The sequence below is a fragment of the Aquitalea pelogenes genome (genome assembly GCF_041914625.1).
GTDB lineage: Bacteria > Pseudomonadota > Gammaproteobacteria > Burkholderiales > Chromobacteriaceae > Aquitalea > Aquitalea pelogenes.
In genome coordinates this window covers 1-41,242 of the sequence record NZ_JAYSDA010000033.1, presented here as the reverse complement: position 1 = coordinate 41,242, position 41,242 = coordinate 1, and the positions used below count along the sequence as shown (strand labels likewise).

Here is a 41,242-nt window from a genome sequence, read left to right as displayed (position 1 = left end):
GCGTTTCGTTTCCGTCGCTGCGTTGTCTGCTGAGGAGGCGAACTATACCGCCCTGACCTACCCTCGTCAACACTTTGTGCGAAGAAATCTGTAATATTTGCAAATTGAAAATTCAAGTCATTGATTTTAAACAAAACAACCAATCTCACGCGCGAAAGAGCATGGTACAAGATATGGCCGTCCTGGCTTTTGCTCATGATAATGGCGGCTTCCTAACCTTGCCCTAGCCGCCATCATGTCTGCTCCCACCTGGATTTTTGATCTCGACGACACGCTGCATCAGGCTAGCCTGGGTATCTTTGCCCATATCAGTCGCATGATGAACCTGTACATGGAGCGGCATCTGGATATGTCGACGGAGGAGGCCCGGCAGTTGAGACTGCACTACTGGCATCGTTATGGTGCCACCCTGCAGGGACTGATGCGTCACCACGCTGTAGATGCCGGACATTTCCTGCAGGAGACCCACGTGCTGGATGAGCTGTATCGCTGGCTGGTATGGGAACCATCACTGGCAGCCACCCTGAAAGCACTGCCTGGCCGCAAGATTGTGCTGTCCAACGGACCGCAACACTATATAGAGGGGCTGCTGGATAAAATGGGCATACACCACCAGTTTGCAGCCTGCTATGGCATGGAAAAAATGCACTTCCACCCAAAGCCTGACCGGCGTGGCTTTCGCTCTATGCTGCAGGCCGAGCGGCTTGATCCGGCACACTGCATCATGGTGGAGGATTCTCTACCCAATCTGTACGCAGCAAAATCCCTGGGGATGCGTACGGTGTGGATCAGCCGCCAGAGCCGCAAACCGGCTTTTGTCGATGTGCGTGTCAACAAACTGAGCCAGCTACTGCGGCAACGCTGGTAGCCATTGCCGCAGCAATCCTTACTGGCTTACCAGCGACCTTCAAAGAAGAAGCGACGATAGCGCTCCACCCAGGATGCGATGTGGTGACCGTTATCTTCCAGCCACTGCGGGTTGTAGTAGCTGTTGAGGTAGCGGTTGCCATCGTCGCAGATCAGCGTGACCACCGAGCCGTGCCGGCCATTACGTACCATGTCGCTGACCAGTTCACACACACCGAACAGATTGGTGCCGGTAGAACCACCACACTTGCGCCCCATCACTTCTTCCAGGAAATGAATGGCAGCATAGCTGGCCACATTGGGTACGCGGACTACTTTATCGATAACGGTGGGGATGAAAGATGGTTCGACCCGCGGACGACCGATGCCCTCCACGCCGGAACCACCTTCGCAGCGGCAGTCTGCGTTACCACTGTAATAGCTGTCGTAGAACACCGAGTTTTCCGGGTCGACAACGCAGATCTGCGTCGACAGTTTCTGATAGCGCACATAGCGACCAAAGGTTGCTGATGTGCCGCCGGTTCCTGCACCACAGACAATCCATTCCGGCACCGGGTTCGGTTCCAGCTCCATCTGCTTGAAGATAGTATCGGCAATATTATTGTTACCACGCCAGTCTGTTGCACGTTCGGCATAGGTGAACTGGTCCATGTAGTGGCCATTCAGTTCTTGTGCCAGGCGACGGGATTCTTCATAGATGGTGGCTGGGTCATCCACCAGATGGCAACGCCCACCATAAAACTCGATAGAACGGATTTTTTCTGCTGACGTGCCGCGTGGCATGACCGCGATGAAGGGCAGGCCCAGCAAGCGTGCAAAGTAGGCTTCCGAAACAGCGGTGCTGCCACTGGATGCTTCGATGATGGTGGTGTTGTAGCGTATCCAGCCATTGCACAGGCCATACAGGAAGAGCGAACGCGCCAGGCGGTGCTTCAGGCTGCCGGTTGGGTGGGTGGATTCATCCTTGAAATACAACTGGATCTGCGGCAAGGCAGGAATTTGCAGTGGTATCAGGTGTGTGTCGCTGGAACGGTTGAAATCTGCTTCGATCTTGCGGATGGCTGTGCTGGCCCAATTGCCCATTTTTATCTCCTGAATGCATAAATTTAGAATACATTATTCTATTGCACGGAAATAAAAAAAGCGCCTCCACAAGGAGGCGCTTGCTTGCGGCAAAACAAGTTGCTTAGAACTTGGTACCGATACCCAGACCAACAACCAGCGGGTCGATCTTCAGGGTGCCAACTTGAGTGCCGTTGGAAGCCAGGCTCACGTCGGTCTTCATCCAGATCTTTTTCACGTCAACGTTGACGAAGAAGCTCTTGCTGATCGGGAAGTCAGCACCGATTTGCAGGGCCGGACCGTAGCTGTTCTTCTTCACTTTCAGATCAGCATTCACGCCCAGGTTGGCAGCATTCAGACCGGTATTGTAGAAACGGGTGTAGTTGATACCAGCACCTACGTACGGACGGAATACGCTGCTATCCGGGGAGAAGTGGTATTGCACGGTCAGGGTCGGCGGCAGGGTGGATACCTTGCCCAGGCTCTGGTCACCAGTACCGGCGTTAGCGGTCACTTCGTGACGGCTGGTACCCAGGATCAGCTCAGCGCCGATGTTGTTGGTGATCATGTAGGTGAAGTCCAGTTCCGGAACGGTGTCGTCTTTTGCGTCGACACTTTTCAGGCCCAGGGAATTACCCAGAGCAGCGTTGCTCCAGGAAGAGGACGGATTCACGTTGATCACGCGGAAACGCGCGATGATGTCGCCTTGAGCGGCGAAGGCGCTAGCGGAAATCAGACCGATGGCCGCAGCCAGAGCAAGCTTTTTCATTTGTATTCTCCAAGAGTGTAGGCAAGTTCACGGTCTTGGGCTTCTACCGTAATTGACTTTCTAATAGGCCGGCAGTAGCTTGCGACGTTCATAGCGGAGGTTATCCAAACCTTCCGGTCAAAACTTTGCTTAAGATCATGAAACAGTCATGAAATATGCCGACCTGCGGGACTTTGTTGCTCAACTGGAACAGCAAGGCGAATTGAAAAGAATCGATGTACCGGTATCGCCACATCTGGAAATGACCGAAATCGGCGACCGGGTGCTGAAAGCCGGTGGCCCGGCCCTGCTGTTCACGCAACCCCGGCACGATACGCAGTCCTATTCGATTCCGGTACTGGCCAATCTGTTTGGTACACCGAAGCGTGTTGCCATGGGCATGGGTGCCAGTGACGTCATTCAGTTGCGAGAAATCGGCAAGACGTTGGCTTATCTGAAAGAGCCGGAACCGCCAAAGGGGCTGCGTGAAGCCTGGGACAAGCTGCCCTTGCTCAAGCAGGTGTTGTCCATGGCACCCAAGGTGGTCAGCAAGGCGCCTTGCCAGCAGATTGTGTGGGAGGGTGACGAGGTTGATCTGTCGCGCCTGCCCATCCAGCATTGCTGGCCGGGCGATGTGGCACCGCTGATTACCTGGGGCCTGACGGTAACCCGCGGCCCGAACAAGAAGCGACAGAACCTGGGCATCTACCGCCAGCAGGTGATCGGCAAAAACCGCGTCATCATGCGCTGGCTGGCGCATCGTGGCGGTGCGCTGGATTACCGCGAGTTCCGCCAGCAGAACCCGGACAAGCCCTACCCGGTGGCCGTGGTGCTGGGCTGCGACCCGGCGACCATTCTGGGCGCAGTCACCCCGGTGCCGGATACCTTGTCCGAATACCAGTTTGCCGGCTTGCTGCGCGGCAGCCGTACCGAGCTGGTGAAGTGCATCGGCTCTGACCTGCAAGTGCCGGCACGGGCCGAGATTGTACTGGAAGGCCATATTCATCCCGATGACATGGCGCTGGAAGGCCCGTATGGCGACCATACCGGTTATTACAATGAGCAGGACTACTTCCCGGTATTTACCATCGACCGCATCACCATGCGCGAAAACCCCATCTATCACAGCACCTATACCGGCAAACCACCGGATGAACCGGCCGTGCTGGGTGTGGCACTGAATGAAGTATTCGTGCCCATCCTGCAAAAGCAGTTTCCGGAAATTGTCGATTTCTACTTGCCGCCGGAAGGCTGCAGCTATCGCATGGCGGTCATCAGTATCAAGAAACAATATCCCGGCCATGCCAAGCGCGTGATGATGGGTTGCTGGAGCTTCTTGCGCCAGTTCATGTACACCAAGTTCATCATCGTGGTGGATGACGATGTGGACTGCCGCGACTGGAAGGAAGTGATGTGGGCAATCACCACCCGCATGGACCCGGTACGCGACACTACGCTGATCGAACACACGCCGATCGACTATCTGGACTTCGCCAGCCCGGTATCCGGCCTTGGCGGCAAGATGGGACTGGATGCCACCAACAAGATGCCTGGCGAAACCAGTCGCGAATGGGGTGTGCCCATCGTGATGGATGACAGCATCAAGCAGAAGATTGATGTTTTATGGGCGCAACTGGGACTTTAAATGGACGGTCATCCCGGCTTGCTTACTGTCAGCCGGGAATGCCTGTTATCATCGCCGCGTCATTTAGTTACTGGAGTCAACATGTCTGATCTGCACAACCCCAATTCCGCCCAGCGCCTGAAGCGCCTGAACCATCGCCAGCGCAAGAAAATGCGTGTGGGCGAATACCGCGAGCTGGGTTTTCACCTGATCGCCACCATTGCCGCAGGTGTGGATGCAGATGCCCTGCTGGACGACTGGCTGAACTGCATTGATGAAGCCGCCATCAGCTTCGGTGGTCATTTTGATGGTAATGAAAGACTGGAAGGCGTGGTATTCCCAGTGGGCGAAGTTGCCATTACCGAAGAAATCCGCGCCAAGCTGGTTGCCTGGCTGCAAGCACGCAGTGAAGTATCCAATGTGGAAGCTGGCGAGCTGATCGACCTGTGGCACACGGTGTAAGCACACTGTGCCATACAAAAAACCGGCCTGGTGCCGGTTTTTTTACGTCTGCATATCATTGAAGACAAAGTCAGGACAGCTTGCGGAATACCCGGTACCCCACATACAGCCAGGTTTCCCGTGCCAGGAATTTCACCTTGTTGCTCCAGCTGACATAGCGGCTGGATTCGGTCGGTGCCGGTGCGGCGGCCATGCCCAGATCATGGGCCATCAGCACGGCACGGCGCATGTGCAGGGGGTCGCTCACCAGCAAGAATGAGCGGATGCCAAAGGGCGATGCCAGCTTGTGGGCGTTTTCCAGATTCTGCCAGGTGGTGCGCGATTCGTTTTCCGCCAGCATGGCTGTCATCGGCACGCCCTGACGCAAGGCAAATTCGCGACCGACATCGGCCTCGGTGGGATAACCGGGCTCCGGCGTGCCGCCGGTAAACACAATCCAGCGCACCCTGCCCTGCTTGTACAGCGTCACTGCATGGTTGATGCGTTCACGCAGCACCGGCGAGGGTTTGCTGCCCCAGGCCGCCGCGCCCAGCACCAGGGCGGCATCGGCCGGTTCGGTGGCGGGCTGGTCTGCATAACGTGCGATGCCCCAGGCCATATAGCCAAAGCCGAGCAGCACCAACAGCACGGCCAGCAGAAAACCTTTGAGCATCAGACGCAAATAAAGCATGAAGCAATGGCGGCAGCGGAAAATAAAACCTGATTGTAACCCCGTTGTCCTGCGGATGGCAGCCGTTGGCGTCAGAGAGCATGGTCATGCTACGCCGGAAGAACGTGGTAAGAACCGCCCTGCTGCTTACTTTTCCAGCTCCCAGATGGCGGCCTGTAGTGACTCCATGCGCTGACTCAGCGCCAGCTGGGCGTCGGCCAATGCCTGATTATAGATATCGCGGCCAATCTGCTGGGCGACAAATTCCAGCAGGAACTGGGCATCAAAACTGCCGATTTCAAGTTGCAACTGGCTGGACAAATAAGACTGCAGGGCAGGTGCCAGTTGTTGCAATTGTTGCGGGCTGAGCGTGACGTGCGCGGTCATGGGGTGAATCCCGGGTTGCAGGCCCCGCATTGTGCCTTGCAGGAAGATGGCTGCAAAGCAATTGTTCTACGCCCTTGACTCAATTTCAGCGCAAGAGGATGCGACCCAGTTCGACCAGGCCTTGCAGGCAGAGCCTGCCACCTTGCTGCTGCAAATGCTGGCCGGAACGGTAGCAGGCACAGTCGGCCAGCAGCGGTGGCAGCGGCTCCTGACCCAGTTGTAACTGAAGCTGGCCATTGTCGTGCAACAAGGTGATGGTATCGGCGGTGGCACGCCGGGCCAGCCGGGCCAGTTTGTCACTGGCAGGGGCCGGGCTGCTAAGCACCCGGCCGGAATGGAAGAAGCCAGCGCGCAGGACTTCTTGCTGACTGCGGCCATGTGCCGTCAGGCAGGCCAGCCAGCGCGGACTGACTTCCAGCCACCAGATCAGGGCTTGTATCATGATGAACTCCATTGTGCACTGCACAATAATTTATACATCGCCAGCCGCTGCGAGACAAGCAGTAAAAAAAATGGCCGGGTATTTACCCGGCCAACACAGGAAAGTCGGTACCGGACAAGTACCGACAGCAGAACACCGTTAAGACAGCCAGCGCGGCTGGGTCAATGCTTCGGGCAGCAGGGCTTCGTCCAGCTGGGCGCGCTGCATCAGCCCGCGTTCCAGCACGATATCGTAGACACTGCCACCGGTGGCATGTGCCTCGGCAGCCACAGCGGTGGCGGCGGCGTAGCCGATAATGGGGTTGAGTGCGGTCACCAGGCCGATGGAGTTCAGCACATCAGCACGCAGCTTGGCCTCATTGGCGGTAATGCCCTTCACGCAGTGCTCGGTCAGCGTGCTGCAGGCATTGGCCAGATGGCGCACGCTGCGGAACATGCTGTAGGCGATGACCGGCTCGAAGGCATTCAGCTGCAACTGGCCCCCTTCTGCCGCCATGGTGATGGTCATGTCGTTGCCGATCACTTCAAACGCCACCTGGTTGACCACTTCCGGAATCACCGGATTGACCTTGCCCGGCATGATGGACGAACCGGCCTGACGCGCAGGCAGATTGATGTCGCCAATACCGGCACGCGGGCCGGAGGACAGCAGGCGCAAGTCATTGCAGGTTTTGGACAGTTTGACCGCCACGCGCTTGAGCACGCCGGAGAGCTGGACGAAAGCGCCGCAATCCTGGGTGGCTTCGATCAGGTTGGGAGCCGTCATCAGCTTGAGGCCGGTCAGTTCCGACAGATGCAGGCACACCAGCCGGGCATAGTCCGGATGGGCGGTAATGCCGGTGCCGATGGCGGTAGCACCCAGATTGATTTCCAGCATCAGCGCACGCGCTTCGCTCAGGCGTTGTTCGTCTTCACCCAGCATCACGGCGTAGGTCTGGAACTCCTGACCCAGCGTCATCGGTACGGCATCCTGCAATTGGGTACGGCCCATTTTCAGGATGTTCTTGAATTCTTCCGCCTTGGCCGCAAAGGCTTCGCGCAGCACGAACATGGTGCGTTGCAGACGCAGCACACCCCAGTAGGTGGCCAGGCGCAAGGCGGTGGGGTACACGTCGTTTGTGCTCTGGCCCATGTTGACGTGCTCGTTGGGGTGCAGCTTGTCGTACTCGCCCTTGCCATGGCCCAGGATTTCCAGCGCGCGATTGGCAATGACTTCGTTGGCATTCATGTTGGTGGAAGTACCGGCCCCACCCTGAATCACATCCACCACAAACTGATCATGCAGCTTGCCTTCCACCAGCTCTTCACAAGCCGCCACGATGGCACGGGTACGCACTTCGTCCAGCAGGCCCAGATCGCGGTTGGCCAGGGCTGCCGCTTTCTTGATTTGCGCCAGGGCGACAATCAGGTCGCCATAGCTGGCAATGGTCTGGCCAGTAATGGGGAAGTTTTCCACGGCACGCAGGGTGTGGACACCCCAGTAGGCGTCAGCCGGAACGGCGCGATCGCCAAGCAGGTCGTGTTCGATACGTGTGGACATGCAGCAGCCTTTGTTGGTGGTCTCCGTCAATACGGAGCGATGGGGGCAGACTGTAGGCTGGCAACGGGGGGATTGGCCAATTCCGATTCGCAATCACATCATGCAAATTTTGCATAACCATGCGAAACAAGGGATGAGAATGCCGGCTGTCAGCACGACAAGCCCCTCGCTGCCATGCCGCTACAGCAGTGCCTGGGAGCAAACCGGTCAGGGTTGGCGCTGGTAACTGACATCACCCACCTTGAGCAAATGGTACTGGCCATGCTGATAACGCAGCACGGTAATGCTGCTATTGGGGATATCGCTGTGCTTGGCCTGCCCTGGCAGCAAAACTTCCAGAATGGTGAGAATGGCGCCGCCATGGCTGACCACCAGGACATTACCGCCGCCGGCCACCATGGCCTTGTCCACGATATCCTGCATGGCCGCACGCAACCGGGTGGTGATTTGCGGGTAGGTTTCCGCCCAGCCGCGCGGATCGGCGTCATGGATGGCCTGGGCAATGGCGCTGTCGCTCATCTTGCTGGTGAATTCCGGCCAGTTTCCCCACTGCGGATCAAACTGCATGCCCTGCCTTGCAAATAATGGCGTCCACATTTCGGCATCCGGCCGGCCCTCGAAGCTGCCGTAATTCCACTCCCGCAGGCGCTCGTCTTCCTGTACCGGCAGTGGCTGCTGCCGCCCCTGCGCCAGCACGATGCGGGCAGTGCTGCGTGCGCGCCCGAGGTCGCTGCTATGCACGGCAATGAAGGGAATGGATGCCAGACCACGACCGGCTGCCTGTGCGCCTGCCACGCCGGCAGCAGTCAACGGGGTATCAGACCAGCCCTGTACCTGATTGGTGGTATTGAACATGGTTTTGCCGTGGCGCAACAAATAGATGTCTACCACCGGCTCATTCGCAGCGATTGCCAGATGGCAAAGCAGCAGGCTCACACAGCAAACCAGCCATGACATGAATTTCATTTCATTCCCCTGGGCACGGTTACAGGACGCTGCAGATGTTAGGTAATCGCGTATACCGTGCCAGCAGGCAAGTGCCGAAATGTCATGCGGTTTACTCCGAAACACCACGCACCTACCCCTATGGAGGGCTTTGCCGTCGGAACATTCCGCCTGGCTCAGGCGCTGCGCGCTTGCAGATGACTACACCGGCTGTGCGCTGCTGGCCAGATAGTCCCAGAAGGCATCCAGCTCGGGGCGGCTGCGCTTGGTGTCGCGGTACAGGCGCACTTCCATGTCCACGCTCCAGCCACTGGGGGCGGCCAATACCAGCTGACGGGAGCGCACTTCACGCTGTACCGAGCTGGTTGGCAAAAACGCCACGCCATGCCCTTCCAGCACCATGTTTTTCAGTCCCTCGGCCATGTCGGTTTCGTAGCGCAGCGACAGAAAGGTGGGTTCAGGCGCCGCTTCCAGGATCAGGTCGGTCATCAGGCGGAAGTAGGCGTTGCTGGCATAGCCCAGAAAAGGCAGTGGCTGTGCGGATGTGCCCGGCAGCGCGTAACGTGGCGTGTGGTCGGGATTGCTGCGCACATAGGGCCGCAGGGTTTCCACCCCCAGCCGCAGGCCGCTGTAGCGCGGATCGCTAAAATCCACCGGCTGTTTGGGGTGGTGATAACACATCAGCAGATCGCAACCGCCCTCCACGAAGGCCAGCAAGGCATCGTGCACATTGCTGGCCTGCAGGCGGCAGGACAACGGGCCAAAACCCTGCTCCATGCGGGTCAGCCATTTGGGAAAGAAGGAAAACGACAGGGTATGCGGTACGGCCAGGCTCAGCGTGCCGGCAGGCAAGGGTTGCAGCCCGCGCAACTGGGCGCGGGTGCTGTTGATTTGCGCCAGCATCTGTACCGCCTGTTCGCGCAGCAACTCGCCTGCCGCCGTCAGTCGGGTGGGATAGGTGGTGCGGTCGATCAGGTCGGCGCCGAACCAGCTTTCCAACGACTTGATACGCCGGGAAAAGGCCGGTTGCGTCAGATGGCGGATTTCGGCAGAACGGGTAAAGCTGCCGGTATCGGCCAGCACCAGAAAATCTTCCAGCCAGCGGGTTTCCATTGACCGACTCTCCCCTATTGCATGACATGATTTGTTTTATTAAATCAGCCAACTAATCAGACAATTCCCGGTCAATTCAGGCTGAATTTGATATTTTACAAGGTTGTACTGCGCATTGCCCCTACAATGCTGCAAAACCGAAAATTGTCTGACAATGAGAATCACACACACTATCTGGCGTGGCGTGCTGGGCCTGTTGCCCGGTGAAATTGCCAGCAACGAAACCGGCTGGCTGCTCAGCCCCCATCAACACATGCCCTTGCTGCAACAGCGCCGCGCGCTGATGCTGATCAATCGCGTGCGCTTGTTTGCCTTGTTGTTTGCCCTGCTCACGCCCTTGTGGATTGTGGTGGACGTGCTGACCTTGCCTGCCGCGCTGTGGGAACGGCTGGTCACCATGCGCCTGCTGGCCACCGTGGCCTTTGCCGCCCTGGTGATGTGGTGTCCGCATGATGGCCGTCTGTTGCGGGCCTACCAGGGGATGGCCACCTTGTTTGCCATTCCCACGCTGTTTTACATCGGTTCGCACTTGTTGCTGACCCAGCATCATCTGGAGGGTATTTCAGCCGCCATTGGCACCGGCTATGCATTTTTGCCCTTTGTGCTGCTGGCCGCTTTTGCCATTTTTCCGCTGACTTTGCTGGAAAATCTCGCTTTTGTCATGCCGGTATTACTGGCCTATGCGCTGGCCTGGGTCATGGACTGGTCGGTTGCCAGCTGGCTCTCGTTTGGCGGGGAGTTCTGGCTGCTGTCCTTGCTGGCCGGGGTATCGGCGCTGGCCGGCATCAGCCAGCTGGCCTTCATCATTGCGCTGGTGGGACAAACCATCCGCGACCCGCTGACCACGGCTTTCTCGCGCCGCAGCGGCATCGAAATGCTGGAACTGCAACTGGTGAATGCGGAAAGAAACCAGCTGCCGCTGGCCATTGCCTTCATCGACATGGATCACTTCAAAAGCATCAATGATGTGTTTGGCCATGCCGCAGGGGACAAGACCCTGAAGCTGCTGGTGCAGCAAATCCAGCAGAACATGCGCCGTGGCGATGTGCTGGTGCGGTGGGGCGGGGAGGAGTTTTTGCTGTTGATGCCCAATACCGACCGGGTGCAGGCCGAGATTGCACTGGAGCGGCTGCGCCAGCAGGGTCTGGGCCAGCGGCCGGATGGCAGCCCGCTGACGGCAAGTATCGGCCTGGCCGAGCGCCTGGCGGACAAGTGCAACGCGCGCCGCCAGCTGGTGGAGCTGGCCGATGCGCGCATGTACCGTGCCAAGCAGCTGGGGCGCAATCAGGTGGTCAGCCGCTAGGTGGCCCTTGTTTTATCCCTGTTGCAGTACCACCCAGTCCTGGGTTGCCGGAGCGGCGCGGAATTCGTGCACCACCTGCTGCATCAGCGCAAATGCCTGTGCGCCATCCAGCGCGCGGCAGGCCTCATCCAGCTGCTGCATGAAGTGTTGCAGCTCCTCTGCCGGCAGATGGTATTCCTGTGCCCGCAGGATGCGCGGGTGATCGGTGGGCAGTACGTTGTCGCCGATCAGCAGCTCTTCGTACAGCTTCTCACCCGGCCGCAGCCCGGAGAAGCGGATTTCGATATCGCCGCCCGGATGCTTGTCGTCACGCACTTCCAGCCCGGACAGATGCACCATGCGCCGCGCCAGTTCGGCAATTTTCACCGGTTCGCCCATGTCCAGTACAAACACGTCCCCGCCCTCGCCCATCGCCCCGGCCTGAATCACCAGCTGGGCTGCTTCCGGAATGGTCATGAAGTAGCGGGTGATGTCCGGGTGGGTGACCGTCACCGGCCCGCCAGCCTTGATCTGCTTCTTGAACAGGGGCACCACCGAACCGGAGCTGCCCAGCACATTGCCAAAACGCACCATGACAAAACGGGTGTTGCTGCCGCGGGCGTGACGGCCCTGCAAGGTGAGTTCGGCCAGCCGCTTGGTGGCACCCATCACATTGGTGGGGCGTACCGCCTTGTCGGTGGAAATCAGCACGAAGGTGTCCACGCCGCAGTCTTCTGCCGCACGTGCGGTGGTATCGGTACCAAAGGCATTGTTGACGATGCCGGCCACCGGATTGTGCTCCACCATCGGCACATGCTTGTACGCTGCGGCGTGATACACCGTTTCCACGGCAAAGCTGCGCATGATCTGGCACAGGCGGGCATAGTCGGTGACCGAGCCCAGCAAGGGCGTGCGCGGAATGTCCGGTGCCAGCTGCGACAGTTCCTGATCGATGGCGTAGAGGGCAAATTCCGTCAGTTCAAACAGCACGATGCGCGCCGGATTGTTGCGGGCAATCTGCCGTACCAGTTCGGAACCGATGGAACCACCGGCACCGGTCACCATCACCACCCGGCCCTGGATGTTGCGGGCCAGCAGTTCGGGACGCGGCGGCACCGGGTCGCGACCCAGCAGGTCTTCGATTTCCACTTCCTTGAGTTCTTCCACCCGCGCTTCGCCCGATACCAGGTCAGCCATGCCTGGCAGACGCTTGATGGGAATGCGCAGGTGTTCCAGCGACTCCAGAATCTCGCGCTGACGCCCACGGCTGACCGAGGGCATGGCCAGCAGGATGCAACTGGCGGCGGTTTCCTCGATCAGCAGCGGCAAATCTTCCGGCGCATGTACGGTCAGGCCGCGATAGGTACGCCGCCAGCTTTCCGGATTGTCATCGACAAAGGCCATCGGCCGGTATTCCTTGCCTGCCTGCAAGGCCAGCATCAGCTGTACACCCGCCTGGCCGGCACCATAGATGATGACGTGTTCACGCGGGGCATCCACTGAATCGATCCGCCGCACCAGGCCGCGCAGCACGAAGCGGCTGCCGCCGATATAGGCCATGGCGAACATCCAGAAGATGATGATGGACGAGCGCGGGAAGGGTGCAATGCGCGCCATCACGATCACCGCCGTCAACACCAGCACCGCCAGGCTCACCCCGGTGAACACGGTGTAGACGATCTTGTCGTCCAGATACTTCAGCACCGCGCGGTACAGCCCCAGCTTGACGAAGATGGGAATCACCCACAGCGGCGGTACGATGAAGATCCACAGATACGGGTCGAGCTTCGGGTCCCAGTAGCCGCCCAGGCGCAGCACCACGGCGCTCCACAGGGCCAGCGGCAGCAGCAGCGCATCCATCAGCGCCAGCAGGGCCATCTTGTTGTGACGGGAAAAGGTCAGCAATTTGTCTAGCATGTCGAATCGACTTTCACGGCCATCAGCGCAGCACGATTTTCAGCAAGGTGGCGAAGATGATGCGGATATCTTCCAGCAGGCTGTGGGTTTGCGCATAGCGCACGTAATAGCCCAGTTTTTCCGGCAGGATCTGTTCGATATAAGCGCGTTCCGGGTCCGCCGCGCGGCCCAGGATCTCGTTTTCATCAATCATGCGGATGGAGGCCCAGTCCGTGATGCCGGGGCGTACCGACAGCACGATGTCTTTCACTTCGTCCGGGTAGTGCGCCACATACTTGGGCACTTCCGGGCGCGGGCCCACCAGGCTCATGTCGCCGAACAGCACGTCCAGCAATTGCGGCAGTTCATCCAGCTTGCTCTTGCGCAAAAAACGCCCGGCACCGGTGACACGGCTGTCGGCACCCACAGTCAGCTGGCCCTGCACTTCGGTATTCACCTGCATGGTGCGGAATTTGTGGATGCGAAACAGCATGCCGCCCCGCCCTACCCGTACCTGGCGGAAAAACACCGGACCGGGGGAATCGAGCTTGATCCACAAGGCAACCAGCAAAAGCGGCCCGGCCAGCAGCAGCAGGCCGATGCTGGATGCAATCAGGTCGAACAGGCGCTTGAGCAGTGCCGACCCGGCACCCGGCGGGCGACAGCATGGCGGTAACAAGGCCGGGCCTTCACCCGGCGCTAACGGCTTGCGCTGACTCATGCGCCCAGGATCTCACGCACGGCGGCAATCACGCGGGTCTGATCGTCCTCGGTCATGCGGGTGTACAGCGGCAGGGTAACTTCGGCCTCGAAGGCGGCATCCGCCACCGGGAAGGCAGCACGGTCCAGCTGGTAGCCATCGCGCCATACCGGCTGGCGATGCAGCGGAATGAAGTGTACCGAGCAGCCAATGCCCTTTTCCGCCATGCGGACGATAAAGTCATCACGGCTGATGCCGGCTTCCGGCTTGATGCGTACCGGGTAGAGGTGCCAGGCATGGCGATCCCCGGCATGGGCGGGGCGGGCCGGCAGGATCAAGGGCAGGTCGGCCAGTTCGCGGTCGAAACGCTGGGCCATGACTTCGCGCTTTTCGCGGAAGGCGACAATCTTCTTCAACTGGTGGATGCCCATGGCAGCGGCGGTATCCGGCATATTGTATTTGAAGCCGGGAGCAATCACTTCGTAGTACCAGGCCGGGGTCTTGGACACGTAGCGGTCGAAGGCATCGCGGCTGATGCCATGCAGACGCATGATCTTGCAGCGGGCAATGATGTCCTTGTTCTTCGATACCACCATGCCGCCTTCGCCGGTGGTCATGGTTTTGTTGGCGTAGAAGCTGAACACGGTGACGTCCGAATCCAGCGTGCCCACCAGCTTGCCCTTGTAGGTGGTCGGCAGCGCGTGCGCAGCGTCTTCCACCACTTTCAGGCCATGTTCGCGGGCGATGGCGATGATTTCGTCCATCTCGCACGCGAGGCCGGCAAAGTGTACCGGCATGATGGCGCGGGTTTTCGGGGTGATGGCGGCACGGATGGCAGCCGGGCTGATATTGAAAGTGGCCGGGTCCACATCCACCACGACCGGGTCTGCGCCCAGATAGCGCACCACTTCGGCCGTGGCAGTAAAGGTGTAGCTGGGGACAATCACTTCATCACCCGGCTGGATGCCGATGGCTTCCAGCGCCAGATGCAGGCCGGCAGTAGCGGAGTTTACGGCAATCGCTTCCACGCCTTCGCCGATGAAGGCAGCAAAGTCGGCTTCGAACTGCTTGGTCTTGGGGCCGGTGGTCACCCAGCCGGAACGCAGGGCGTCGACCACTTCATTGATTTCGTCTTCACCGATATCCGGCAGGGCAAAGGGCAGGAATTTCTGTTCGCTCATTTTCGTCATCTTCAATAGGCGTCGTTGTTCATGGCTGGCAGCCGACGCATGGTTGCCAGTCGCGTATCCGGTCTTGTCAGCGGCGCTTGGAGCGGCTAACAAAATAGCGTAGCGGCCCTGGGGCAAGGCACGCCGCAGCAGCAGGTTTTTTTCAGCTGCTCTTTCTTACTGGCGGGCCAAATTGTCCGTCGCCGGCTTCTCTTTCAGCGCATCGGCGGCACGCTTGCCCAGTTTCTGCGTGGGCAGCTCCACCCAGCGATTGATGGCCAGCGCCAGATACCAGGTCATCACGGTGGCGGCGGCCACCAGCAGCCACCACGGCAGATTGTACATAGCCAGCACTTCCATCAGCACGTAGCCCGCATTCGAATGACAGACATACCAGGCATAGCTGACCGCGGCCACGCGTGCCAGCCACGGGCTGCTCCACAGCGCCGGGCGCAGCACGCCCAGCACGAACAGGCTGATGCCGATGGCGTAGCTGCCGTACAGCTCGGGCGATGGCCAGTTGGTCACCCACACAAACAGGGCCAAGAGGCCGACAAAATGCAGCACGGTTTCCACGGCACCGGCCTGGCCGGTGAGGTAGAAATAACACCAGCACCCGGCAAACATCAGCGGGAAATAACACACCACCGAGGACAGGAAATACTGGTCATAGGCCCAGAAATGCGCCAGCTGGCCGTGCAGGCCTTGCGCATCCGGGCCACGGCACAGCATGGCCACCAACGGCAGCAGCAGCCAGATGGCCCACTTGATGCGTTTGCCGGTCAGCGCAAACGCCGTACCCAGCAAGGCGTAAAACCACAGTTCCACCTTCAGCGTCCACATCACCGGATCGATATTGCGCCCACCCAGCATGTCCTGAAAGGCAATGCTGACATGGCCGATGACATCGCGCCGGGTGATGTCGAAGTCGTTATCCGCCAGCCAGGCGGCAATCCACAAGGCAATCAGTGTCACCGCCAGTCCGGCCCAGTAGGTGGGGTAGATGCGGAATACCCGCGACACGGCAAAACGCAAGCCACCCATGCGGGTGAGCGACAGCGGAATCAGCAGTCCGGAAATCAGCAGGAACAGCCCCACGCCTACCGCGCCCAGATTGAAGGGCAATACAAAAGATGCCCCGGCGTAACCTTCCAGCGGATCCATATTCAGGATGTCGCTGATGCGCTCGCGATGCTGCCAGAAGGTCTGGGTAAAGTGAAACAGGATCACACACAGGATGGCCACGCCACGCAGGCCATCGGCAAAATCAAAACGGATATGCTGCTTCTTGCTACTCATCCACTACTCACCTGTCTCCCGGTGTTGCATCACGCCGGCCATGGAGGTTAAAACCGCTATTATCCTCGCCGTTAGTACAGGTTTGCACGGTTTTTTGTCTATCTTCTACACTGGCAAACGACTGCTGCAAATCAAACTGCGCCAGATTGGCAGTGAAGATATCTGTCGATGCTGCCTGACTGCGCTCACTGCGGCGACGCAGTTTCCTGACCAGCATTTCCACCAGCGTCAGTGGCAGAAACAGCAATACCAGCACGATCCAGCCCACCGCATGCCAATGCGCCAGCAGCTTCAGCCACTCAGGGGCTGGCTGCACGCCACCGCCATACTTGTCCCAGAAAAACATCGCACCACAGAACAAGCCGAACCAGCCGACCAACAAGCCGGTCTGCAGACGTGGCCACTGCTGCCAGCTGGCCAGCGCATAGGCGGCCAGATACAGCAGCACCTGGGCCAGCCCCCAGCCCAGGCCGTTTTGCAAGGCCATGGCCAGCAACACCATGCTGACAAAAAATACCGCAAGGCAAGTAGCCAGCTTCAGGCCCAGCCGCAGCAGTTTTCCCAGCAGACGCAACATGGCATCAGCCCTGGCGCAGTACGGCTTGCAGGAAACGCTGCGCCAGCACGCGGTAGTCGTGATGGGCCAGCACATATTGCCGTCCGGCTGCGCCCATGCGGCCGCGCTCGTTGGGCGTGGTAGCCAGCATGCGGCGCACGGCCTCGGCAATGGCGGCCGGGTCTTCCGCGCCTACGCTGAAACCGGCCCCGGCGTCCTTGACCATGTCGTTGCCCGCTTCCACCGAGTGGATCACTGGCTTACCGGCCATCAGGTAGTCGAACAGCTTGTTGGGATTGATGCCGAAACGGTAGATGGGCAGCTTGCGCCAGCCAATGAACAGGCTGTCCATTTCCGCCAGGAACGCAGGCACTGCGCGCTTGGGAATGCTGGGCAAAAAGTGCACATTGGACAGGCCCATTGCGGCAGCCTTCTCCACCAGCGCGGCCTTGTCCGGGCCGTCGCCCACCAGCACAAAGCTGGCTGACGTATCTTGCAGCCGGGCGGCAGCTTCCAGCAGGAAGTCCAGCGCATTGGCCAGACCATGGCCACCGGCATAGCCAATCAGAAAGCGCTTGTCCGCCTTGAGTTTTGCCAGCGCAGCCAAGTGCTCGGCCGGTAGCGGCGTGTCCGCCCCCTGCCACTCGGCGACGTCCACACCATTAGGAACAACATGGTATTTTTCCGCCGCCATGCCGTGCTGCATCATGTAATCGCGGGCGCAGGGCAGCATGGAGATGACGGTATCGGCCTTGCGGTAGCCAAAATCCTCGGCCCACTGCATCAGGCGGATAAAGGGGTGGGAGCGCGACATGCCGCCCACTTCCACCGGTGTCAGCGGCCACAGGTCGTGCACCTCGTACACCAGCCGCGCCCCGGTCTTGCCGGCAATGAAGGCGGCGGGGATGGTATCCAACGGGTAGGTGGAGGAGGCAATCACCACGTCCGGCTTCCACTCCTTCAGATAGCGCCCGGACAGGCCCATTACCTTGCCCAGGAAGCTGAAGATGTTGATCACCCGCTTGAGCCCGTTGCCCGGATAGGCCGGGGTCTTGCACCAGGTGTAGCGGATGCCGTCGATGTCTTCGTCCTGATACTTGGAGGACAGTTGCGGATTGGTCTGGCGCAGATGCGAGGTATCTGCCGCCAGCATGTTGACTTCGTGGCCGGCCTTGACCCATTCACGCGCCAGGTAATAGGGGCGGAATTCCATGCCGTGGCGCGGGCTGCCGGCATAGTGATTGATATAGAGAATGCGCACGCTGCTGCTTTTCCGGATTTAAGTGTCCGCCGTTCAGAACAGCCCGGCGGCGATATTGATCATCATCGCCAGCACGGTGGTGTTGAACAGGAAGGACAGGATGCAATGCACGGAGCCGATGCGACGCATGGCCCGTGAGCTGAAACTGATGTCGGCCGTCTGGCCCGAGGTGCCGATGACGGCGGCAAAGTAAAAGAAATCGCTGTAATTGGGTTCTTCGTCACCCGGGAATTCCAGCCCCGGCTTGCCGCAGCGAAACAGCGCCACGTAGTACTGGTGGGCGTAATGCAGGGCGAACATGGTTTGGGTAAACAGCCAGCTGGTAAAGATGGTGAGCACCGACAGGCCGATATGCAGGCCGCGGCTGCCGCCGTGCAGGTCTTTCGCTACCGACAGCTCGGCCACGATGGACAGCAGGCAGACAATGGCCGCCAGCACCACCAGCATCAGGATGGCCAGTTCGCCTTCGTCCTGCCGTGCGGCACGGTGGCGGATCTGCTCGGCATCGGCACCATGCATCATGTGCAGTGCCAGCAGCAGATACAGGCCGGCACCGGCGTTCCAGCCAATCACATAGGCGGTGAGCGTGCGCATCGGGGTCAGCATGGTCAGCGCCTGTGCCACGAACAAACCGAATACGATGGCCGACAACAGACGCGGCCGCGTACGCAGGATGTGGATCAGCCGGGCCAGCGGGCCGTGGTGATGACGTTGCGGCTTGTCCATGTCGGTCTTCCTCCAGCGTCCTCAGGAAAGTTGGGCGTACAGGTCCACCAGCTTGCGGCCTTCTGCCGCCCAGCTGTATTTCTGCAGTACCGCCTGCTTGCCCGCCTCGCCCAGTTGGCGCATGCGGTCTTCATCCGCCATCAGGCTGTTGATGGCAGATGCAATAGCTTGCGGGTCTTGCGGGTCCACCAGCACGCCGCAGCCGGCGTCGTCGACGATTTCGCGCCATACCGGGAAGTCACTGGCAATCACCGGCATGCCGGCCGCCATGTATTCGAACAGCTTGATCGGCAGCGCATCCACATAATTGGGGGTGGGGAACAGCGTTACCAGGCCGATCTTGCTTTGCGCCAGCACCTGGGCCACGCCCTTGCGGTCCAGCACGCCCAGGTCATTCACCCGTGCCCAGCCTGCTTGTGCTTCCAGCTTGGCGCGCAGGTCGCTCTCGCTCCAGATGCCGGCCAGATTCAGCCGGGTGGAGGTATCCGGCAGCGCGGCCACGATGGGTTCGATACCGCGAATGCGGCTGATGCCGCCGATATAGCACACCTCGTTCTTGCGACTGTCCCACGGGGTATCGCGCACCAGCTCTTCCAGGATGGGGAAGTTGCACACATCCAGTACTCGCCCGCCCAGTTTGGCAAAACGGTTGCGGATGTGCGGGGTGGATGTCACCACCGCGTCAAAACGTTTGGCTGCCCAGTCTTCCACTGTTTCAAAGCTGCCGGACACCAGGGGACGGATGGCACCGGGAATCCAGTGCTTGGCCAGAATCTGGCGCGGCATGTCTTCGTGCACGTCGTAAATCACCTTGATACCGGCCTGCTTCAGCCGCAGTGCGGCGGGAATCAGCTCCGGGTCGTGAAAATGCACGATGTCCGGGCGCAGCGCCAGTGCCGCCTGGTATACCCGGCTGGTGGTGCCGGTCATGCGGGCAAAGCGGCCGCCGGTCTTGGGGCCGACATCGTGAAAGCGCACACCCTTGTTGATTTCCTCGCCCAGGCCATCGGCCACGATCAGGCTCACCTCGTGACCGGCAGCAGCCAGCGTGGCGCATTCCTTGACGAAAATGCGGATGTCGTGACGCGGGTGGGCAGAAGTGAGATGGGCTACTTTCATACGGCAGAATCCTTGTGTGCCGCCCCGGACAGCAGGCTGGCATAGAGATCGGCAAAGTGCTGCATATTGCTGTGATGCAGGGCTTTCTGGGCCACCAGCTGGCGGTTGAGCTGCACCGCCTGCGCCAGGCGGGCATTGTCCGCCGCCCAGTCCATGCCGGACAGCAGGCTGTCGCTCAGCCGGGCGATGTCTTCGGCAATCAGGCCGTTGAGGCCGTCGATCACCCACTCGCCATTGGCGGGCAGATTGGACAGTACCGGCAGGCAACCGTGCCCCATGGCTTCCAGCAGGCTGATGCTGGTGGCGTCCGAACGCGGCACGCTGACAAACAAGCGCGATTCCTGATACAGGCCAGCCAATACTGCGGACGAAACAAAACCGGTGAATTCCACCCTTTGCAGTTGCAGGCGGCTGGCCAGCGCTTTCAGGCTGTCGGTGGACTCGCCACTGGCGGCTACGGTGAGGCTCCAGTCCGGGTAACGGCCACTGGCCTCCACCTGCTGCCAGGCATGCAGGATGGCGTCGATGCGGTACAAGGGCTTGTGCAGGCGGCAGGACAACACCTTGTTGGCCTTGGCCGCGATATCCGGCTGCGCCGGCAGCGCGTCCATGCCGAAATTCAGTACGTCGATACGGCAGTTATCCCCAGCCAGCTGGCGGATTTTCGCTGCCATATACAGCGAATCCGAGGTAATGGCGCTGGCGGCGCGCAGATTGCCCTGCACCATCTGCCGCATCAGCCGGTTGCTGTCCGGCAGCAGCAGCACGTCCGAGCCCCAGGCGGTCAGTACCATTGGCACACGGCTGCCACTCAGCGCCCGGCGTGCATGCCAGGCCACGCTATTGGCCTGATGCACATGGACAAGATCCGGCTTTATCTGGCTAATCCAGCGGCCCAGTTTTCCGGCGCTACCCAGTGCCTTCAGGCCGAAGTCCAGCCGCAACTCGCCCTTGAGATTGGCCGGACGCTTGTCGGCCGGGACTTCGCCATTGCAGGCCAGCCAGATTTCGTCCACATGCGGGGCGATACCGGCCAGGTAACGCCAGGTGTGTACCGAGGCCGAACCGATCAACAACAGCTTCATTGGATATTTTCTTTCTCGATGCGGCGCAGTTCTGCCAGTAGCCGGTCCAGTTTGTGCGCCAGCGCGGCGTTGTCGGCCAGCGCAATATTCATCGGCAGGTTCAGTACCGTGGCCGCCAGCCGCTCGCCCTGCGGCGCACTACCGGCCACATAAGCATGGCGGAAAGAACCGGCCGGATGGATCACATCATCAAACCACACGCCGATATTCAGCCCGCTGGCCTGACTCAGGCGCCGTGCCACGGCGGCCTTGTTGGCCTGAGGACAAGACAGCGCAAACGGGTAACGCACCCAGTGGCACGCAGCAGCGGCAGGCACGGCCCATTGGGTGATGGACGGCAGTGCCGCCAGTGCCTGTTGGTAACGCTGCGCCAGCGCCTGCTTGTGTGCCAGCGTGGCGGGCAGATGGGCCAATTGGCGGCGCACCAGCACGGTGGACAACAGCGGCATGGCGCGTACCGGATGCGGCATGCCTTGTGTCACTTCGGCATCGGCCGAGCGGTAAATCAGGCCCAGACGGCGGTTGATGGCCATGGTGATGCGGCCCAGCAAGGGCCAGCGTGCACTCAGCAGATGGGCTTTGAGCGTGGCCAGCAAGCGCCATTCATCCGCACAGGACAGTTCCGGCCAGTCCTGCTGCGGCGCGGCCAAGCCGGGCGGAAAGATGGCCAGGCCGCCGATGCCGCCAGTCAGGTTCTTGGAATATTCAAAACTGAAGAAAGCCCCGTCGTGATAGCTGCCCAGCCATTGGCCATCCAGCTGACTGGCAAAGCCGTGGGCGGCATCATCGATGAACTTCACTTGCGGATGGGCTGCGCGCAGTGCATCCGGTACCCGGCACGGCAGGCCGTAATTGTGCGGCACGATGACGGCGCGGGTGGCCGGGACGATGGCAGCGGCCAGCACGTCCCAGTCAAAATTCAAGGTGTCTGCCGACACATCGACAAAACGCAGCGTGGCTGCCAGTGCCGGAATCTGGTTGGGCACCACCACGCAGGTATAGGCCGGGACAATCACCTCGTCCCCTGCGCCAATGCCGTGTTGCTGCAACAGCACCCGCAGCGCGGCACGGCCAGTGTCGTACAGGCCGATGCGCGCCTCGTCCACGCCAAAGCAGGCTGCCAGCTCGCGCCGCAGCGCGGCACGCTGGAATGCGCGGCCACGCAGCATGCCGGGCAAGGCGGACAGGTAATCGCACAGGCTCAGTGAATTAGCCGTGAGCATGGTCTTGCTCCAGTTGGCGACACAGCCGGAAGACCCAGACCATGTAGATGATGTAATAGATGGAAACCGTCACCGACAGCAGGCGGAATACCTGATGGGCATTCTCCCCCGCCCAGTACACCACACCCAGCGAGCCCAGGTTCACCACCACGCCTAGCAGGGCAAACAGCAGCGACTGGCGCTGGCGCGACAGCACCATGGGCACCATGAAGCAAGGCGCAGCCAGGAACATGCAGAAGAAGGACGGCGTCAGCGTGGCGGCAATCTGACCGGCATCGCGCCATTGCTCGCCAAAGGCAAAGGCAAACAGCGGGCCGCCCCAGGCCATGATGATGAGAAAGGGCACAATCGCCAGTGCCGACAACACCAGCAGCGCCTTTTTCAGCAAGGGCCGCAGGCTGTGGCCCTTGGCATGCGCTTCGGCCAGATCGCGGTACAGCACTTGCGACACGGCTTGTCCCAGCAAGGCGGCGGGCAGTTTCAACACCCGCACCACCAGGCCGTAATGGCCCATCAGCTCGGCGGTAGCCAGCATGCCCAGCAGCTGCACCATCAAGGAATCCTGCAAGGCCACCACGAAGGCATGCGGGGTGTTGACCAGCGGAAACTCGCGATAGCGGCGCAGGATGCGGCCCATGCCACCGGAGCGGGCGGTACGCAGCCACTGCGGCAGTGCGCACCAGTCCTGGCGTGCTTGCAGCAGCCAGGAGGCGGTCTGGCCAGCAATCTGCGCCAGCAGCAGGCCCAGCGCGCCCAGCTTGCCAAAGCCTGCAGCCAGTTGCACCGTCACCATGGCGGCAGATTGTCCCATGCGGCCCTGCGCATTGGCGCTGTAACGGCGCTGGCGGTTGTTCCAGTTGGTCCAGATCTGGTTATTGGCCGCCACCCAGATGCCCAGCGGCAGCAAGGGCAGCCACGGAGCCATGGCCGGGGCATGCAGCCGGGCGGCAATCCACGGCCCGGCTGCCAGCAAAGGAATGCTCAGCACCGCCAGCAGCAGGGTGTTGAACAACAGCGCCAGCACCATCAGGCGCATGGCGTCGGCTTCTTCTTCCGGCAGCACCACAGCCATGTCGTAGCGCCAGGTGGCAATCACCACCAGGTTGGACAACCAGGCGACAAACTGCGTCAGCACGCCAAAATCGGCCGGGCTGTACAGCCGGGTCAGCAGCGGGGTGAACAATACCGGCAGGAACTGCGCCACGGCAGCGCCGCCAGCCAGGGTGGCGACATTGCGGGCAAAGCCGCCCTGCCCCAGCCTGGCCTTGAGTTTGGCCAGCACGCTCAGCCCAGTGCCATTTTCACCGCAGCGACGATGGCATCCTGCGTGGCTTCATCCAGGAAGGGGTGCATCGGCAGGCTCATCACGCGCTTGCCGGCGGCCTCGGCCAGCGGGAAGCTGCCTTCGCCCTGGCCCAGATGGGCAAAGGCCGGTTGCAGGTGCAGCGGAATCGGGTAATGCACGGCGGTGGGCACGCCCAGTTCCTGCAGGGCTTTCTGTACCGCTTCGCGATTGTCCACCTCGATGGTGTACTGGGCGTAAACGTGGGTATTGCCCGCGCCGATCACCGGCACGCGGGCCACGTCCTGCAGCAGGGCGCTGTAGCGGGCACCAATGCGCTCACGCGCCGCCACTTCGTCGGCAAAGCTGGGCAGTTTGGCCAGCAGCACCGCGGCCTGGATGGTATCCAGACGGCCGTTCAGGCCGATCACCGGGTGGTGGTAGCGACGGTCCTGGCCGTGCACGCGGATTTCGCGCATTTTCTTTGCCAGCTCGTCGTCATTGGTAAAGCAGGCACCGCCGTCGCCATAGCAGCCCAGGGGCTTGCTGGGGAAGAAGCTGGTGCAGCCGATGGTGGACAGGTTGCCGGATTTCTTGCCGTGCTGGCTGGCACCAAAGCTTTGTGCGCCGTCCTCGATCACCGCAATGCCGTGCTTCTCGGCAATAGCGTTGATGGCGGTAAAGTCCGCGCACTGGCCGTACAGGCTGACCGGCATGATGGCCTTGGTACGCGGGGTGATGGCGGCTTCCAGCAGCGCCGGGTCCAGGTTGTAGCTGATGGGGTCGATGTCGACAAACACCGGGGTGGCACCCAGCAGGGCAATCATTTCGCCGGTGGCGATGAAGGTAAACGGCGTGGTGATGACTTCATCACCACGGCCCACGCCCAGCGCCATCAGCGCAATCAGCAGCGCCTTGGTGCCGTCACACACGCCGATGGCGTGCTTGACGCCGGTGTAGGCGGCCAGTTGCTGTTCTACCTCTTTGACTTCCGGCCCCATGATGTACTGGCCATGATCCAGCACCGCGTGGATGCGGGCGTCGATGTCGGTTTTCAGATGCTGGTACTGCGCTTTGAGGTCGATGAACTGGATGCTCATGGCTCGATTCCTTGCTGGGGCCGGGCTGCCGTGCGGGCAGCCGTCGGGATTGAGTGGTTTCAGGCGGTGCAGGCTGGTCCGGTTCAGGCCGGAGTGCAGTGATTGCCGCCAATCTGGTAAAAGCTGTCGCAGGCCGGGCAGGCGTGGGTGCCGATGTCATTGGGCAGACGCTCGCCGCAGGCGCACATCCAGCCGATGCGTTTGGCCGGGGTGCCCACCATCAGCGCATAGGCCGGAACGTCGCGGGTTACCACCGCGCCGGCACCGATAAAGGCATATTCGCCCACCTGATGGCCGCAAACGATGGTAGCGTTGGCACCGATGGAGGCGCCACGCTTCACCACGGTACGACGGTATTCATCCTTGCGGCTGACATGGCTGCGCGGATTGTTGACATTGGTGAACACCATGGACGGCCCGCAGAACACGTCGTCTTCCAGCGTGACGGCATCGTAGATGGACACGTTGTTCTGGATCTTGACGTTGTTGCCGATCTCTACGTCATTGCCGACAAACACGTTCTGGCCGAAGGAGCAGCGTTCGCCAATGCTGGCGCCGCCGCAGATATGCACCCAGTGCCAGATGCGGGTGTCGGCACCGATTTGTGCGCCTTCATCAACAATGGCGGTGGGATGTACGGTGTATTGGGTCATGGGCGGGCCTCCGGACGGGGGTCAGAAAAACAGGAAAAAGCCATCGGCAAAATACACCAGGCCAAGCAGGCCGACCGGCAATGCCGCCAGCCACACCGCCTTGCGCTTGAACAGGCCGGCGATGGAGGAAATCAGGATGGCCACTTGCAGGAAAATCACCGCCACGCCAAACGGCTTGCCCTGACGCTGGGCGGCATCGCGCTCGGCTTCCAGACGGCGGGCTTCCTTTTCGATTTCCTTGCGTTCGGCCGCATAGCGGGCAGCCTTGTCGCCCACCTTTTTCAGCTGGGCCTGATAGTGTTCGCGCTGGGCCGGGCTGGCGGAAGCCGGCAGGTTGTCCAGCTCGAACTGCAGACGTTCACGCTCCACATCATACAGATTGCCCTTGATGCCCTTGGCCTGATAGTAGGCCCACTGGTCCGAGGCCTGGGCCTGGGCGATCACGCTGCGGGTGGAGAAACCACCGCCCTTGAAGGTGGACAAGGTGGCACACACGGCCAGGATGACGGTGGTGAGCGCCAAATAATTCAGCCAGGGGTCTTTCTTTTCTTCAGCCATGAGTGTGTTTCAGTATTGCGCAATACGAATGATGGGTTGGTGGAGCAAGCGGCCCGCACGGTGCGGGCCGGGGCGGACCTTAGTAATCCAGCGGCAGGCTGATGCGACGGCCATCACGTGCCGACAGGTACATGGCAATCAGCAGTTCCAGCGACTTCAGCCCTTCGCGGCCATCGGTTTCCGGCTCGGCCTTGCCCTGCATCACGTTGATCACATTGTCGTAGTACAGCGGGTGACCAAAGCCGTAAACGCTGGTGGTGGCGTAGCTGGCGTTCTTGATTTCGTCGTCCATGGCATGCGGTTCGGCGAATTCCCAGTGCTGGATTTCATTCACCGCCACACCACCCACGCGGACCGAACCCTTTTCGCCCAGGATGGTGATGGAGCCTTCCAGGTTCTTCGGGTAGGTGAGCATGGTCACGTTCATGCTGCCCAGCGCGCCGGAACGCCACTTGATGCTGACGGTGCCGGTGTCTTCCACTTCGATGTTGCGTGCCAGCGTGGCGGTGTAGGCCTGCACGCTTTCAACCGGGCCGATCAGCCAGTCCAGCAGGTCCACATAGTGGCTGGCCTGGTTCATGAAGGCACCACCGTCGAATTCCCAGGTGCCGCGCCAGCCGCCCTGGTCGTAATAGCTTTGCGGACGGGTCCAGAACACGTTGACGTTGACCATGTAGATGCGGCCAAAACGCTTTTCCTGCATCGCGCGCTTGAGCAGTTGCAGGGTGTCGTTACGACGGTTCTGCTTCACCACGAACATGCGCTTGCCGGCCTTGTCGGCGGCTTTCACCATGGCCAGGCCGTCTTCCCAGCGGGTGGCCATCGGCTTTTCCGTCATCACGTGGAAACCGGCTTCGGAACATTCGATGCTTTGCGCCGGGTGCAGGCCGGACGGGGTGGTCAGCACGATGATGTCGGCATTGGTGGAGGCCAGCATGTCGGTGAGATTGCTGTGACCACGGGCGCCGGTGCGTTCTACCGCAGCTTGCAGTGCAGCCGGGTCGATGTCACAGACGTCTACCAGTTCGGCACGGTCTTCATGTTTTTCCAGCGAACCGAAATGGTTGTTGGCAATGCGGCCGCAGCCAACCAGCGCGAAGCGGATCTTGCGGTCGGTGATGGGGGCGTGATGTACGGTTTTCATGGTGTGTTCCGTTCTGTGCTTAAACGGCAAAAGGCGACCACGGGGTCGCCTGCTTGCGTCATGCCGTCAGGGTCAGGCCTTGACGATGTGGTCGGCGGGTTCCAGATACTTGCCACGGCTGTCGACGATCAGCTGGGCATGTTGCTTCAGCAGCGTGTAATCGAACTTGTCATGGTCGGTAGCCAGCAACACGCAGTCGTAGCTGGCAATGGTGGCCGCATCCAGCACCACGCTGGACAGCTCGAAGTGGTGCTCGCGCATCTTGGGGAATACCGGCACGTGCGGGTCGCTGTAGGATACTTCCGCGCCCAGGTCGCGCAGTTTTTCCATCAGGAACACCGACGGGCTTTCGCGCATGTCGTCCACGTTCTTCTTGTAGGCAATGCCCAGCACCAGCACGCGGCTGCCGTTGATGGCTTTCTTGCGGGTGTTCAGCGCAGCGGCCACCTTGGCCACCACCCAGTCGGGCATATTGCTATTGACTTCACCTGCCAGCTCGATGAAACGGGTGTTCACACCGTATTCACGCGCTTTCCAGGTGAGGTAGAACGGGTCGATCGGGATGCAGTGGCCCCCCAGGCCCGGGCCCGGATAGTAGGGCACGAAGCCGAAAGGCTTGGTGGCGGCAGCGCGGATCACTTCGTGAATGTCGATGCCCATCTTGTCGGCCACGATCTTCATTTCGTTGACCAGACCGATATTCACCGCACGGTGGATGTTTTCCAGCAGCTTGGTCATTTCCGCGGCGCGGGTGGAGGATACCGGCACCACCTTGTCGATCACCGCGCTGTACAGCGCCACGCCGATTTCCTGGCAGGCCGGGCTGTAGCCGCCGCATACCTTGGGAATGGTGCGGGTGGTGAAATTGGGGTTGCCCGGATCTTCACGTTCCGGCGAGAACACCAGGAAGGCGTTTTCGCCCACCTTGAAGCCGCGGGACTCCATGCGCGGCAGCAGTTCTTCGTCGGTGGTGCCCGGGTAGGTGGTGGATTCCAGCGATACCAGGTGGCCTTCGCGCAGATAGGGCACCAGGCTGTCCATGGTGTCCAGCACGAAGCTCAGGTCCGGCTCGCGGTATTTGTTCAGCGGGGTCGGCACACACAGAATCAGGGTGTCGGCTTCCGGCGCGCGGGAGAAGTCGGTGGTGGCTTCAAAGCCGCGGGTACGGGCCGTGGCAATACTGTCGGCGCTGATATGCTCGATATAGCTCTTGCCGGCGGTCAGGGCATCAACCTTGCTCTGGTCGATGTCAAAGCCCAGGACCTTGTAGCCCACTTCGGCAAAACGCAGCATCAGCGGCAGGCCGACATAGCCCAGGCCGACAATGCCGATGACGGCGGATTTGTCCGCGATACGGTTAAGCAATTGCTGCTTGATCACAATGATAGTCCCAACAAAGTAAAAACCTGCCATGGCTGCATCCGGGCAGCCATGCACTGAATTCGGTAAGGTCTGGCAGTGTGCCTCGCCTGGCTGGCGGGCTTGCTGATCTGGCTCAAACCGCGCTTGTGAAGTTGCAAGCGCAGCATTATACGCCTGCTTGGCAAGCCGCTGGCGTTACCAAACGTGACAACACAGCCGACAGCGCCACGCTAAGCCCGCTCAGATCAGCAGATGCCCGGCACTGCCCTGATTGTTCTGTTTCAGACGATTGACGAACTCGCCAAACTCCAGCCCGAAACGGCACTCCAGCCGGTCGGCACGCTCTTTCAGCGCCTCCCACTGGGTCAGCGAGGGGCTTTGGCGGAAGGCCAGCACCGCCACATTGCCGTGACTGGCCGAGGGCAGTTCCAGCACGCGGCCTTCAAACACCGACAGCAAGCGCTCGACAAAGCTGTGATAACGCTTGTCGCCGCTCCACCAGTTGGTGACAAACACGCCATTGGGGCTGAGCGCACGCTTGCAGTCTTCGAAGAAGTCTTCGGTGGTCAGTTCGTCCACAATCTGCAAGCCATCAAAACCGTCCACCAGAATGGCGTCGGTGGAGCCACGGAAAATCTTCACGTAATCCGCACCGTCGGCCTCGATGATTTCAAAGAAATCACCCTCTTCCGGCAACTTGAAGAAGGCACGTGCCACGGCGATGACCTGCGGGTTGATGTCCACCGCCACGCTGACGGCTTCCGGCAGGTACTCGTCGATGAAGCGGGCAAAGGAACCACCGCCCAGGCCGATTTGCAGGATATGGCGCGGGTCGTCGTTCCATAGCAGGAAGGCCATCATCGCGCGGCTGTAGGACAACACCAGCTCGGCCGGTTCGTCCATGTCCATCGAGCTCTGGATGGTTTCCGAGCCCAGATGCAAGGACCGGATATTGCCGGCTTCGGAGATTTCCACTTCCGGCATGTCCTCCACCGCGGCACGCACGCGGCGGCGGAAAGGATGCAAGGCTCTACGCGCCACAGCCACCCTCCTCCTGCTGCGCCGGTTTGCGCGAATCCAGAATGCTGATGGTACGACGCGCCGGCGCGGTGACGGCTTCTTCTCCGTCTTCAAGCGGCATGGGCGGATCGCGGAACTCTTCCTTGTCGAAGGCGGTGTCGCCATTCTCGAAGGGGCTGTCACCGGTTTTAAGACCGGCAAAGTCGAACAGGCCGGTATCGCACAAATGGGACGGCACCACGTTTTGCAGCGCGCGGAACATGCTCTCCACCCGGCCGGGGAAGCGCTTGTCCCAGTCGTTGACCATTTCCTTCACCACCTGACGCTGCAGATTGGGCTGCGAGCCGCACAGATTGCACGGAATGATGGGGAACTGGCGCAAGTCGGCGTAGCGGATGATGTCCTTTTCGCGGCAATAGGCCAGCGGGCGGATCACCATGTGCTTGCCGTCGTCCGACACCAGCTTGGGCGGCATGGACTTGAGCTTGCCGCCGTAGAACATGTTGAGGAACAGCGTGTGCAGGATGTCGTCGCGATGGTGACCCAGCGCAATCTTGGTGGCACCCAGCTCGTCCGCCACCCGGTACAGAATGCCGCGACGCAGGCGCGAGCACAGGCTGCAGGTGGTCTTGCCTTCCGGCACCAGCTTCTTGACGATGGAGTAGGTGTCTTCTTCGATGATGCGGTATTCCACCCCGATGGACGCCAGATAACCGGGCAGCACGTCTTCCGGGAAGCCGGGCTGTTTCTGGTCCAGGTTGACGGCGACGATGGAAAAGTCGATGGGGGCGGATTTTTGCAGACCCAGCAGGATGTCCAGCAGGGTGTAGCTGTCCTTGCCGCCGGACAGACACACCATGACCCGGTCACCCTGTTCGATCATGTTGAAATCATTGATGGCATCACCCACGTGGTGACGCAGGCGCTTGGCCAGTTTGTTGCCCTCGAACACGGCCTTTTTGGCCTTGTCGTCGAGCACGGTGTTCTGTTCGGACATGGGGTACGGCTAAGAAATTGAAAAACAGGCGATTTTACTGTTTTTCCCTGCAACAATCCATGCCATTTCCCGGCAAACCGCCCCAAGCCTTACAACACGATGCCGCGTCCGCCATCCACCGCCAGAATCTGACCGGTGACATAGCTGGCATCCAGCAGCAAAAAGGCCACTGCACGGGCAATGTCATCCGGCTGGCCGGTACGCTGCAAGGGAATGGTGGCTTCGATGGCGGCGCGCTCTGCCGCATCGAAAGACGCCTCGCCTTCCGGCCACAGGTTCACCCCCGGTGCCACGCCATTTACCCGCACATCCGGTGCCAGTTCCAGCGCCAGACTGCGAATCAGCTGGGCATGCCCGGCCTTGGCCAGGTTGTACACCACATGACGCTTCATCGGCCGGTCCACGTGGATGTCTGAGATGCCGACAATGGCACCGCCGTTACGGCGCAAGGCCGGGGCCACCGCCTGACTGAGAAACAGCGGGGCCTTGAGGTTGCTGCCCATCAAATCATGCCAGGCCGATTCGTCGATCTGGCCGATTTCGGTAGGGAAAAAACTGGAGGCATTGTTGACCAGACCATCCAGCCGTCCGAACGCGGCAATGGCCTGTGCTGCCAGCTGGCGTACCGCCTGCATGTCCAGCAAGTCGGCCTGCAGCAGTACCACCGACTCCGCTCGCTGTGCATTCAGCTCGGCGGCCAAGGCTTCGGCATCCGCTTGCGAACCACGGTAATGCAATACCAGCCGCACCCCGCGCGCATGCAGCAGCCGGGCAATACCAGCCCCTACCCGGCGCGCACCGCCGGTAATCAGTACCACACGCTGTTCATTCACTTGCATCAAGCGCTCTTGCTGTTGCTTCATATCCTGTTCAGCCTTTCCTGCCTGCCTTGCTGCGCCATGTTTGCTGGCTGCGCCGACAACAAAATGCGCAGTGCCTCTTCACCCCTGCGCCGCTTTCGACCACAATCGCCGCACATTGTAGCAGGATGCACGTCATGACCACCCTACCCGCCCCAAGCGCCGAGGCGCTTGCCACCAGCCAGGCGCTGTGCGCCCATATCCGCCAGACCATCACCCAGTCCGGTGGCTGGATTCCCTTTTCCCGCTACATGGAACTGGCGCTGTACGCGCCGGGCATGGGCTATTACTCGGCTGGCAGCCACAAGCTGGGCAGCGCCGGTGACTTTACCACCGCACCGGAAATGTCGGCCTATTTTGGCCGAACCCTGGCCCGGCAGATTGCCGAACTGCTGCCGCAAACCGGCGGCACGGTGTACGAATTCGGTGCCGGCACCGGCAAGCTGGCCATTGATATCCTGACCGAACTGGAAAAGCTGGACTGCCTGCCTGAGCATTACATCATCATCGACCTGTCGGCCGACCTGATCGAGCGCCAGCAAACCGCCATTCGCAGCGCCCTGCCCCATCTGGCCGACCGGCTGCAATGGCTGAGCGTGCTGCCGGAGCAACTGGACGGCGTGGTGATTGGCAATGAGGTGCTGGATGCCATGCCCTGCGAGCTGCTGCACTGGACACCTGAACCGCTGCAACGCGGGGTGGCGCTGGATGGCGACAACTTCATCTGGCAGGACCGCCCGATTCAGGACCCGATGCTGCTGCAACAGGCTGCGGCACTGAACATCCGGCAGGCGGGCTATATCAGCGAGCTGAGCCTGAGCAACACCGCCTTCATCCACACCCTGGCGCGCCATCTGGTGCGCGGTGCCATCCTGCTGGTGGATTACGGCTATCCGGCGGGCGAGTTCTACCACCCGCAGCGCCACATGGGCACCTTGATCGGCCATTACCGTCATCACACGGTGGATGACCCCTTCTTCCTGCCCGGCCTGATGGACCTTACCTGCCACGTGGACTTCACCGCCATTGCCCAGTCCGGCATCGACGCCGGGCTGGACCTGATCGGCTACACCACCCAGGCGCAATTCCTGATCAATGCCGGCATCACCCAGCTATTGGGCGAACTGGATGCTGACGACAGTGCCAGCTACCTGCCGGTGGTGGCCATGGTGCAAAAGCTGCTGTCCATGCAGGAGATGGGCGAACTGTTCAAGGTGATCGGTTTTGGCCGTGGCGTCAGCATCGACTGGCAGGGTTTTGTACAAGGCGACCGCTGCCACACCCTGTAAGCCGGACTGCAGGTGATTTGTCTGCAAATGTGGTTGACAGCCTAAAAAACGCTGCGTATAGTTCGCGTCTCGGTGCAAGCGCATCGAGAAACGTGGCGAATTAGCTCAGTCGGTTAGAGCGACGGAATCATAATCCGCAGGTCCGGGGTTCGAGTCCCTGATTCGCCACCACAGTTTGCGAAGTCTGACTTGTCAGGCTTCACGGCGAATTAGCTCAGTCGGTTAGAGCGACGGAATCATAATCCGCAGGTCCGGGGTTCGAGTCCCTGATTCGCCACCAGCATTATCAAGCACTTAGGCCAACTTTCATGAGTTGGCCTTTTGCTTTTCTAGCCTCGTGTAGGCACTGTGTAGGCATTTTCATGCCTCACAAACCCATAGCAACCATGCAACGCCCCAGACCACCCAATCACAACTGAGCTAGATGGGACAATCTACTCCAACGCTCTATTTTTGCCTAAAAATTAGGCAAATGCCTACATCCGCCTACACGGGCTAGAAATTTCACCGCCTCCATCACAAAGCAATAACAGATTACTGACCCAAGCCCCTCCCCGTAGCAATCACTCAGACCAAGCCCTAGCCATTTTTTTCGTTGCACTAGCCGAACCGGCCCTTCCGCATGGAAGGCACCCTCAGATTTCCCCAGCATGCCAGCTCACAGCCAAACTATGGAATCGTCCATCCATCACCGTCGCAAGCTTTCTTGTCTACAAAAAAGATGCGATAATAAATTAGTCCATTGCACATGAAAATAAAACGCAATGAAATCAATCTACTGAGATAATTATGGGCGAAATTACAGGACTTAAGGCTGATTTAGTCCAAATTGTTCGACTAGCTTTGGCTGAGCAAACTGAGGATGTGCGCCTTTTCGCCGCAAGGCTGGTTAGGAAGTACCGAGGGACGGAGCCAGAATTGGCTGAGCAAGTGGACTTGTACTTGCGCGCCAAACCGCACCGGACGGGAGCTCCATTACGCAAGACAGTCGCACCATCACTGCCAGACCAAGCTCTGCCGGTGGATGATGAGTCTAGGCTATCGTTACTAAAAGTTTTCAAAGACCCCTCGGATCGAGAGACCCCGCTTCTGTCGACCGAACTTGAAGAAGCTCTCGGGCAATTGATCCAGGAGCGCAAGCAGGTATCGCGCCTTACATCACTAGGACTAACCCCAACTCGCTCTGCCATCTTTGTCGGCCAACCAGGCGTCGGCAAGACCCTAACTGCACGCTGGTTGGCAGCGCAACTTGGCGTTCCGCTATATGTACTCGATCTGACTGCAGTGATGAGTAGCCTATTGGGGCGTAGCGGCAGCAATTTGCGCGCCGCCTTGGACTTTGCCAAGCGTAGCCCATGTGTCTTGCTGCTAGATGAAATCGATTCAATAGCCAAACGACGTAGTGATGACGCAGATATCGGAGAACTCAAGCGCCTAGTAACAGTGATCTTGCAAGAGGTTGATGAATGGCCTGCAACCGGTTTGCTGTTGGCGGCAACCAATCATCCAGAACTGATCGATCCTGCACTATGGAGACGGTTTGACTTAGTCATTGAATTCAAGATCCCGGAACCTGCAGCGATCAAGGACGCAATCAAGCGATTCCTTGGGCCTGACTTCGCACTGTTTGGTCGATGGATCGAAATCCTAGCCTTCGCATTTCGTGGACAGTCTTTCAGCGATATCGAACGAGAGATACAGCGATTTCGACGCGCGGTGGCATTGGGTACGGCCTCGGATGAGGATTTAATTGAGGATTTCATCAAAGCACGCGCCTTGTCATTGGAACGTCAAGGACGTATCGACATGGCGGTGTTACTAGCAAAGCAAACCCGCCTATCACAGCACAGCATCTCGGACATCACGGGGGTGAGCCGGGACACTATTCGCAAGTACACAACTGACGGACCAACCGTCGTTCCCCAAAAACGGAGGCGTAAAGCATGAGCCAGACAAACTTCCTGATCGGACGAGGTGAGTTGCTTACCTACGAAATCAAGGGCCCCAAACGTGGAATGGACAAGGCGGAGGTTTATACCTTAGAGCAATCTAGAAAACGGTTGGCACCGCAGTTCACTGAGGCATCAAATATTCTAGACAGCCTCCCTGATATGGCCTGTCCTGGGGACTTGGGCGTTGCTCGTCTAGCTCTCAACCCAAGTTACATTGCACGCTCATTCTTCCCATTAGCGATGTTACGCAAAGCTGGCCTTGAATCGGTCGGCAGCAGGGCTGTCAAGCTTACTCCCGAGGCATGGTCCAAGAAGGGGGATCCCCGCGAATCAAGCACCACAGAGCTTTTCGTGGTCGGCAGACGACAATCATTTCGTCAGTTAAACGATTGGGCAGCACAACTGGAAGATGGCTCAAACGAAGCGAAAGACTTATCACATATTGAGCGCTTTTCCGCTTTCAAGCCAGACGACCGTATCGTTTCGCTAGACACGGCCCAAAACCACTTTTTCGAAGTAGGCCTTCATTTGCTACCCGGAGATATGGACCAGTTCGTGCAACGTGCATTCGCTAAGTACGCTGCAGCGGTTGGCGTTACCATCCATACAGACTTGGCATTCAGCGCGGGCAATCTATGGTTCCTTCCTGCCGAGGGAGAAAACGACAGCATCAAGCGTTTGGCTCAGTTCTCATTTGTTCGCGTTATTCGTCCAATGCCCCAACTGCGTGGCATGCGCCCTATGCAACGATCCGCAGGTCTAACCGTGTCGTGCAATCTGCCAACTGAGCAACCGTTATCATCCGAGCCTAAGGTAGCAATTCTTGATGGCGGCCTTCCCAAGCATCACAGCATCGGACCATGGCTGAACAACTATCGCCTATTAGATGAAAATGCTGCGGATGATCCCGGGGGCTTAGAGCACGGCCTCGGAGTAACTTCGGCATTTCTATTTGGCCCCATAACTCCGAATAGTACTGCACCCCGCCCTTACTCCTACGTAGACCATCTACGCGTTCTGGATCGGGAGACCAATTCGGAAGACCCCTTAGAGTTGTACCGAACGCTGGGGCTTATCGAAGAAGTTCTACTGTCCCGCCAGTATCAGTTCATTAATCTCAGCTTAGGACCTGATCTGCCGATTGATGATGCAGATGTACATGCTTGGACATCTGTAATCGACGATTTGCTCAGCGATGGCGATACGCTGATGACTGTGGCTGTTGGCAATAACGGTGAGATGGATCGGTCGGTTGGCAATTCTCGGGTACAGGTTCCCTCTGATTGCGTTAATGCATTGTCAGTGGGGGCCGCAGACAACGTCGACACAACATGGGCCCGTGCGGCCTACAGCGCCATTGGTCCTGGACGTAGCCCTGGGGTCGTGAAGCCTGATCTCATGGCTTTTGGTGGAGACGCTACCCGCTCTAAGTATTTCCATGTCCTTGCGGAAGGTGCGAAGCCAACATTGGTACCGCAACTAGGTACCAGTTTTGCAGCACCGTATCTACTGCGCAACGCCGTCGGTGTTCGCGCGATTCTTGGTGCCGATTTGACCCCGCTAGCCATCAAAGCCCTGCTTGTACATGGTGCAGACCCAGCCTCACATGACAAACTCGAAGTGGGCTGGGGGAAAGTGCCAGAAGATTTGGCAGAAATCATTACTTGCCCAGCAGGCGTGGCGCGAGTGGTCTACCAGGGTGAATTGAAGCCAGGCAAGTATCTCCGGGCAACGCTTCCAATTCCTACTGGCGGTTTACAAGGCAACATTCGCCTAAAGGCGACCTTCTGCTACGCTTCTTCAACTGACCCACAAGATGCAATTGCCTACACACGGGCCGGTTTGGAAGTAGTATTTCGACCCAGTGATAAGAAGGTCAAGGAAGGTAAGACAAACGCTGATACGAAGGGCTTCTTTGACATGAAGAAATATGCAACCGAGGAGGAGCGCCGTTCTGATTTGGGTAAGTGGGAAACAGTTTTGCATGGTAACAAGTCCATGCGGGGCAGTAGCCTAGACAATCCGGTGTTTGACATCCACTACAACGCACGTGAAGCCGGTGGGCCTACAACCGGAGCTGAGAAAATTCGCTATGCGCTAATCATCTCGGTTGAAGCCCCAAAGCATGCGGATCTCTACAACGAAATTCTACGCTCTTATGCCAAGATGCTGGTACCCATCCAACCTAAGGTAACCTTGCCTATCCGTGTGTAGCGTTGTTGATGTGTGGCATGAATCGTACTTTGTAGCCTGGGTGATCGACTCACTCTGAACTCGGCCATTTCCCCGCCGCAATCGCAAAAAAAAAACACTCTCCGGCTGGGGAGTGTTTTATGCCGCCAGCTCAGCGTCCCCACAGGGCACTGAGCTTGTCGACCATCACTTCCTTGCCCTTGCGGGCCAGGTCACCCAGACGGCTACGCAGTAGCTGCCACAGGCAAGCCAGACAGAGTTGCCAGGTAGTGTTGGAGATCTGCTCCGGCTTGGTTTCCCGTACTACCCCCCACTTTCTCTCATGCGGTAACACTCGCACGATGTTCTCCACCAGTTCGGGCAAGCCATAGTTTTCTGCAGCAGCAATCACGCTGATGTGGCTGGCCGGGATGTTGAAGGTTTCGGTGATCACCCGTTGTTTCAGGACCAAATGCTCTTGCTGCAATGGACCTGGACGATGCTGTTGATCATCCCATTCCCGGCAGGGTTCGATCTTGTCAGCCTGGCTGATGACAAACAGCACCGGGATGGCGTGGTTGGCCAGATTGGGCTGCAGCAATTCCTGATAGCACTGTTGATCCAGGCTGAGGGCCCGGTCGTCAGCTTTGATCAGCCACAGGATCAGATCCAGTTCCGGTAGTAGCGCCTTGTACTGATCGCGGTATTCCTCATGATGCTGCAGGCTCTCACCCACGCCAGGCATGTCGATCAGCGAGATGCCTCGCCCTGATTGATAGGCCAAGGTGATTTCTTGTGGGTAACGGGTGCCACCGGTCACGTCACTAACTGCGGATTCCTCTTGGCCGAATAGAGCGTTACACAGCGAAGACTTGCCGGTACCACTCTTGCCCATTACGCCGATGGTGGCCTGATAGCTGACGATCTTCTGTAGTTCATCTTGCAGGTACTGGCGGTAATCTGCGGACAGATGGCGGGTTTGCTTGTCCAGCCATTGGCTCAGGCAGCTTTGTAGCGGTGGGGTGGATTCCGGCGGGGTGGCGGGCGTGCGCATGTCAGGCCTCACTTTCATTGGGGACAATAAAAATCGCCACCTCGGTAGAGATGGCGATCTGTTTAGGAAAAGGATGCCGGTGCGGGCTTACCAGCTCTCACACTGCGCCTTAGATGGATTGGCAGGAAGCACTGCCGCAGCGCCAGCCACCGGAACGACTATGCTGGCCTTTCCAGCATGAACAATCACTTTCTTGCCTGCACGTAACGCATCCCAGGCAGCACGGAAGTTGTCTCCACCAGCATTGCTGCCAGCATCGGAGGGGAACAGCTTTTTGCTACCAATCTGCATGCTGAAGTCCTGTGGGTAGCCCGGGCCGTAGTAACGCTGGTTCAGGCTGACATGCATGGTGGCAGGCTCTTTACCGCATTGGATATCGAGCGAATTGCCTTTGTCGTCGGTGACGCCGTAATGCAGGGTCTGGCCATCCAGTGCCACGGATTTATTCCATTGGCCGGGCTGAGCGGCCAAGGCAGAAGTGCTGAGAACTACAGTGATTAGCGCGAGGGAGAGAGATTTCATGCGGTGCCTTTCTATATAAAGTCCGGCAGGTCAGGTGAACCACTACCGGATTGATGCAGATGACGGGTGCGCAGGATTTAGCGATCTGGTCTGGGGTGTGTCGGGTCTTGCCGGTGCAGACTGTCGCCCAGGGCTATGCCGAGTAGTAACAGGCTGAGTGAGCCCATGCGATCGGCCGAGGCGTGCTTGAGTAGCAGCACACTGACCACCATCAGCAGGGGCAGCTGCATCGGGTGACGACGTGGGGGAAGCAAGCTATTGAGCATGGTGCGGGCCTTCGCTTAGAAACTTACCCAACCCTTATCGGACTTCACCATGCGCATATTGTCGTAGGTGTAGTCGATGTGGATGGTGCTGGCGTAGGAAGTGATATTGGCTTGGGAGTAGTCGCCGTAGACATTACGCGGCATGTTCGGGCAGGTACGGTGCAGATTGGCCATGATGGCGGCACGGACCTTGATCACATAGTCGTCACGTTGCCAGGACATCCAGTCCGTCTGGCTGGCCAGCCGCGCATTCATCTCATCCAGCAGCTTGGCATTCTCGGGTAGCGGTGCAAATTCCAGTGCGTACTTCACCTGCAGGGTGTAACGGTTATCGCCATCGGCAATGCCGTTGACCTTGTCGAAATTGCTGACGGTGACAATGCTGCAGTCTCCCAGCGACTTCTGGATGGCCTGTTTGGCTTCGGAAGTGGATGGCGAACTGGATCCGGAACAGGCAGTCAGCAGTAACAGACTGGCCAGGGCGCTGCTCAGAACCAGCGTGCGATAAGTGCAGGACATGGAGTGATTCCTTGTTAACAAAGTAAATAGTTGTCTTTCAAGTTGACTTTCAACTTATAAAGATGAGTTTCAACGCAACGGGTTCTTCATGTCAATGGGTTGTCTTGCGACTATTTGGGTTGAATGGAGACTACGATGGCAGAGAAGAAACCCGACCCCCTGGCCGTGAGCGTTGGCAAAGCGATTGCGGCACGACGGCAGGAAGCAGGACTGACCCAAGACCAGGTCGCAGGAAAATTGGATATCGGCAATGAGGCGGTATCCCGCATGGAGCGGGGATTGGTGATGCCGACGGTGGCCCGCCTGCTGGAACTGGCCAGCCTGTTTAACTGCGATGCCTCATCCTTGCTGGTGGAATCCAGCAATCGCCCAGCCGAGCAGGCCCAGCACCTGGCACAGATGCTGGCCCGCCTGGATAGTGCAGATCGGGAGATGGTGCTGGCGATGGTGGAACAACTGACCCACCGGCTGGCTAAGCCGTCCTGACCGCACCCAACTTGGAGGTGAGCCGGGTAGGGCGCGAGACCGCTTTCGGCTTCTCTTCCGTCTCAGCACTGCCTTCCACTGCTGGATAAAACTCCTCCAACAGCTGCGGTACTTCTTCCTCGGTATCCTCGAACTGGCCGTTCTGCAGCAACAGCCGAGCGGCTTGCTCCAGTTCGGCGGTATCGATGCCGGCTTCCAATTGCTCGTCAGCTGCTTTACGTGCGGTACTGACCGCTTCGGCCAGGGTCTGTCCATCGCGTAGTGTCAGATCCACGTAGTACACCGGAGTGCGGTGTGACTGGGTGGTGCTCTTGGCACGCAGACGCAGTAACAAAGGCAGATGCTTGGTTTTACCGCCACTGGCCGCTTCGTAATACTTCAGCCGTGCAGCCAGGGTACGCACCGAGTTGTAGCCGGTAGTGCGGAAGATGAAACTGCCAAGCTCATCCTGCTGACCTTCCACCTGCACGTTGAGACGACCATACAACTTGCAGCCCAACTCCTTGGCTAGCGGACAACGGTCTGGTCCTACACACCCAATCTCTTCCATGCCCTGACTGGTCACTCGGCGTGCCGTTTCTCCGTTACCAACACACACCGGCCGACCATTATTCCGGTCGAAGGCACTGTATTCGGCCCGCAGGTTCAGCTCGCTGTCGTTGAACAGCAGCTGGATCGGAATGGCGCGGATCTTGCCGTTCTGCGCCTGCTCTGACAGCGCCTGGTGCAAGGGATGCAGTAACCAGCCATCCCGGCTCTGCACCTGGGTGGTCAATGAAAAGCTGTCGTCCTTCTCCGGCAACCAGCGTTCCTGCTTCTGCACCAGCTTGCCAATGCTGATACGCCCGATCACGGGCGGGGTAATGGCGAGGCCTTTAATCACGATGCTTTCCTTTCCGTTTGAATGACAAAGCGCCGGGAACCGGCAATGGACTTGCTGTACTGGGCAAGCAGAGTTGGGTGGTCTTGCGACAGCCGTTCGACATCCGGGGCAAACCGATCCTTGGACCGCTTCCAGGTAATGCGGCCAGACTGGAAAACGGCAGCAGAGGCATGACCCAACACGTTCTGGATCTGCTGGCGGATGGCCGCCTCCTTGGCTTCTGCATCCTCTTTACGCTGCCGTTCTGCCAGTAAGGCAGAGAACAGTCGGTTGCCTTCAATCGATTCGGACAGGTCGATGGTCTGGCCATCGTCACGCGGGAACAGCCAGGACAAGGCTGCACCAGCATCATCCGAACCATCCGGTGCCGGTTGGGTGTCCAACACCACGTGCTGCCAGAACACCGTTTCGCGGGCGATCAGATCAGCGATCTTGTCCTCATCGCGATTGACTCTATAGATACGGAAATCCTGTCCGCCGATCAGCACTGCCACATCGGCCCAGTCATGCCCAGTGACGGCGAGCTGATGCAGCACCTGGCATTGATAAGCCACCGGGATGCCTTCCTCCCACTGCGGGGCAGAGTGATAACTCGCCGTCTTGATTTCCAGGATGCCCCAGCCTTCCTCTGGGCAACGCACCTCCCGATCCAGATTGGCCAGCATGAAACGGTGTGTTGGGTGCTGCAGTACCGCATTCACCCGCCGAACCTTGCGCCCGGTCCGCTCGGCATAGACCCGGGCCAGAATGGGTTCCAGGATGGTGCCCCAGATCACGGCCTCCTTCTCTGACAGGTCTTCCGGCTCCTTACGTCCTGTCTTCTCCAGCCACAAGGACAGTGGGCACTTGTACGGCGACAGCCCAATCGCCGGGGCGGCATCAGACGAACCAATGCCCAACTGGCGAATGCGCAACCATTCATCACGAGACAACTTCAGGGTAGAGGCCAGACGAATGGCCTGTGCGTAG

The 41,242-nt window shown here is 59.4% G+C and carries 42 protein-coding genes and 2 tRNA genes; 10 read left to right on the top strand and 34 right to left on the bottom strand.

The window, feature by feature from the left end:
- Nucleotides 1-197, bottom strand: a 197-nt coding sequence (locus ACE3SE_RS19675) for a hypothetical protein (RefSeq protein ID WP_374557666.1), incomplete at its 3' end; no start/stop codon positions are given.
- Nucleotides 198-235: 38 nt separating this feature from the next.
- On the opposite strand from ACE3SE_RS19675, the gene ACE3SE_RS19670 reads away from it, so the two are divergent.
- On the top strand, nucleotides 236-868 hold the full coding sequence (locus ACE3SE_RS19670; protein ID WP_374557664.1) for a pyrimidine 5'-nucleotidase: 633 nt from the start codon (nucleotides 236-238) through the stop codon (nucleotides 866-868).
- A 26-nt stretch (nucleotides 869-894) separates the two neighbouring features.
- Here the strand turns inward: ACE3SE_RS19670 and ACE3SE_RS19665 are convergent, their stop codons facing one another.
- Together ACE3SE_RS19665 and ACE3SE_RS19660 are read right to left on the bottom strand one after the other, a co-directional pair.
- Nucleotides 895-1,950, bottom strand: a complete 1,056-nt coding sequence (locus ACE3SE_RS19665) for a PLP-dependent cysteine synthase family protein (protein ID WP_374557662.1) — start codon at nucleotides 1,948-1,950, stop codon at nucleotides 895-897.
- 103 nt (nucleotides 1,951-2,053) lie between these two features.
- Complete coding sequence (locus ACE3SE_RS19660) at nucleotides 2,054-2,698, bottom strand: OmpW/AlkL family protein (RefSeq protein ID WP_131356048.1); 645 nt, start codon at nucleotides 2,696-2,698, stop codon at nucleotides 2,054-2,056.
- Between the two features lie 148 nt (nucleotides 2,699-2,846).
- Here ACE3SE_RS19660 and ubiD point away from each other — a divergent pair, with 148 nt between their 5' ends.
- Together ubiD and ACE3SE_RS19650 are read left to right on the top strand one after the other, a co-directional pair.
- Complete coding sequence (gene ubiD / locus ACE3SE_RS19655; RefSeq protein WP_374557660.1) at nucleotides 2,847-4,322, top strand: 4-hydroxy-3-polyprenylbenzoate decarboxylase; 1,476 nt, start codon at nucleotides 2,847-2,849, stop codon at nucleotides 4,320-4,322.
- 81 nt (nucleotides 4,323-4,403) lie between these two features.
- The gene (locus ACE3SE_RS19650; RefSeq protein WP_131356054.1) at nucleotides 4,404-4,763 is read left to right on the top strand and encodes a YggL family protein; all 360 of its coding nucleotides are present in this window, start codon (nucleotides 4,404-4,406) and stop codon (nucleotides 4,761-4,763) included.
- A 70-nt stretch (nucleotides 4,764-4,833) separates the two neighbouring features.
- Here ACE3SE_RS19650 and ACE3SE_RS19645 read toward each other — a convergent pair whose 3' ends face one another.
- The 6 genes from ACE3SE_RS19645 to ACE3SE_RS19620 form a co-directional block, all read right to left on the bottom strand.
- Entirely contained in the window at nucleotides 4,834-5,433 is a 600-nt protein-coding gene (locus ACE3SE_RS19645) for a YdcF family protein (RefSeq protein ID WP_045848855.1), read from the bottom strand.
- 126 nt (nucleotides 5,434-5,559) lie between these two features.
- Nucleotides 5,560-5,799, bottom strand: coding sequence for a DUF2164 domain-containing protein (locus ACE3SE_RS19640; protein WP_045848861.1), 240 nt, complete (start codon nucleotides 5,797-5,799; stop codon nucleotides 5,560-5,562).
- 85 nt (nucleotides 5,800-5,884) lie between these two features.
- Nucleotides 5,885-6,241 carry a hypothetical protein gene (locus ACE3SE_RS19635; RefSeq protein WP_156157094.1) on the bottom strand — a complete coding sequence of 119 codons (357 nt, stop codon included), beginning with the start codon at nucleotides 6,239-6,241 and terminating at the stop codon, nucleotides 5,885-5,887.
- A gap of 138 nt (nucleotides 6,242-6,379) precedes the next feature.
- Nucleotides 6,380-7,780 carry an aspartate ammonia-lyase gene (aspA, locus tag ACE3SE_RS19630; protein WP_045848853.1) on the bottom strand — a complete coding sequence of 467 codons (1,401 nt, stop codon included), beginning with the start codon at nucleotides 7,778-7,780 and terminating at the stop codon, nucleotides 6,380-6,382.
- A gap of 207 nt (nucleotides 7,781-7,987) precedes the next feature.
- Nucleotides 7,988-8,746, bottom strand: coding sequence for a histidine phosphatase family protein (locus ACE3SE_RS19625; protein ID WP_374557657.1), 759 nt, complete (start codon nucleotides 8,744-8,746; stop codon nucleotides 7,988-7,990).
- Between the two features lie 180 nt (nucleotides 8,747-8,926).
- A complete protein-coding gene (locus ACE3SE_RS19620) occupies nucleotides 8,927-9,838 on the bottom strand; it encodes a LysR family transcriptional regulator (protein ID WP_374557655.1) in 912 nt (303 codons plus the stop codon).
- Between the two features lie 154 nt (nucleotides 9,839-9,992).
- On the opposite strand from ACE3SE_RS19620, the gene ACE3SE_RS19615 reads away from it, so the two are divergent.
- A complete protein-coding gene (locus tag ACE3SE_RS19615; protein ID WP_374557653.1) occupies nucleotides 9,993-11,141 on the top strand; it encodes a GGDEF domain-containing protein in 1,149 nt (382 codons plus the stop codon).
- 12 nt (nucleotides 11,142-11,153) lie between these two features.
- Here the strand turns inward: ACE3SE_RS19615 and ACE3SE_RS19610 are convergent, their stop codons facing one another.
- The 19 genes from ACE3SE_RS19610 to ACE3SE_RS19520 all read right to left on the bottom strand — a co-directional run bounded on the left by ACE3SE_RS19610 (nucleotide 11,154) and on the right by ACE3SE_RS19520 (nucleotide 31,133).
- The gene (locus ACE3SE_RS19610; protein ID WP_374557651.1) at nucleotides 11,154-13,037 is read right to left on the bottom strand and encodes a polysaccharide biosynthesis protein; all 1,884 of its coding nucleotides are present in this window, start codon (nucleotides 13,035-13,037) and stop codon (nucleotides 11,154-11,156) included.
- 22 nt (nucleotides 13,038-13,059) lie between these two features.
- Nucleotides 13,060-13,737, bottom strand: a complete 678-nt coding sequence (locus ACE3SE_RS19605; protein WP_131356069.1) for a sugar transferase — start codon at nucleotides 13,735-13,737, stop codon at nucleotides 13,060-13,062.
- The gene (locus ACE3SE_RS19600) at nucleotides 13,734-14,897 is read right to left on the bottom strand and encodes a DegT/DnrJ/EryC1/StrS family aminotransferase (protein WP_062790841.1); all 1,164 of its coding nucleotides are present in this window, start codon (nucleotides 14,895-14,897) and stop codon (nucleotides 13,734-13,736) included. Before ACE3SE_RS19600 ends, ACE3SE_RS19605 begins: the two co-directional genes overlap by 4 nt.
- A gap of 165 nt (nucleotides 14,898-15,062) precedes the next feature.
- The gene (locus ACE3SE_RS19595; protein ID WP_374557648.1) at nucleotides 15,063-16,184 is read right to left on the bottom strand and encodes an acyltransferase family protein; all 1,122 of its coding nucleotides are present in this window, start codon (nucleotides 16,182-16,184) and stop codon (nucleotides 15,063-15,065) included.
- 7 nt (nucleotides 16,185-16,191) lie between these two features.
- Entirely contained in the window at nucleotides 16,192-16,761 is a 570-nt protein-coding gene (locus ACE3SE_RS19590) for a hypothetical protein (RefSeq protein ID WP_374557646.1), read from the bottom strand.
- Between the two features lie 4 nt (nucleotides 16,762-16,765).
- Nucleotides 16,766-18,001 (bottom strand): glycosyltransferase family 4 protein, encoded by a 1,236-nt coding sequence (locus ACE3SE_RS19585; RefSeq protein WP_374557644.1) that lies wholly within the window; start codon nucleotides 17,999-18,001, stop codon nucleotides 16,766-16,768.
- Between the two features lie 33 nt (nucleotides 18,002-18,034).
- Nucleotides 18,035-18,727, bottom strand: coding sequence for a DUF1345 domain-containing protein (locus ACE3SE_RS19580; protein WP_374557642.1), 693 nt, complete (start codon nucleotides 18,725-18,727; stop codon nucleotides 18,035-18,037).
- A gap of 21 nt (nucleotides 18,728-18,748) precedes the next feature.
- Nucleotides 18,749-19,846 (bottom strand): glycosyltransferase family 4 protein, encoded by a 1,098-nt coding sequence (locus ACE3SE_RS19575; protein ID WP_374557640.1) that lies wholly within the window; start codon nucleotides 19,844-19,846, stop codon nucleotides 18,749-18,751.
- Nucleotides 19,843-20,931, bottom strand: a complete 1,089-nt coding sequence (locus ACE3SE_RS19570) for a glycosyltransferase family 4 protein (RefSeq protein ID WP_374557638.1) — start codon at nucleotides 20,929-20,931, stop codon at nucleotides 19,843-19,845. Before ACE3SE_RS19570 ends, ACE3SE_RS19575 begins: the two co-directional genes overlap by 4 nt.
- On the bottom strand, nucleotides 20,928-22,154 hold the full coding sequence (locus ACE3SE_RS19565; RefSeq protein WP_374557636.1) for a DegT/DnrJ/EryC1/StrS family aminotransferase: 1,227 nt from the start codon (nucleotides 22,152-22,154) through the stop codon (nucleotides 20,928-20,930). Before ACE3SE_RS19565 ends, ACE3SE_RS19570 begins: the two co-directional genes overlap by 4 nt.
- Nucleotides 22,141-23,436 (bottom strand): lipopolysaccharide biosynthesis protein, encoded by a 1,296-nt coding sequence (locus ACE3SE_RS19560; protein WP_374557634.1) that lies wholly within the window; start codon nucleotides 23,434-23,436, stop codon nucleotides 22,141-22,143. Before ACE3SE_RS19560 ends, ACE3SE_RS19565 begins: the two co-directional genes overlap by 14 nt.
- Nucleotides 23,437-23,438: 2 nt before the next feature.
- Nucleotides 23,439-24,536 carry a DegT/DnrJ/EryC1/StrS family aminotransferase gene (locus tag ACE3SE_RS19555; protein ID WP_374557632.1) on the bottom strand — a complete coding sequence of 366 codons (1,098 nt, stop codon included), beginning with the start codon at nucleotides 24,534-24,536 and terminating at the stop codon, nucleotides 23,439-23,441.
- 83 nt (nucleotides 24,537-24,619) lie between these two features.
- Complete coding sequence (locus ACE3SE_RS19550; RefSeq protein ID WP_045848837.1) at nucleotides 24,620-25,189, bottom strand: acyltransferase; 570 nt, start codon at nucleotides 25,187-25,189, stop codon at nucleotides 24,620-24,622.
- 21 nt (nucleotides 25,190-25,210) lie between these two features.
- Nucleotides 25,211-25,747: a DUF4337 domain-containing protein gene (locus ACE3SE_RS19545; RefSeq protein ID WP_045848836.1), complete on the bottom strand. Its 537-nt coding sequence runs from the start codon at nucleotides 25,745-25,747 to the stop codon at nucleotides 25,211-25,213.
- A gap of 79 nt (nucleotides 25,748-25,826) precedes the next feature.
- Nucleotides 25,827-26,891, bottom strand: a complete 1,065-nt coding sequence (locus tag ACE3SE_RS19540; protein ID WP_045848835.1) for a Gfo/Idh/MocA family protein — start codon at nucleotides 26,889-26,891, stop codon at nucleotides 25,827-25,829.
- Nucleotides 26,892-26,963: 72 nt separating this feature from the next.
- The gene (locus ACE3SE_RS19535) at nucleotides 26,964-28,268 is read right to left on the bottom strand and encodes a nucleotide sugar dehydrogenase (RefSeq protein WP_374557668.1); all 1,305 of its coding nucleotides are present in this window, start codon (nucleotides 28,266-28,268) and stop codon (nucleotides 26,964-26,966) included.
- 225 nt (nucleotides 28,269-28,493) lie between these two features.
- On the bottom strand, nucleotides 28,494-29,294 hold the full coding sequence (locus ACE3SE_RS19530) for a polyamine aminopropyltransferase (RefSeq protein ID WP_374557629.1): 801 nt from the start codon (nucleotides 29,292-29,294) through the stop codon (nucleotides 28,494-28,496).
- The gene (ttcA, locus tag ACE3SE_RS19525) at nucleotides 29,284-30,270 is read right to left on the bottom strand and encodes a tRNA 2-thiocytidine(32) synthetase TtcA (RefSeq protein ID WP_045846909.1); all 987 of its coding nucleotides are present in this window, start codon (nucleotides 30,268-30,270) and stop codon (nucleotides 29,284-29,286) included. Before ttcA ends, ACE3SE_RS19530 begins: the two co-directional genes overlap by 11 nt.
- 89 nt (nucleotides 30,271-30,359) lie before the next feature.
- On the bottom strand, nucleotides 30,360-31,133 hold the full coding sequence (locus ACE3SE_RS19520; protein WP_082086442.1) for a pteridine reductase: 774 nt from the start codon (nucleotides 31,131-31,133) through the stop codon (nucleotides 30,360-30,362).
- Between the two features lie 134 nt (nucleotides 31,134-31,267).
- On the opposite strand from ACE3SE_RS19520, the gene ACE3SE_RS19515 reads away from it, so the two are divergent.
- The 5 genes from ACE3SE_RS19515 (at nucleotide 31,268) to ACE3SE_RS19495 (ending at nucleotide 36,585) form a co-directional block, all read left to right on the top strand.
- Entirely contained in the window at nucleotides 31,268-32,419 is a 1,152-nt protein-coding gene (locus ACE3SE_RS19515; RefSeq protein ID WP_374557626.1) for a class I SAM-dependent methyltransferase, read from the top strand.
- A gap of 94 nt (nucleotides 32,420-32,513) precedes the next feature.
- Nucleotides 32,514-32,590, top strand: a tRNA-Met gene (locus ACE3SE_RS19510).
- Nucleotides 32,591-32,622: 32 nt separating this feature from the next.
- Nucleotides 32,623-32,699 (top strand) — tRNA-Met (locus tag ACE3SE_RS19505).
- Nucleotides 32,700-33,208: 509 nt separating this feature from the next.
- Complete coding sequence (locus ACE3SE_RS19500) at nucleotides 33,209-34,366, top strand: AAA family ATPase (RefSeq protein ID WP_062791365.1); 1,158 nt, start codon at nucleotides 33,209-33,211, stop codon at nucleotides 34,364-34,366.
- A complete protein-coding gene (locus tag ACE3SE_RS19495) occupies nucleotides 34,363-36,585 on the top strand; it encodes a S8 family peptidase (RefSeq protein WP_062791367.1) in 2,223 nt (740 codons plus the stop codon). The genes ACE3SE_RS19500 and ACE3SE_RS19495 overlap by 4 nt, the downstream gene beginning before the upstream one ends.
- 130 nt (nucleotides 36,586-36,715) lie before the next feature.
- Here the strand turns inward: ACE3SE_RS19495 and ACE3SE_RS19490 are convergent, their stop codons facing one another.
- The 4 genes from ACE3SE_RS19490 to ACE3SE_RS19475 form a co-directional block, all read right to left on the bottom strand.
- Nucleotides 36,716-37,597, bottom strand: a complete 882-nt coding sequence (locus tag ACE3SE_RS19490) for a GTPase family protein (protein WP_062791369.1) — start codon at nucleotides 37,595-37,597, stop codon at nucleotides 36,716-36,718.
- Nucleotides 37,598-37,684: 87 nt separating this feature from the next.
- Nucleotides 37,685-38,119 carry a hypothetical protein gene (locus ACE3SE_RS19485; RefSeq protein ID WP_374557623.1) on the bottom strand — a complete coding sequence of 145 codons (435 nt, stop codon included), beginning with the start codon at nucleotides 38,117-38,119 and terminating at the stop codon, nucleotides 37,685-37,687.
- Between the two features lie 77 nt (nucleotides 38,120-38,196).
- Nucleotides 38,197-38,385 (bottom strand): hypothetical protein, encoded by a 189-nt coding sequence (locus ACE3SE_RS19480; protein WP_374557621.1) that lies wholly within the window; start codon nucleotides 38,383-38,385, stop codon nucleotides 38,197-38,199.
- Nucleotides 38,386-38,400: 15 nt separating this feature from the next.
- Entirely contained in the window at nucleotides 38,401-38,904 is a 504-nt protein-coding gene (locus ACE3SE_RS19475; protein ID WP_374557620.1) for a hypothetical protein, read from the bottom strand.
- Nucleotides 38,905-39,039: 135 nt separating this feature from the next.
- Here ACE3SE_RS19475 and ACE3SE_RS19470 point away from each other — a divergent pair, with 135 nt between their 5' ends.
- The gene (locus tag ACE3SE_RS19470) at nucleotides 39,040-39,390 is read left to right on the top strand and encodes a helix-turn-helix domain-containing protein (RefSeq protein ID WP_374557618.1); all 351 of its coding nucleotides are present in this window, start codon (nucleotides 39,040-39,042) and stop codon (nucleotides 39,388-39,390) included.
- On the opposite strand, the gene ACE3SE_RS19465 is transcribed toward ACE3SE_RS19470, so the two are convergent.
- Both ACE3SE_RS19465 and ACE3SE_RS19460 read right to left on the bottom strand, forming a co-directional pair.
- Complete coding sequence (locus tag ACE3SE_RS19465) at nucleotides 39,377-40,273, bottom strand: recombination directionality factor (protein ID WP_374557616.1); 897 nt, start codon at nucleotides 40,271-40,273, stop codon at nucleotides 39,377-39,379. The genes ACE3SE_RS19470 and ACE3SE_RS19465 overlap by 14 nt on opposite strands.
- On the bottom strand, nucleotides 40,270-41,242 hold a 973-nt coding region (locus tag ACE3SE_RS19460; RefSeq protein WP_374557614.1), incomplete at its 5' end, for a YqaJ viral recombinase family nuclease. The genes ACE3SE_RS19465 and ACE3SE_RS19460, both read right to left, overlap by 4 nt.

Bases quoted from the DNA above. Each gene is read 5' to 3' on its own strand.
- ACE3SE_RS19645 (WP_045848855.1), bottom strand. From the start codon at position 5,433: ATGCTTTATTTGCGTCTGATGCTCAAAGGTTTTCTGCTGGCCGTGCTG.
- ACE3SE_RS19515 (WP_374557626.1), top strand. From the start codon at position 31,268: ATGACCACCCTACCCGCCCCAAGCGCCGAGGCGCTTGCCACCAGCCAG.
- ACE3SE_RS19590 (WP_374557646.1), bottom strand. From the start codon at position 16,761: ATGTTGCGTCTGCTGGGAAAACTGCTGCGGCTGGGCCTGAAGCTGGCT.
- ACE3SE_RS19490 (WP_062791369.1), bottom strand. From the start codon at position 37,597: ATGCGCACGCCCGCCACCCCGCCGGAATCCACCCCACCGCTACAAAGC.
- ACE3SE_RS19570 (WP_374557638.1), bottom strand. From the start codon at position 20,931: ATGAAGCTGTTGTTGATCGGTTCGGCCTCGGTACACACCTGGCGTTAC.
- ACE3SE_RS19615 (WP_374557653.1), top strand. From the start codon at position 9,993: ATGAGAATCACACACACTATCTGGCGTGGCGTGCTGGGCCTGTTGCCC.
- ACE3SE_RS19595 (WP_374557648.1), bottom strand. From the start codon at position 16,184: ATGAGTAGCAAGAAGCAGCATATCCGTTTTGATTTTGCCGATGGCCTG.
- ACE3SE_RS19650 (WP_131356054.1), top strand. From the start codon at position 4,404: ATGTCTGATCTGCACAACCCCAATTCCGCCCAGCGCCTGAAGCGCCTG.
- ACE3SE_RS19625 (WP_374557657.1), bottom strand. From the start codon at position 8,746: ATGAAATTCATGTCATGGCTGGTTTGCTGTGTGAGCCTGCTGCTTTGC.
- ACE3SE_RS19565 (WP_374557636.1), bottom strand. From the start codon at position 22,154: ATGCTCACGGCTAATTCACTGAGCCTGTGCGATTACCTGTCCGCCTTG.
- ACE3SE_RS19555 (WP_374557632.1), bottom strand. From the start codon at position 24,536: ATGAGCATCCAGTTCATCGACCTCAAAGCGCAGTACCAGCATCTGAAA.
- aspA (WP_045848853.1), bottom strand. From the start codon at position 7,780: ATGTCCACACGTATCGAACACGACCTGCTTGGCGATCGCGCCGTTCCG.
- ACE3SE_RS19665 (WP_374557662.1), bottom strand. From the start codon at position 1,950: ATGGGCAATTGGGCCAGCACAGCCATCCGCAAGATCGAAGCAGATTTC.
- ACE3SE_RS19580 (WP_374557642.1), bottom strand. From the start codon at position 18,727: ATGGACAAGCCGCAACGTCATCACCACGGCCCGCTGGCCCGGCTGATC.
- ACE3SE_RS19600 (WP_062790841.1), bottom strand. From the start codon at position 14,897: ATGAGCGAACAGAAATTCCTGCCCTTTGCCCTGCCGGATATCGGTGAA.
- ACE3SE_RS19635 (WP_156157094.1), bottom strand. From the start codon at position 6,241: ATGATACAAGCCCTGATCTGGTGGCTGGAAGTCAGTCCGCGCTGGCTG.
- ACE3SE_RS19670 (WP_374557664.1), top strand. From the start codon at position 236: ATGTCTGCTCCCACCTGGATTTTTGATCTCGACGACACGCTGCATCAG.
- ACE3SE_RS19550 (WP_045848837.1), bottom strand. From the start codon at position 25,189: ATGACCCAATACACCGTACATCCCACCGCCATTGTTGATGAAGGCGCA.
- ACE3SE_RS19540 (WP_045848835.1), bottom strand. From the start codon at position 26,891: ATGAAAACCGTACATCACGCCCCCATCACCGACCGCAAGATCCGCTTC.
- ACE3SE_RS19620 (WP_374557655.1), bottom strand. From the start codon at position 9,838: ATGGAAACCCGCTGGCTGGAAGATTTTCTGGTGCTGGCCGATACCGGC.
- ttcA (WP_045846909.1), bottom strand. From the start codon at position 30,270: ATGTCCGAACAGAACACCGTGCTCGACGACAAGGCCAAAAAGGCCGTG.
- ACE3SE_RS19520 (WP_082086442.1), bottom strand. From the start codon at position 31,133: ATGAAGCAACAGCAAGAGCGCTTGATGCAAGTGAATGAACAGCGTGTG.
- ACE3SE_RS19545 (WP_045848836.1), bottom strand. From the start codon at position 25,747: ATGGCTGAAGAAAAGAAAGACCCCTGGCTGAATTATTTGGCGCTCACC.
- ACE3SE_RS19495 (WP_062791367.1), top strand. From the start codon at position 34,363: ATGAGCCAGACAAACTTCCTGATCGGACGAGGTGAGTTGCTTACCTAC.
- ACE3SE_RS19485 (WP_374557623.1), bottom strand. From the start codon at position 38,119: ATGAAATCTCTCTCCCTCGCGCTAATCACTGTAGTTCTCAGCACTTCT.
- ACE3SE_RS19640 (WP_045848861.1), bottom strand. From the start codon at position 5,799: ATGACCGCGCACGTCACGCTCAGCCCGCAACAATTGCAACAACTGGCA.
- ACE3SE_RS19500 (WP_062791365.1), top strand. From the start codon at position 33,209: ATGGGCGAAATTACAGGACTTAAGGCTGATTTAGTCCAAATTGTTCGA.
- ACE3SE_RS19575 (WP_374557640.1), bottom strand. From the start codon at position 19,846: ATGAAAGTAGCCCATCTCACTTCTGCCCACCCGCGTCACGACATCCGC.
- ACE3SE_RS19610 (WP_374557651.1), bottom strand. From the start codon at position 13,037: ATGCTAGACAAATTGCTGACCTTTTCCCGTCACAACAAGATGGCCCTG.
- ACE3SE_RS19605 (WP_131356069.1), bottom strand. From the start codon at position 13,737: ATGAGTCAGCGCAAGCCGTTAGCGCCGGGTGAAGGCCCGGCCTTGTTA.
- ACE3SE_RS19480 (WP_374557621.1), bottom strand. From the start codon at position 38,385: ATGCTCAATAGCTTGCTTCCCCCACGTCGTCACCCGATGCAGCTGCCC.
- ubiD (WP_374557660.1), top strand. From the start codon at position 2,847: ATGAAATATGCCGACCTGCGGGACTTTGTTGCTCAACTGGAACAGCAA.
- ACE3SE_RS19660 (WP_131356048.1), bottom strand. From the start codon at position 2,698: ATGAAAAAGCTTGCTCTGGCTGCGGCCATCGGTCTGATTTCCGCTAGC.
- ACE3SE_RS19475 (WP_374557620.1), bottom strand. From the start codon at position 38,904: ATGTCCTGCACTTATCGCACGCTGGTTCTGAGCAGCGCCCTGGCCAGT.
- ACE3SE_RS19470 (WP_374557618.1), top strand. From the start codon at position 39,040: ATGGCAGAGAAGAAACCCGACCCCCTGGCCGTGAGCGTTGGCAAAGCG.